This window comes from Paraburkholderia lebeckiae (assembly GCF_014201005.1).
Classification (GTDB): Bacteria; Pseudomonadota; Gammaproteobacteria; order Burkholderiales; family Burkholderiaceae; genus Paraburkholderia; species Paraburkholderia tuberum.
The window spans coordinates 57672-115342 of record NZ_JACHDK010000015.1 but is presented as its reverse complement, the minus strand read 5'-3'; the positions used below and the strand labels follow the sequence as shown (position 1 = coordinate 115342).

Genomic DNA, 57671 nt, shown 5'->3' with positions numbered 1-57671 from the left:
GCAGCTTTTCGCGCACCAGCGCGATCGACTGCGCGGTTGCCGTATTGCACGCGACCACCAGCGCCTTCGCGCCTTGTGCGGCGAGCCATTCGCCGATGGCCAGCGTGCGGTCGGTGATGAAGTCGTCGTCGCGCTCGCCGTAGGGCGCGTACAGCGAATCGGCGACATACAGCAACGCCTCGTCAGGCAGTTGCGCGCGCACCGCGCGCAGCACGGACAGGCCGCCGAGCCCCGAATCGAAAATGCCGATCGGCGCCTGCGACGCGGCGCCAACGGCAACACTGCGGACAGTCGAGGGCGGCGAAGAGGCGGGCATAGGCGAAGAAAACGAGCGTGAAGTGGCGGTCGGCGAAAAGGATGAAACCACGGTGAGGCGCGAACAAGCGCGCAAGTATATCGCCCGTGCGGTACGGTCCGGCGCGAATGCCTGCCGGGCAGGCGTCGTGCCGCTACCGCGCGGGATGCTTCGGCGTGCTTCGATCAGGACTCGACCGAGCCCATCGCGCTTTGCTGGTAGTTCTGGATACCGACCTTGTCGATCAGATCGAGCTGGGTTTCGAGCCAGTCGATGTGCTCTTCGGTGTCGTCGAGAATCTTTGTGAAGATTTCGCGCGAGATGAAATCGCGCACCGATTCGCAGTAGGCAATCGCCTCCTTGCAGGTGCCTTGCGAAATCTGTTCGAGCTTCAGATCGCATTCGAGGATCTCTTTGGTTTCCTCACCGATAAGCAGCTTGTGCAGGTCCTGCAGATTCGGCAGACCGTCGAGCATGAAGATCCGTTCGATCAGCATGTCGGCATGCTTCATTTCGCCGATCGACTCGTCGTACTCGTGCTTGCCGAGCTTGTCGAGGCCCCAGTGGCCGTACATTCGGGCATGCAGGAAGTATTGATTGATCGCGGTCAGTTCGTTCTTCAACTGCGCGTTCAGATACTCGATGACCTTCTTGTCGCCTTGCATGTTATTTCCTTTTTCGGGGACCTTGAATTTCCAACAACAATAAACGTCATGTCCAAAAAAGCCAAGAAATCCGATACAACTTTTGGCGGCGTTGGCGGCCTCGTGCGTACGGCGCCTTGCGCGTGCATGACGCACGGAAAGAAAAAGCCGGGATCGCGGCCCCGGCTTTTCGACTGACCTGAGTAGCGTTAATCGCGACTCATCAAGCCGTGGCGACCGGAATCTTGCCGATCCTGGCTTGCCATTCCTTCGGGCCGGTCTGGTGCACGGAGGTGCCGTTCGAATCGACGGCGACCGTGACCGGCATATCCTGTACGTCGAACTCGTAGATCGCTTCCATGCCGAGGTCTTCGAACGCGAGCACCTTCGCGCTGCGGATCGCCTTCGACACGAGGTACGCCGCACCGCCGACGGCCATCAGATACGCGGCCTTGTGCTTCTTGATCGCCTCGATCGCGACCGGGCCGCGCTCGCCCTTGCCGATCATCGAAATGAGGCCCGTTTGCGCGAGCATCGTCTCGGTGAACTTGTCCATCCGCGTCGCAGTGGTCGGGCCCGCCGGGCCGACCGCTTCGTCGCGCACCGGGTCGACCGGGCCGACGTAGTAGATCACGCGGTTCGTGAAATCGACCGGCAGCTTCTCGCCCTTCGCGAGCATGTCGGCGATGCGCTTGTGCGCGGCGTCGCGGCCCGTCAACATCTTGCCCGACAGCAGCAGCGTCTGGCCCGGCTTCCAGCCCGCCACTTCTTCCGGCGTCAGCGTGTTGAGGTCGACGCGCTTGCTGGTTTCCGTGTTCGGTTCCCAGTGCACCTTCGGCCATGCGTCGAGTGACGGAGCTTCGAGCTTGGCGACGCCCGAACCGTCGAGCGTGAAGTGCGCGTGGCGCGTCGCCGCGCAGTTCGGGATGATCGCGATCGGCTTGGATGCGGCGTGCGTCGGCGCGGCCATGATCTTCACGTCGAGAACAGTGGACAGACCGCCGAGGCCCTGCGCGCCGATACCGAGTGCGTTGACCTTCTCGTGCAGCTCGACGCGCAGTTCTTCGATCCAGTCCTTCGGGCCGCGCGCGATCACGTCCTGAATGTCGATCGGGTCCATCAGCGATTCCTTCGCCATCACCATCGCTTTCTCTGCGGTGCCGCCGATGCCAATGCCGAGCATGCCCGGCGGGCACCAGCCCGCGCCCATCGTCGGCACGGTCTTCAGGATCCAGTCGACGATCGAGTCCGACGGGTTCAGCATCGCGAACTTCGACTTGTTCTCCGAGCCGCCGCCCTTGGCCGCGACCTGCACGTCGACGGTGTTACCCGGCACGATCTCGTAGTGGATCACGGCCGGCGTGTTGTCCTTGGTGTTCTTGCGCGCGCCTTCGGGCGGGCTCACGATCGATGCGCGCAGCACGTTGTCCGGATTCAGATAGCCGCGGCGCACGCCTTCGTTGATCATGTCGGTGACGCTCATCGTGGCGCCGTCCCAACGCACGTCCATACCGACCTTCACGAACACTGTGACGATGCCAGTGTCCTGGCAGATCGGGCGCTTGCCTTCGGCGCACATGCGGCTGTTGGTCAGGATCTGCGCGATCGCGTCCTTCGCTGCGGGGCTCTGTTCGAGCTCGTACGCGCGGCCGAGCGCTTCGATGTAGTCGAGCGGATGGTAGTAGCTGATGTACTGCAGCGAATCAGCGATGCTCTGAATCAGGTCTTCCTGTTTGATGACGGTCATGGCTAGCTCAGTGGGGATTGACGCTTGTTGTCGGATCGCAGCGCGGTGCGGTCAGTCTTGCGCCCTCATGGGAGTGGAAATTCTGGTGCCACCCACGGCGTGCAAGGCCGCGGGCTCGTCGAGATGCTTGGGGTGCGTGTGCGTGGTGAGGCGGTCGACGAACGCCATCACGAGCGCGGAGACGAGGAAAGCGACATGGATGATCACCTGCCACATGATCGTGTGCGTGGTGTTCTGTTCGGGGCTGATGAAGGTCTTCAGCAGATGGATCGACGAGATGCTGATCAGCGCCATCGACAGCTTCACTTTCAGCACGCCGGCGTTCACGTGATCGAGCCATTCCGGTTCGTCCGGATGACCGTCGAGGCCGAGTCGCGATACAAACGTTTCATACCCGCCGATGATCACCATGATCAGCAGGTTCGAGATCATCACCACGTCGATCAGGCCCAGCACGACGAGCATGATGCTGGTTTCGTCGAGCTTCATCGAGTCGGTGACCAGATGCCACACTTCCTTCAGGAATAACACGACGTAGACCGCCTGCGCGACGATCAGCCCGAGGTACAGCGGCACCTGCAGCCAGCGGCTCATGAAAACGAGGTGGGGCAGCGCGCGCATGGGGCGGCGCGGACGGGCGGAGGCGGGTCGCGAAGCGGACATAGGCAACGATCAGATGAAGGGCGGGTGACGGAACACGGGGGCCAGGCGCCGACGGCGGTGCGGGGCGCGGCCACCGAAGGGGCGCGAGACTCGCGTCAGGCGCGCCATTGTACAGCGTCGGTCGAATCTGCTGCTTTGCGGCGGGCAGCGCGCCCGCCACACCAGAATTACGATGCGATCGGCGGCACGCTGCGCGCCTTCAGGCTCGCGAGGCCGATACCGGCGACCACGCAGGCAAGCGCGATGCCGTGCGCAAGCGTGGGCCGCTCTCCGAGGAACACGATGCCGTAGAGTGCCGCGGCGACCGGCAGCACCGCGCTGAACACGCCGGCAAGACTGCCTGGCACGTGACGGATGCCTTTCATCCACAGCCAGAATGAGAAGATGCTGGCCGACAGCCCATACCACAGCACCAGCATCCAGACGCTCGACGGCACCGCGCGATAGTCGAAATGCGCGAGCGCGCCGGCGCCGAGCGGCAGCATCAGCAGCAGGCCGAACAGATGCGTGTACGCGCAGATGTCGATCGGCGCGAGCGTTTGCGTGAGACGACGCGACAGGATGATGTACAGCGATTCGCAGCACACGGCGCCAAGCACCATGAAGTTGCCCGCGAGCGAGCCGGCGCCGGCCGTCGCATTCGCGCCCATTTCGACGTGCGCGACATTGATGACGACGACGCCGACGATCGCCAGCACGATCGACGCAAGCGCGCGGCCATCCGGCCGCTCCTTCAGGATCAGCCACGACAGCAGCGCGACGACCGCCGGAATCGTGCTCGTGATCACGCCCGCCGCGACCGCGCTCGTGCGCGCGACGCCGTTGAGCATCAGCAGGGTGAAGCCGAAGGTGCCGAATAGCGCCTGCAAAAACAGGTTGATCCATTCGTCGCGTTTGACGCGCCGCAGTTTGGTCACACGAAGTAGTGGCCAGAGCACGGCCATCGCGATCACGAAACGCAGCAGCGCGAACAGCGGGACGGGGACGAAGGCGACGATCGATTTACCGATTCCGACATTGCTGCCGACCAGCAGCATCGAGGTAATGAGAAGCAGGGCGTAGCGATTCAAGCTGGAATCCGGACGACTAGTTCAGTTAGCATTGTAAGAGGCCGTGCAAGAGAGCGTAAAGGCGGGCGCCTCTCGTCTGATCAACGCGTAACTGCGTCGATTGGCTGGCGCGATCTAAGGGTTTTCGCTTGCAGATCAACATGATGCGCGTAAGTGGTCGGTAAGTTGCAGCGCTTATGGTTAAGCCTTAACGCGGGATACGATTGAGCAGAGCGCCCGCCTGCAGGGATGTTGCGGTGCCGCACGCACACGCGTCGGACGGCATCGCGGTGGGAGACAGCGCCGCTCGTGGCGGCTCGAACAGGATAATGCCCGCGCCCGACGCGCGCCGGTACAGGTTTTACGTTTCATCTTCACCAAGGGGTTGTCGATGTCTGCGATTGAATCGGTTCTTCAGGAACGCCGCGTTTTTCCGCCCTCCGCTGACACTGCGAAAGGTGCCACGATCTGCGGCATGGACGCGTACCGGGCGCTCGCCGCCGAAGCGGAGCGCGACTACGAAGGCTTCTGGGGGCGTCTCGCGAAGGAGACGCTGAATTGGCACAAGCCGTTTACGAAGGTGCTCGACGAATCGAAGGCGCCGTTCTACACGTGGTTCGAAGACGGCCAGCTGAACGCGTCGTATAACAGCATCGACCGTCACGTGGAGGCCGGCAACGGCGAGCGCGTCGCGATCGTGTTCGAAGCCGACGACGGTACCGTCACCAACGTCACCTATCAGGATCTGCTGCAACGCGTATCGCGCTTCGCGAATGCGCTGAAAAAACGCGGCGTGAAGAAAGGCGACCCGGTCGTCATCTATATGCCGATGTCGATCGAGGGCATCGTCGCGATGCAGGCGTGCGCGCGGATCGGCGCGACTCACTCGGTCGTGTTCGGCGGCTTCTCGTCGAAGTCGCTCAACGAGCGGCTCGTCGACGTCGGCGCGGTCGCGCTGATCACGTCCGACGAACAGATGCGCGGCGGCAAGGCCTTGCCGCTGAAGAACATCGCCGACGAAGCGCTCGCGCTCGGCGGCTGCGAGAAGGTCAGGAGCGTGATCGTGTACCAGCGCACCGGCGGCAAGGTCGCGTGGGACGCAGGGCGCGACCTGTGGATGCACGAACTCACGCAGGGCGAGTCGGACCAGTGCGCGCCCGAATGGGTCGACGCCGAGCATCCGCTCTTCATTCTCTATACGTCGGGCTCGACCGGCAAGCCGAAGGGCGTGCAGCACAGCACCGGCGGCTATCTGCTGTGGGCCGCGCAAACGCTGAAGTGGACCTTCGACTGGCGCCCCTCCGACGTGTTCTGGTGTACCGCCGACATCGGCTGGATCACCGGCCATAGCTACATTACGTACGGGCCGCTCACGCTTGGCGGCACCCAGGTCGTGTTCGAGGGCGTGCCGACCTATCCGGACGCCGGGCGCTTCTGGCAGATGATCGCGAAGCACAGGGTCACGCTGTTCTATACGGCTCCTACTGCGATCCGCTCGCTGATCAAGGCCTCCGAGGCCGACGCTAAAGTGCATCCGAAGAGCTACGACCTGTCGACGTTGCGCATCATCGGCACGGTCGGCGAACCGATCAATCCGGAAGCGTGGGTGTGGTACTACGAGAACGTCGGCGGCGGCCGCTGTCCGATCGTCGATACGTGGTGGCAGACCGAGACCGGAGGCCACATGATCGCGCCGATGCCGGGCGCGACGCCGCTCGTGCCGGGTTCGTGCACGCTGCCGCTGCCGGGCATCATGGCCGCGGTCGTCGACGAAACCGGGCAGGACGTGCCGAACGGGCAGGGCGGCATTCTGGTGATCAAGCGCCCGTGGCCGGCGATGCTGCGCAACGTGTGGGGCGATCCGGGCCGCTACAAGAAGAGCTACTTCCCCGACGAGCTCGGCGGCAAGCTCTACCTCGCCGGCGACGGCGCGGTGCGCGACAAGGAGACCGGCTACTTCACGATCATGGGCCGCATCGACGACGTGCTGAACGTGTCGGGCCATCGTCTCGGCACCATGGAGATCGAGTCGGCACTGGTGGCCAATCCGCTCGTCGCGGAAGCCGCCGTGGTGGGCCGCCCCGATGCGACGACCGGCGAGGCGGTGTGCGCGTTCGTGGTGCTCAAGCGTGCGCGTCCGCAAGGCGAAGAGGCCGTGAAGCTCGCGAACGACCTGCGCAACTGGGTCGGCAAGGAGATCGGCCCGATCGCGAAGCCGAAGGACATCCGCTTCGGCGAGAACCTGCCGAAGACGCGTTCGGGCAAGATCATGCGTCGTCTGTTGCGTTCGCTCGCGAAGGGCGAGGAAATCACCCAGGACGTGTCGACGCTGGAAAACCCGGCGATTCTCGATCAGCTCGGCGAGTCGATTTAAAGCGTTGTAAGCGGGTCTGCGCGGACGGCGGCGGTGGTGTCGATCGACATGCTTGCGGGCACGCCGCGCAAACCCGTTATTCGAGCGGACGGCTTGCATCGCGGCGTTGCGCGGACAATCCCAATTGCCTCGCCGACGCCTTTTTGATACATAGGCGCATGACCGCGCCGCACCTATCCTCCCACGCCACGTTGACCCCCCCGCCCGAACCGCCACCGGTCTCGGCGGCGATGGCGCTCGCGCATCGCAAGTACTGGCGTTTCAACCTCGCGCTGATCGCGGTGCTGATGACGCTTGGCTTCTTCGTCTCCTTCGTCGTGCCATTGCTGGCGCCCGCGCTCGCGCAGGTGCACGTCGGCGGCTTCAGGCTGCCGTTCTACTTTGGCGCACAAGGCGCGATCCTGATCTACCTCGCGTTGATCGTCGTCTATATCGTGCTGATGCAGCGCGCCGATCGTCAGTTGCAGCACGCGTTCGAAGCGGATTCGCAGCGCGATGCGGCAAGTGGTCCCGCCGCGGATTCCACCAGCGGCGCGAACGATGATGTCAAGATCGACACAGACGCGCCGGCCGCGCGCGGGCGCTGAGCCGATGAAGCTCACGCATCGGCTGATCCGCTCGTACGCGCTCTATACGCTCGGCTTTCTGCTGTTCGTCTACGTGATGTGGCGCATCGAGCGCAGCACCGGTCCCGGGGTGTGGCTCGGCTATGTGTTCCTGTTCGTGCCGATCGCGGTGTATGCGGTGATCGGGGTGCTGTCGCGCACGTCCGACCTGGTCGAATACTACGTGGCGGGGCGGCGCGTGCCGTCGGCGTTCAACGGCATGGCGACCGCGGCCGACTGGTTGTCGGCCGCGTCGTTCATCGGTCTGGCCGGCTCGATCTACGCGACCGGCTACGACGGCCTCGCGTACCTGATGGGCTGGACCGGCGGCTATTGCCTCGTCGCGTTCCTGCTCGCGCCGTATGTGCGCAAGCTCGCGCGCTACACGATTCCCGATTTTCTCGGCACGCGCTATTCGAGCAACGCGGTGCGCGGCCTCGCGGCGCTCGCCGCGATCCTGTGCTCGTTCGTTTATCTGGTCGCGCAGATCCAGGGCGTCGGGCTGATCGCGACGCGCTTTATCGGCGTCGATTTCGCGGTCGGCATTTTCTGCGGGCTCGCGGGCATTCTGGTGTGCTCGTTTCTGGGCGGCATGCGTGCCGTTACGTGGACCCAGGTCGCGCAGTACATCATCCTGATCCTCGCGATGCTGATACCGGTATCGATGATCGCGCACAAGGACGGCCTCGGCTGGGTGCCGCAATTCAGCTATGGGCGCCTGATGGAGCGCATGGAAGGGCTCGAGAAACAGGTGCGCGACGCGCCGCTCGAAGAGCGCGTGCGCGACGACTATCGACGCCGCGCCGCGTTGATGCAACTGCGGCTCGATACGCTGCCGCAATCGTTCATCGACGAAAAGCGGCGGCTCACGCAGGAGGTCGGCGATCTGCGCCGCCATAACGGTCCGTTGCGCGAGATCAAGGAGCGCGAGCGCGCGCTCGAACAGTTTCCGCGCGATGCCGCCGCCGCGCAGATCGTCTGGAGTCAGAAGCGCGACGACATGCTGATGCGGGCGAGCGCGCCGGTGCCGATGCAGGAACCGTTTCCTGCTGTCGGTGATGAAGACCGGAGCACGCACGCGCGTAACTTTCTATCGCTGCTGCTGTGTCTGTCGCTTGGCACGGCGAGCTTGCCGCATATCCTGACGCGCTATAACACGACGACTTCGGTGGCGTCGGCGCGCCGCTCGGTCGGCTGGACGCTCTTTTTCGTCGCGTTGTTCTATCTGACCGTGCCGGTGCTGGGGGTGCTGATCAAGTACGAGATCCTGTCGAATCTGGTCGGCCATCATTTCGCCGATCTGCCGCAGTGGCTGATGCAATGGCGCAAGGTCGAACCGAGCCTGATCAGCCTCGCCGATACGAACGGCGACGGTATCGTGCGCTGGAGCGAAATCCAGATGCAGCCCGATATGGTCGTGCTCGCGGCGCCCGAGATCGCGGGGCTGCCGTATGTGATGTCGGGCTTGATCGCGGCGGGGGCGCTCGCGGCGGCGCTATCGACCGCGGATGGTCTGCTGCTGACGATCGCGAACGCGCTATCGCACGACGTGTACTACCACATGATCGATCCGAACGCGTCGAGCCAGCGGCGCGTGACGATCTCGAAGATTCTGCTGCTGGGTGTCGCATTGTTCGCGTCGTACGTGGCGTCGCTGAATACGGGGAATATTCTGTTTCTGGTCGGGGCGGCGTTTTCTCTGGCGGCGTCGAGTCTGTTTCCGGCGCTCGTGCTCGGCGTGTTCTGGAAACGCACGACGCGGCTCGGCGCGGTGGGGGGGATGGTCGCGGGGCTCGTCGTGTGCATCTACTACATCGTGTCGACGTATCCGTTCTTCACGCAGATGACGGGATTCACAGGTGCGCGCTGGTTTGGCATCGAGCCGATCAGTTCGGGCGTGTTCGGCGTGCCGGCGGGTTTTCTCGTGGCGATCGGGGTGAGTTTGATCGATCGAAAGGCGGACGCTTATACGATCGCGCTGGTCGACTATATCCGGCATCCGTAGGCGGTTTGCGCGGGTTTTGGCCAGGGTGTGGCGCAGGGCGCGAAGTTTGCTATAATTCGGCTCCCCGCCGGAGAGATGGATGAGCGGTTTAAGTCGCACGCCTGGAAAGCGTGTATAGGTTAATAGCCTATCCGGGGTTCGAATCCCCGTCTCTCCGCCAGGACATCAATGAATACGGGCCTTTCGGCCCGTTTTTCTTTTCTACCAACACCGCTACCCACACGCGTGCCCGCGGTGCAATTTCCCACCCGCCGGCGGCCATTTCGATGCGTCGTCTACGAACAACACAGGTCGGGTTTTTCCAGGGCTCGGCTCGACAAAGAGACTTACCGGGGAACATATGAAAAGCCCCGCTCGGGGCGGGGCTCATTCAGGCCTATGCCTAAGGCTTTCTGGCAGTTCGATCGGCGTGGCAAGAGAAGAAAATATGTTTGCGAGATCCTGGTAGTCAAGCCTGCCTTCAGCCACGTCAACCATGATCTCTTCGAGCGCCTGAGTACGACGGACTGCGTACCCTTCAATAAGCAAATAGGTTAACGCCGAAACCAGCGCCGTCCTCTTGTTGGCATCCGAAAAAGCGTGTCCGCGCGCGATCGCTTCTGCGTAAAGCCCGGCGATCTCAAAGACATCCTCCAGTCCGCCATAGTGAATGCGGTTCTCAATACGACCAAGGGCACCCTCCAAGGTGCCCCTGTTCGTCGTGCCAACGAGTCCCGGTTCGCGGGAGAGAATAAAGTCGTGCACGATCACGACCATACCCGCATCAAGAATCATCTCTTTGCCAGCGCTTGAATGACAGCATGATGCTGTTCGTACACGCGTTTGGCTGCATTGAGGATCTGCTTACGACCATCCGCGGAGCTTGCATTGACCTTTGTTGTCGGGAGCTGTACGCCTGCCCGGGCCTTGACTTCGACTCCGTGGATGTTCCCGGTCTTTCCTTTCATGACCATAGAATCTCCTTCGGGGTTGGGTTTTAAGGGGCTGTCACATCGTTGTTAATGGCGATTTTACACACAAGTTTAGTTTCCTGAACGGTGCTGTTTACCACATCACCCCTCATCCCCCTCCCGCAACTCCCCCGTATTCCCCCGTTCCGCGCAAGCGCCCGTAACAGGCGGCCGCCCCCGCGTCGCCTCTGACAGCTTCACTCCCTGCTGAATCCCCGCCTTCGCCAGCATATGTGCACTGATCGGCGCGGTGAGAAACAGAAACGCCGGAATCAGCAACTCATGCAGGCTCGCGAAGTTGTTATGCGCGCTGAAATACACCACCGACGCGAGCACGATGCCGCCCACACCGAGCGTGGTCGACTTGGTCGGACCGTGCAACCGCATGAAGAAGTCGGGCAGCCGAGCGAGCCCGACCGCCCCGACCAGCGTGAACAGACTGCCGGCCAGCAGCAGCAAACAAACGATCGCTTCGGCAAAAGTTTCCATCGGCATCCCCCACGCTAGTTGAGTTCGATGATGTCGCCGCGCTGCAGGTACTTGGTGAGCGCGACGGTACCCACGAAACCCATCACGGCAATCAGAAGCGCAACCTCGAAGAGCACCGTCGAGCGCAAGCTGATGCCGTACACGACGATCAACGCGATCGCATTGATGTTGAGCGTGTCGAGCGCGACGATGCGATCGGGCAGCGACGGCCCGCGCACGAGGCGCCACAGCGCGAGCAGGAACGCGATGCCGAGGATCGCGAGCGAGATCGGAATTACGATGGCTAGCATGCGAAGATCTCCATCAAAGGGGCTTCATAACGGGACTTGATGAGCGCGATGAGTGCCGCTTCGTCGCCGAGATCGAGCACGTGCACGGAGAGGCGCGTGCGGTCGTCGCTGAGTTCGGCGCACAGCGTGCCAGGGCTCAGCGAGATCACGCTGATGAGCACCGTGAGCGCGATCTCGTGGGTGCTGTCGAGCGGCACCTCGATGAACGCCGGGCGCATCCGCTGCATCGGGCCGAGCACGAGCAGCGCGACCTCGACGTTGGCCACGATGATGTCGACCAACACATGCCAGGCGAGTTGCACGAGCAGCCACGGTCGGCGGAAGCGCACCGGTCGCAGCCACAAGCCTTTGGCGACGCGAAAAGAGATCACGTAGCCGAGCACGGCGCCGAGCAGCAGATTGCCCGGCGAGACGTCGTTCATCAGCAGCACCCAGCAGACGATCAGCAAGACCGCGAGCCACGGGTGGGGGAAGAGCCTTTTCAACATCGTCAGTTCCCCTGTGCGTCGGCCGTGGTCGCGGCGGCCGCTGGTGGCGAGGAGCGCGCCGCGGGCAGGATCGCGTGCACGTAGGCGGCGCGATCGAATAGCTGTGTCGCCGTATCGGTGAGATAGTGCCGCACCGCGCCCGCGCCAAGCGTGATGGCCACGACACAGCCGAGCAGGACCGCGCAGGCGGCGAGCTTCGCATTACTGCCACGCGGTGCGCGCTCCTCTTTGCCGGCGGCGGCGCGCGCGGCCGGCGCGGCCCACATCAGGCGCGTGCCCGTGCGGCTCAGCGCGACGATCGAGAGCAGGCTCGACAGCAGTACGGCCGGCCACAGCACGACTGCCGCGTCGAGCGGCGTGGCGGTCAGCACCATCGCCTTGCCGAGGAACCCGGACAGCGGCGGCAGGCCCGCGGCGCCCACCGCGGCGATCAGATAGAGCAGCGCGGCGACGTTCGACGGCCACGGTGCATGCGTGCGCGGGACCGCTTCGACCGTAGCTTCGGCTTCGGTACGAGCCGGTTCCCCGACCGGCACGGCGAGCGCGCCGGCCGTCTCGACCTGCAGCGGCTGCACCCGCGCCAGCGTCGCCACCGCTTCGCGGTCCGGGTCGGGCGAGATGGCCGCCGCGGCCGCGTCGTCGAGCGCTTCGAGCGAGCCGGGCTCGATCGAATTGATATCGGCGGAAACGGCGGCATGGGCGGCATGGGCGGCGTGCGGTGTCGGGGCTTGCTCGGGTTCGAGCGTGTCGGCGAGCAGGAACAGCGCGCCTGTGCAGAGCGTCGTGCTGATCAGGTAGTAGAGCAGCGCGCTCCATGCAAGCGGCGTCTGTAGTGCGATCGCCGCGATCAGCAGACCCACCGAAACCAGCACGAGATAGCCCGTCGTGGTCTTGAGACTCGACACCGCCAACGCGCCCAGCGCGCCGAACACGATCGTCGCGATCGCGAGCCACCACGCCCACTGATGCATGAACGCATCGAGCACGCCGCCCGCCGCGCCGAACACGAGCGCGTCGCAGCGCAGCATCGCATAGATGCCGACCTTGGTCATGATCGCGAACAGCGCGGCCACCGGGCCGATGGCGCTGCGGTAGGCCTGCGGCAACCAGAACGACATCGGAAATACGGCGGCCTTGAGGCCGAACACGAGCATCAGCGTCGCGCCCGCGAACTGCGCGAGGGGCAGCGACTCCGGCCCGAGACGCGCCAGACGTTCGCCCATGTCGGCCATGTTGAGCGTGCCCGTGACGCCGTAGAGCACGCCGATCGCGACCAGAAAGAACGACGAACCGACGAGGTTCATCAACAGATAGTGCAAGCCGTTGCGCACCCGTCGCGCGCCGCCACCATGCAGCAGCAGCGCGTACGACGCGATCAGCAGCAGCTCGAAGAACACGAACAGGTTGAAGAGATCGCCCGCGAGGAAGGCGCCGTTCAGGCCCATCAGCTCGAACTGGAACAGCGCACGGAAATAGCGGCCGCGCCTCGCGTCCTCGCTCGAGGTGCCGAGCAGGCAGCAGACCGCCAGCACGGCGGTGAGCACCAGCATCAGCGCGCCGAGCCGGTCGAGTTCCAGCACGATGCCGAACGGCGCGGGCCATGCGCCGAGCGCGTAGCTGGCGATCTCGCCTTGCGCGGCGCGCGCCATCAGCAGGCACGCGACGGGCAGCAGCGCGATGATCGCGAGCGCGTTCAGCGCGCGTTGCAGGCGTTTCGCGCGCAGTGGCAGCGCGACGATGACGCCCGCGGAAAAGAGCGGAATCAGGATCGGGAGCAGGAGAACGTGGTTCATTCGACGGGCGTCTCCTCGCCATTGACGTGATCGTTGCCCGTGATCGAAAACGAGCGCAGCGCGAGCACCACGGTGAAGGCCGTCATTGCGAAGCCGATCACGATGGCCGTCAGCACGAGCGCTTGCGGCACCGGATCGGCGTATTGCGCCCCCGCCGCGATGACCGCTGGCTTGCCGATCGCAAGCCGGCCCATGCCGAGCAGGAACAGGTTGATCGCATACGAGAACAGCGTGATGCCGAGAATCACCGGTAACACGCGTGCGCACAGCAGCAGGTAGATGCCGCACGCGCAAAGCACGCCGATCGCGATGGCAAAGGCAGCTTCCATCAGCTTTTCTCCACGGACTGCATGTCCTTGTCGCGCACGCCGAGGTGCGAGACGATCGTGAGCGTCGTGCCGACCACCGCGCCCGTTACGCCGAGATCGAACAGCATCGCCGTGGACAGTTCGATCTCTCCGATCAGCGGCACGTGCAGGTGCCCGAACGCGCTGGTCAAAAACGGCTGGCCGAACGCGAGACTGCCGAGCCCCGTGGCCGCGGCGATCAGAATGCCGAAGCCCGCGAGCGCGCGGTAGTTGAGGTGGATGCGCGACTCGGTCCACAGCACCCCGCTCGCGACGTACTGCAGCAACAACGCGATCGAGAGGATCAGCGACGCGATGAAGCCGCCGCCGGGCAGGTTGTGGCCGCGCAGGAACACGAACACGGCGACGAGCACGGTGAGCGGCAGCATCAGCCGCGCGAGGATCGCGAGCATCAGCGGATGCGATTGCGACGACCATGGCCGGCCATCCGGCCCCGCATCGGGCGACTTCAGGCGCAGCCCGCGCAGCAGCGCCTTGACGGCGAGCCCCGCGACCACGAGCACGCTGATTTCGACCATCGTATCGAAGCCGCGGAAATCCACGAGGATCACGTTGACGACGTTATGGCCGCCGCTGCCGGGCAGCGCATTGGCGAGGAAGTACGGAGCGATGCCCGGCAGCGGCGCGCTCGTCATGATCCTGTATGACACGGCGCCGAGCAGCGCGCCGCCCGCGAGCGCGAGCACGCCGTTGCGCAGCCGGACGGGGAGCGGCTCGACGGCGCGTTGCAGCGCGGGCAGGAAATAGACGGCCAGCACGAGCAGCAGGATCGTGACCAGTTCGACGGAGATCTGCGTGAGCGCGAGATCGGGCGCGGAGAAGCGCACGAAGGCGAGCGACACGAGCAGGCCGCAGGTGCTCAGCATCACGAGCGCGTAAAGGGTGCGCGCACGCACGAGCACCACGCCGACGGCGAGCAACGCCATCAGCACGAGGCCGCCCAGCGTGAAAGGATCGGGCGGCAGGCGGGTGTGGCTGCCGCTCCAGGTGTCGAGCGCGACGAGCGGCACGCCCGGCACGATCAGCATCGCCGCGATCATCCATGCGAGGTAGGCCGGCAGCGAGCGCGTCTCGAACAAGCGCACGATCACGCCGGCGCTCTGTTCGAGACGCTGCACGAAGCGGTCGAAGATTTCGCTCGCGTTCAACTCGGTGAGCGCCGAGCGACGGTGGCGGAACGCATTGCGGCGCAGGAAAAAGAGCGCCGCGCCCGCCGCGAACGACACCGCGCTCATCACGAGGGGCGTATTGACGCCGTGCCACAGGCTCAGGCTGTAGTCGGGCAGCTTGCCGCCGAGCGTGACCCACGCGGCCGACTCGAGCAGCCTGCCGATGCATTGCTGCGGGAACAGGCCGATCAGCAGGCACAGCGCCACGAGAATCTCGACCGGCAGCCTCATGAAGCGCGGCGCCTCGTGAGGCGGATAGTGCGGCAGATCGCGCGGCGTCTCGCCGTCGAAAAACACGCCCCAGACGAAACGTAGCGAGTACGCCACGGAGAGCGCCGCCGCCACAATCGCGATGACCGGCACGGCAAGGTTCAGCGGCCCGAACATGCTTTGCGCAAGCGTTTCGCCGAAGAACATTTCCTTCGAGAGAAAGCCGTTGAGCAGCGGCACGCCGGCCATCGACAGCGACGCGACGCTCGCGAGCACGGCCGTATGCGGCATGTACCTGCGCAGGCCGCGCAGACGGCCCAGATCGCGCGTGCCGGTTTCGTGATCGACGATGCCCGCCGCCATGAAGAGCGACGCCTTGAACACCGCGTGGTTGACCGTGTGAAAGAGCGCGGCGACAGTCGAGAGCTGCGTGTCGAGGCCGAACAGCAGCACGATCAGGCCGAGATGGCTGATGGTCGAATAGGCGAGCAGGCCCTTCAGATCGCGCTGCAACAACGCCATCCCCGCGCCGCCCACCAGCGTGACGAGCCCGGCCACGGTCGCCGTGTACGCCCATAGGTGGGTACCTTCGAAGACCGGATAGAGACGCGCGAGCAGGAACACGCCGGCCTTCACCATCGTCGCCGAATGCAGATAGGCCGACACGGGTGTGGGCGCCGACATCGCGTGCGGTAGCCAGAAGTGAAAAGGAAACTGCGCCGACTTCGTGAACGCCGCGAACAGCGTGAGCAGCAGAATGGCCGGGTAGACAGGATCGTGCTGCACCTTGTCAAGCTGGGCGAGCACGTCGTTCAGCTCGTAGCTGCCGCAGACGTGGCCGAGCAACAGCACGGCCGCAAGCAGCGCGAGACCGCCCGCGCCGGTGATGGTGAGCGCCATGCGTGCGCCGCGCCTTGCGTCGGGGCGCGATGGCCAGAAGCCGATCAGCAGGAACGAGACGAGGCTCGTCAGTTCCCAGAAGATGACGAGCAGCAGCAGGTTGTTCGACAGCACGATGCCGAGCATCGCGCCCATGAAGAGCAGTAGCAGCAGGTACAGACGCGGCAATGAATCGCTGCCGGCGAGATAGTAGCGTGCGTAGATGAAGACGAGCAGGCCGATCGCGAGTACGAGCAACGCGAACATGAACGAGAGGCCATCGAGGCGCAGCGACAGCGCGAGGCCGATGTCGGGCATCCACTCATGGCGCCATTGCAGCACGTCGTGGTCGCCCATGCCCATGCGCTCGCTCAGCAGCAGCCCGCAGCCGAACAGCGCCGTCGCGAACGCGATCCAGGTGCAGAGCGCGGCGGCGCGCGGCCTCGTGAGCGCGATGAGCGCCGCGGCCATGAACGGAAGTAGGACGAGCCACCCCAGTACCATTCGATGCCCTCCGGTAGTTCGAGTGTTAGACGGTGTGGCTGGCCGGTGGCGAGTGGGCCGGAGTACCGCCAGCCGGGCGGCTGCCCACGGGGCACAATCATAGCCGCAAACAGGCCGGCAGTTCACATCGATACATCAAGCATAAATATACGCACTGCGAAGCGCGCGGCGAGCCCGACTGATGCCCAATCATGCCCATTGATGCGGACGCGCGTTCGATTTAACGCCCGTCGCGTGACATGCGGCGCGCTGATGCACCGTAATCGGCAAACTTGACGATCGATCGAGCCGCCAAATTGAAAGGAACTGAACTGGATCTGTATGCAACCGAAGAGCCAGGCCACAATCTGGCTTTCAATCTTTTCGATGGCACATGGGTGTCCGATGTGCCGGGCTACGGTTTAGATATGGCGCCTCATTTCGACGATGGGCGTCTCCACTGGTTCGAGATCGGCCTCCTTTGTGCATGTCCTCCGGTCTTGCTCTAAACTGGCGCCCGCCCAACCCTCGCCCCGATGCGCCCCGTCACGAGCAACAACCCCGATGCCCCCAGCCTCCATCGATCCCGCCGATTCCCCGCATTTCAGCCTGCCGAAACACCCGCCGTTCCAGCGTTTCTGGTGCACCCGCATCCTGTCGTCGCTGTCGTTCCAGATGCTCGCGGTCGCGATGGGCTGGCATGTCTACGCGCTCACGCATAGCGCGTTCGCACTTGGCCTCGTCGGCCTCGCGCAGTTTCTGCCGATGTTCCTGCTGACGCTCGTCGTCGGCCATGTCGCCGATCGTTACGATCGCCGCCGCATCGCCGCCGTCTGCCAGAGCCTCGAAAGTGTCGCTGCATTGCTGTTCGCGATCGGCACCTTCGGCGGCTGGATCAGCGCGCCGGTCATCTACGTGCTCGCCGCCTGCGTCGGCGCGTCGCGCGCGTTCGAATCGCCGGCCGTGGCGTCGCTGCTGCCGGCCGTGGTGCCGCGCGGCTATCTGCCGAAGGCGACCGCGTGGGCGACGTCCGCCAATCAGACCGCGCAGATCGCCGGGCCCGCGCTCGGTGGTCTGCTGTACGGCATCGGTCCCGGTGCCGCGTATCTCGCGTGCACGCTGACGTTCGCGGCGGCCGCCGCGTCTGTGTGGAGCATTCCGTTGCAGATGAAGCCGGCGAGCCGCGCGCCCGTCACGCTCGAATCGATCTTTTCGGGCATCGCGTTCATTCGTCGCGAGCCGGTGATTCTCGGCGCGCTGTCGCTCGATCTGTTCGCGGTACTGTTCGGCGGCGCGACCGCGTTGCTGCCGATCTTCGCGCGCGACGTGCTGCACGCGGGCCCGCTCGGACTCGGCCTGTTGCGCTCGGGCACGGCGATCGGCGCGCTCGCGGGCACGATCTGGCTCGCGCATTATCCATTGCGCAACCGGCCCGGCGCGGCGATGTTCGGCGGCGTGATCGCGTTCGGCATCGCGACGATCGTGTTCGGGCTGTCGCATCAGTTCCTCGTGTCGTTGTTCGCGCTGATGGTGCTCGGCGCGTCGGACACGATCAGCGTGGTGGTGCGGCTGTCGCTCGTGCAATTGCGCACGCCCGATGAAATGCTCGGCCGCGTCAGCGCGGTCAATTCGTTGTTCATCGGGACGTCGAATCAATTGGGCGAGTTCGAATCGGGCCTGACCGCGGGATGGTGGGGCGCGCAGCCGGCGGTGCTGGTCGGCGGAGCCGCGACGATCGCGATCGCGCTATTGTGGATGCGGTTCTTTCCCGAACTGCGGCACACGCGCACGCTCGAGCGTGAAGAGGCGCTCGCGGCGAGCGCCTGATTGCCAGGGCCTGTGCGCCAATGCACGATCAATGACACGACGAGGAGACGAACCGCATGAGCCAGTCCGAACTGCACCCCGCCGCGCCGGTCGCGGCGACGATCTATCGTGGTGAATCCGTCGAGAACACGCATCTCGCGCACGTCGCGGTCGTCGATGCGGACGGTCGTCTGCTGTATTCGTTCGGCGACGCCGCGCGCATGACGCTCGCGCGTTCCGCGGCGAAGCCGGCCCAGGCGCTCGCGGTGCTCGAAACCGGCGCGCTCGAGCGTTGCGGTTTCGACGAAGCCGATCTCGCGCTGATGTGCGCATCGCACAGCAGCGAGCCGCGTCATATCGAACGCACCCGCGGCATGCTCGCGAAAGCGCAGGCGAGCGAGGCCGATCTGCGTTGCGGCGGCCATCCGCCGTTATCGGATGCGGTGTACGTCGACTGGATCCGGCGCGGCTTTACGCCCACCGGCGTGTGCAGCAACTGTTCGGGCAAGCACGCGGGCATGCTGGCCGGCGCGCGTTCGATCGGCGCGGCGCTCGCCGGCTATGAACTGCCCGGGCATCCGTTGCAGGTGCGTGTGAAGCAGACGGTCGCGAGCGTCTGCGATCTGCCCGACGAGGGCGTGCAATGGGCAATCGACGGCTGCAATCTGCCGACGCCGGCGTTTGCGCTCGACCGGCTCGCACGTCTGTTCGCGAAACTCGCGGCGGCGCAGGATCAACAGGAAACCGAAGCCGCCGCGACGACGCCGCGCGCGGCCGCGCTCGCGCGCATCTATCGCGCGATGACGTCGTACCCGGAACTGGTCGGCGGGGAGGGCCGCTTCTGTACGCTGCTGATGCAGGCTTTCGATGGCGCGCTGGTCGGCAAGGTCGGCGCGGACGGCAGCTATGCGATCGGCGTACGCGCATCGCGGCAGACCGCGCGGCTCGGCGCGAAGGGCGCGCTAGGCATCGCGCTGAAGATCGAGGACGGCAATCCCGGCGTGCTCTACGCGGTCACCGCCGAGTTGCTCGCCGTGCTCGATATCGGTACGCCTGAACAACGCGCGGCGCTCGACGGCTTTCATGCGCCGCAGCGGCTCAACACGATGGGCGTCGAGATCGGCCGGATGGACTTCTCGATCGAGCTTGCCGCGCATCGTTGAGCGCGGCGACCCGATTCACTGCTCGACACCCCAGACCTCAAGCCGCCGTCTTCGCCGGCGCGGCACCCAGCGCACCACGGATCGCGTCGGCGAGCTCGCTCGCCGCGAACTTCGCGACATAGCCGTTGGCGCCCGCGTTCTTCACATGCGCCTCATTGGCCGCGCCCGTCAGCGACGAGTGAATGATCACCGGAATATCGCGCGTGCGTTCATCGGCCTTGATCTGGCGCGTCAGCATGAAGCCGTCCATCTCCGGCATCTCGAGATCGGTTAGTACCAGCGCGATGGTGTCTTTCGCGCGCGCGCCGTTTTTCTGCGCTTCGCGCGCGACCTGCTGCAGCGTCTGCCACGCTTCCTCGCCGGTCTTCGTCATGATGTAGTCAGCGCCGATCGCGGCGAGCGCCTGTTCGATCAGCTTGCGCGCGAAGCCGGAGTCGTCGGCGGCGAGGATCTTCGCGCCGTGGCGGATGCCGAGCGCCTGGCCGACCGAGGCCGGATCGACGCTCGGATGCTGCGACGGGAACACGTCGCGTAACACCTGCTCGACGTCGATCACCTGGGCGAGCCGCGAGTCGCCGGTATTGCCGTCGATGCGCGCGATGCTCGTGACGAGCTTGCCGCCCGCCGAGCCATCGGCCGACAGCACCTGGTTCCATTCGAGTCGCACGATGTCGTCGACTTCCTCGACCGCGAAGGCCTGCGTCGAACGCGCGAATTCGGTGACCAGCAGGATGTTCAGGCCGCGCGTCGGCTCGCAGCCCATCAACCGCGGCAGATCGATCACGGGGATGATCTGCCCGCGAATGTCGACCGCCCCCATCACGTAAGGCGACGATCCGGCGATCGGCGTGACGGTCGGCATCGTCGAGATTTCGCGCACCTTGAACACGTTGATCCCATACAACTCGTGCGCGTCGCTGCCCGGCACGTGGCCGAGGCGGTATAGCAGCAGCTCGAACTTGTTGGAGCTCGTCAGGTTGCTGCGTTCGGTGTGGCGCTCGTGATTGGCACGGTGGTCGTCTGCCATCGGAATCGTTCTCCAGAATTGCTGTGCTGAGCGGTGCTGAGCGGTGCCTGTACCTGGTTATCGGCGCCGATGGCGAAAAATTCAGCACTGCGTGGCAGCGTCGAGCGGCGCGCGCGATTCACACGAATACGGCAAACGTGTGCGCATTCATATGAGGGTTACCTAAGGTTACAGAAGCGACAGCAGCGTTTCACCTGCCCGACGGCGCGGCTTCTAGAATCGGCAGCGATAAAAGCGTGGCGCCGCGCTGGGCTCGCAAGCAGTCCGCAGCGTTTTGCATCGCACGCTTCGTTCGCGGCGCACACGTGTCCGTCGTTTTGCTTTCAGATGCTTTCACCTCAAGGAGAACGTATGATCCGCCTGCCTTCCGTCCCTTCCGTCGCTTTGGCCCGCATCGCCGCCGCGGCCTGCTTCGGTGGTCTTCTGACGGCCACCTCGGTGGCCAGCGCGCAGAGCGCCGCGTCCACCGACACGGGCCGCCTGCATGCCGCCGACCAGACCTTCATCGCGGACGGCACGCAAGCCGTCGCGACGCAGCGCGATGCCGCGCGTATCGCCACCGCGCGTTCGGCCGACCGCGACGTGAAGGCCTTTGCCGAGCGCGTGTCGAGCGACGACGCGAAGATCACCGACGCGTTGCGCGCGGCGAGTCCGCGCGGTGTCGACGTGCCGAAGAACGATCCCGATGCGGCCGTGCTCGCAAGCATCAACCACCTGCGCGGCGCGGACTTCGACAAGGTGTACATCGAGCAGGTCGCGCTCGCGGGTGAACAGAAGGCACTGTCCGCTTTCCAGGCGGAAATCGCCGCGGGCCGCGACGAGCAGTTGAAGGCCGCCGCGAAACAGGCGCTGCCGACGATCCAGCAGCACTATGCGATGGCGCAGGATCTCGCGAAGCGCAAGCATCTGTCCGTGGCCGCGCAATAGGCGGCGTCACGTCGCTACGCGGCAGCGGCGGTACTTGGAATCCGGGCTTTTCGGCGATAATCGTGCGCTTCATCCGACGATTCTTCGCGCCTTCGATTTCAGGTACCGCATGAGCAAGCCAGCCAGTCTGCCGCAACAGTTGGACCATCTGCTTCGACAAGCCGTCGCGCTCCAGCAGAACGGCGCGCTCGTCGAAGCCGAGGAGTTGTATCGCGAGATACTCGAACTGAAGCCGAAGCATGGCGACGCGTTGCGCTGGCTCGGCGAACTCGCGCTGCAAACCGGCCGCTTGCAGGAAGGCATCGATCTGCTGAAGAAGGCGCTCGTGCTCGACGCGAGACAGCCGGCCGTGCATTCGAATCTCGCCTATGCGCTGAACGCGTTGCAGCGCCACGACGAAGCGCTCGCGTGTGCCGAGCGGGCGCTCGCGATGCAGCCGAAATTCGCCGATGCGTTGAACAATCGCGGCAACGCATTGGCGGCGCTGAACCGTCCGCTCGATGCGCTCGCGAGCTACGAACGCGCGCTTTCGCTCGTGCCGGAGTTTGCGCCGGCGTGGAACAATCGCGCCTGCGTGCTGCGCGATCTCGGCCGCTATGCCGATGCGCTCGATAGCTGCGACCAGGCGCTCGCGTTGCAGCCGAACTATCCGGATGCATGGAGCAATCGCGGCAACGTGCTCGGCGATCTGAACCAGCCGCACGAAGCGCAGCGCTGCTACCAACGCGCGCTGGAACTTGCGCCTGCTTTCGTCGATGCATGGAACAACCTCGGTCTCGCGCAGATCGATCTGAATCAGCGCGAACAGGCGTTGTCGAGCTATCAGCGCGCGCTTGCGTTGAATCCGGCGTCGGTCGAAACGCACTGGAACCAGGCGCTGTGCCTGCTGCAAATGGGCCGCTTCGATACCGGCTGGCGCGAATACGAATGGCGTTGGGAGCGCAGCCGCATCAAGGCCGGCAGGCGCGCGTTCGCGCAGCCGCTGTGGCTCGGCGATGTTCCGCTCGACGGCAAAACGATCCTGCTGCATGCGGAGCAGGGCCTGGGCGACACGTTGCAGTTCTGCCGCTATGCGCCGCTCGTTGCGAAGCTCGGCGCGAAGGTCGTGCTCGAAGTGCCGGGCGCGTTGTTGCGATTGCTGTCGACGCTCGACGGTGTCGACCGGTTGATCGAAGCGGGGCAGCCGTTGCCGCCGTTCGATTGTCATTGCCCGCTGCTGAGCTTGCCGCTTGCGTTCGGCACGAACGAAGCGAGCATTCCGGCGGCGACGCCGTATCTTTTTGCGCAGCCGGCGGCCGTCAGCGAATGGCGTGAGCGGATCGAACACGACGGCAACATCAACGCGGATGCCAACGCAATCAGGCCGCTGAAAGTCGGCCTCGTCTGGGCCGGCGAGAACCGCGCGCATATCGCCGAGCTGCGCAAGATCGACGCGCGTCGGTCGCTCACGTGCGAGCAACTCGCGCCGCTCCTCGAGGTGCCGAACGTTCGCTTCTTCAGCGTGCAGAAGGGCGCGGCCGCACCGCAATTAGCCGAAAGCGCCTACGCTGAACGCGTCGCCGATTACACCGGGCTGCTGCACGATTTCGCCGATACCGCCGCGCTCGTCGCCAGTCTCGATCTGGTGATTTCGGTCGACACGTCCACTGCGCATCTGGCCGGCGCGCTCGACAAACCCGTCTGGATTCTGAACCGCTTCGACACCTGCTGGCGCTGGTTGCTCGAACGCAGCGACACGCCGTGGTATCCGTCCGCACGACTGTTCCGTCAACCGGCGCTCGGCGATTGGGGCAGCGTGATCGATGCCGTGCGCGATGCATTGACGGATCTGAGCGCGTCGCCTTCGTGACGCCGTTTGGCGGACACGCGTAGACTGAACCTCCGTTCATCGACGGAAATGCCACGGAGAGTTCTTCAATGGAATACAGACATCTGGGTGCATCGGGTTTCAAAGTGCCGGTGCTGAGTCTCGGCACCGGTACGTTCGGCGGCAAGGGTGAATTTTTCCAGGCGTGGGGCGCGACCGACGTCGCCGAAGCGCGGCGTCTGATCGACATCTGTTTCGACGCGGGCGTCACGTTGTTCGACACCGCCGACATCTATTCGAAGGGCGCGTCCGAGTCGGTGCTCGGCGAGGCGCTGAAGGGCAAGCGCGACAAGGCGATCCTGTCGACCAAGGCGACGTTTCGTTTCGACGACGATCCGAACGGCGTCGGCTCGTCGCGCTTCCATCTGATCCAGGCGGTCGATTCAGCGCTCAAGCGTCTGCAAACCGATTACATCGACCTGTTCCAGCTGCACGGCTTCGACGCGAAAACGCCGATCTCCGAAGTGCTGTCCACGCTCGACGACCTCGTGCGCGCGGGCAAGATCCGCTATATCGGCGTGTCGAATTTCTCCGGCTGGCATCTGATGAAGTCGCTCGATATCGCCGACCGTTACGGCTATCCGCGCTATGTCGCGAATCAGACCTACTACTCGCTGGTCGGGCGCGACTACGAGTGGGAGCTGATGCCGCTCGGCGTCGACCAGGGCGTCGGTGCGGTGGTGTGGAGTCCGCTCGGCTGGGGGCGCTTGACCGGCAAGCTCAAGCGCGGCCAGCCGCTGCCGGAGACGAGCCGTCTGCACAAGACCGCCGACATGGGGCCGCCGGTGCCGGAAGACTATCTGTTCCGCGTGCTCGACGCGCTCGACGAAATTGCCGCCGAAACCGGCAAGACCGTGCCGCAGATCGCGCTGAACTGGCTGCTGCAACGGCCGACCGTCGCGACGCTGCTGATCGGCGCGCGCAACGAGGAGCAACTGCGGCAGAACCTCGGCGCGGTCGGCTGGAATCTGACGCCGGACCAGGTCGCGAAGCTCGATGCGGCCAGCACGGTGCGGCCCGCGTATCCGTACTGGCATCAGGAAGGCTTCGCGGAACGCAATCCAAAGGCGGTTTGAGCGCCGGGTCGACCACGTTCCAGGCGCCGCAGCCGGCGCAATGCGCTGGTCCAGCGCGGCCGCACGCTGGACCAGCGCATCCCATCAGGCCAAACCGCCATTGGCCCGCAATACCTGCCCATTGACCCAACCCGCATCCGGGCCGACCAGAAACGCGACCACGCCCGCCACGTCTTCCGGCTCGCCGAGGCGCTGCAGCGGCGGCATCTTCGCGAACGTCTCGATCTGCTCGTCGGTCTTGCCTTCGAGGAACAGCGCGGTCGCGATCGGTCCCGGCGCGACCGCATTCACTGTGATGTTGCGCCCGCGCAGTTCCTTCGCGAAGACACGCGTGAACGCTTCGACGGCTGCCTTGGTCGCCGTGTAGATGCCATAGCCGGGCAGGTTCAGCGCGAGCACGCTGGTCGAGAAATTGACGATGCGCCCGCCGTCGTTCAGGCGCGCGGCCGCTTCGCGCAGCGTGTTGAAGGTGCCGCGCACGTTGATGTCGAAGATTTGGTCGTAGAGTGCGTCGGGCGTGTCGGCGAGCGGCGTGGGCTTCATCACGCCCGCGTTGTTGACGAGCACATCCACCTTGCCGAGTTCGCGTTCGGTGATCTCGAACATGCGACGCACGTCGTCGGGCTTCGACACGTCGGCTTGCACCGCGACCGCCTTGCCGCCAGCTTCGCGGATCGCGCCGACGAGCGCGTCGGCTTCGCCCGCGCTCGATGCGTAGTTGACGGCGACCGCGTAGCCGTCCTTCGCGAGCCGCTGTGCGATCGCCGTGCCGATGCCGCGCGATGCGCCCGTGACGATGGCGACTTTCGGTTGTGGGTTCGTGCTCATGATTGGTTTCCTCATGGAAGGTGGTGAATCGGTGAGGTGAATCATGAACGCTTTGCGCGCAGGGATAATCCGGTTAGACTCGCCATCATCATTCCATCTGCTTCAATAATCCGTCGTATGGACCGTTTCGAGGAAATGCGCGTATTCGTGCGGATCGCCGAGCGCCAGAGCTTCACGCGCGCCGCCGACGATCTGCAAATTCCGCGCGCGACCGTCACCAACCTGATGAAGCGCCTCGAGCAGCGGCTCGGCGCGCGGTTGCTCGAACGCACGACCCGCACGGTGCGGCTCACGCCCGACGGAGAAGCGCACTACCAGCGCTGCGTGCGCCTGATCGCCGATCTGGAGGAGGCCGAGGGGGCGTTTTCCAATCTCGCGCCGAAGGGGCTGTTGCGCGTGAACGTGCAGGGCACGCTCGCGCGGCACTTCGTGGTGCCGGCGCTGCCCGCGTTTCTCGCGCGCTTTCCCGACATCGAGCTGATGATCGGCGAGGACGACCGGCTCGTCGACCTCGTGCGTGAGGGCGTCGATTGCGTGCTGCGCGCGGGCGTGCCGCAGGATTCGTCGATGGTCGGGCGGCGCGTCGCGCAACTGCAGCAGGTGACGGTCGCGAGTCCCGCGTATCTGGCCGCGTATGGCGAGCCGGCCGATCCTGACGCGCTGTCGACGCATCGCGCGGTCAACTACGTGTCGAGCGCGACCGGCAAGCCGGTGCCGCTCGAATTTCGCGTCGACGGGCGGGATACCGCGCTCGTGCTGCCGTCGGCGGTGTCGGTCAGCGGCGCCGAACTGTACACGGGCGCGGCTCTCGCCGGGCTCGGCATCGTGCAGGTGCCGCGTTACCGCGTGGATGGCGAGCTGGCGGCGGGGCGGCTGCGGGTCATTCTGGCGGACTATCCGCCGCCGCCGATGCCGGTGTCGGTGCTGTATCCGCAGAACCGGCAGTTGTCGTCGCGCGTGCGGGTGTTCGCGCAGTGGCTGCGGGAGATTTTCGCGCCGGTGAACTGAGGGAGCGAAAAACGCAAAGTAATGCTTTTTCGTGGTTAACCACTGGACATGTGCGCCTCGCATAATGTCATTCTCAAGCGCACAGAAAGCCGCCCTGATCGAGGGTGGACGCACAGAACGACCGGGGGATCTGATCATGAATCGTTTTCGTTCGCTAGGTGTGGCGACGGGCGCGGCGCAGTTCGCCAGTGCCGACATCCTCAGCCGGATGAGCACGGTGTCGCGCCTGCCAGGCGCCGCGCGCCCCTTCGATCTGATCTTCGAACCGCGCGCGTGGCAGGGGCCCGCCGCGCCCGCGGCGACGGACCCGCAGTTCAAGATCCACGTGTTCGACACGATGCGCGCGTTCGAAAAACGCGGCGTCGACGCGATCGTGCTGCCATGCTTTCTGAGCCACACCTTCATCGACGAACTCGCGGCCAACGTCACCGTGCCGGTCGCCAACATCATGACCGCGCTGTCCGCGCACGTGCGGCGCACCTATCCGTCGGCGCGCCGAATCGGCGTGCTGACGTCGGCGGCGATTCGCGCGAACGGCCTGTTCGAGCGCTACTTCGAAGCCGGGCAGTTCGACGTGTGCTATCCGCGCAACGACACCGGTTTCGACGGCGTGACGAGCGCCGTCTTTGGTGTCGGGGGCATCCGTGATGGGCGCCTGCACGGGCGGCCCGTCGAGCTGTTGCGCGCGGCGTGCGCGGATCTGGTCGCGCAGGGCGTCGACGTGATCGTGCCGGGGCTCGCGGAGATCGGCCTCGTGCTGCGGGCGCTCGGGCGCATCGAGGTGCCGCTCGTCGATACGAACCAGGTGTATGCGCGCTATGTCGCGGCGGCGCAGTACACGCAGCCGGAGCGGACGTTCCGCCTCGGCGTGGTCGGCGGCATCGGGCCGGCCGCGACCGTCGATTTCATGGCCAAGGTCGTGCGCAACACGCCGGCCGCGCGCGACCAGGACCATATCCGGATCATGGTCGAGCAGAATCCGCAGATCCCCGATCGCACCGCGGCGCTGCTCGAGCGCGGCGACGATCCCACCCTCGCGCTGTACGCGGCCTGCAAGACGCTCGAGGACGGCGGCGCGGATCTGATCGCGATTCCGTGCAATACCGCGCATGCGTTCGTCGAGCGGCTCCAGCCGGCACTGCGCGTGCCGATCGTCAATATGCTGACCTGTACCGCCGATTATCTGCGCGAGACCTTTCCGGGTCTGCGCGAAGTGGGCGTGCTGGCCACCTCGGGCACGCTCGCGAGCCGCGTCTACGAACAGGCGCTCGACGCGCGCGGCCTGGTGCAGATCGCGCCGTCCGCCACTGCGCAAGCGCGTCTGATGAACGCGATCTACGGCCCGCGCGGCGTGAAGGCGGGGCACGCGTCGGGCGAATGCTGCGAGGACCTCGCGGCGGCTGTCGACGATCTGCTCGCGCGGGGCGTGCAGGTCATCGTGCTCGCGTGCACCGAGTTGCCGTTATTGTTGCGTGAGCCGGTGCTCGCGTGTCCGGGCGGGCGGGTGGTGCGGCTCGTCGATCCGACCGAGGTGCTGGCGAGGCGTTGCGTCGCCTATGCGCTCGGCGACGGTGCCGCGCGCGGAACCCCGGCGGGTTGCGCGACACTGGATGCGGCCGGGTGCTCGCGGGTCGAAAGCGCGCTCGGCTAGTCAGGCGGTGTGACCGCGGCGCAGCCGTTTGCGCATCGCCGCCGATCAAGAGGTCAAGGCGCGCCTGCGCCTGTCATGGAAAACTGTATAAACATACAGTATAGTATCCCCCTACAGCCAGGCTTCCGGGCGCTCCTCGCGCCGACCCGGCTGCACCGAACTTGCGCGGTCGCGAGAGCCGGCCGTGAGAAGTGACCCACTCCTTCAGACGGTCGGAAAAATTGTCCTCCAACGACGCAACCCCTGACACCCTCGCTGACACTCCCCAAGGCGGCAACCCGAGCGGCAACAAGATCCAGGGCACGATCCGCATTCGCGGCGCCCGCCAGCACAACCTGAAAAACGTCGACCTCGACGTGCGCACCGGCGAAATGACGGTCGTCACGGGGCCGTCGGGTTCGGGCAAGTCGAGCCTCGTGTTCGACACGCTGTATGCGGAAGGCCAGCGCCGCTACGTCGAAACCTTCAGTGCGTACGCGCGGCAGTTCCTCGACCGGATGGATCGGCCACAGGTCGACCGCGTCGACGGCGTGCCGCCCGCCATCGCGATCGACCAGACCAACCCGGTGCGCAGTTCGCGCTCCACGGTCGGCACGATGACCGAGCTCAACGATCACCTGAAGCTGCTGTACGCGCGCGCGGCCGAGCTGTTCGACCGCCAGAGCGCGTATCTGGTGCGGCACGACACGCCGGAGACGATCTACGCGGAACTGCTCGAGCGCACCGCGCAGGAGGAGTTGCGGCTCGTCGTCACGTTCCCGGTCGAGCTGCCGGAGTCGGCATCCGCGCAGGAGGTCGAGCAGTGGTTGTCGGCGAGCGGCTATACGCGCGTGCAGGCGCAGCGCGAAGTCGATTCGCCGACCGGCAAGCGCAAGTTGCTCGACGTCGTCGCCGACCGCTTCCGGCTGCGCTCGGTGGATAAAGCACGCGCGATCGAGGCGATCGAGGCATCGCTGAAGCGCGGCGGCGGGCGCGTCAATATTTACGTGCTGCCGGCTACCTCGGACGAGCCGCGGGCCGAAGCCGCCGAGCCGCGCATCTGGCGTTTCTCCACCGGCTTGCACAGCCCCGAAAGCGATCTGCGCTATGCCGATCCGCAGCCCGCGCTGTTCTCGTTCAACTCGGCCTATGGCGCTTGTGATGCCTGCCGCGGTTTTGGCCGCGTGATCGGCGTCGACCTCGGTCTCGTGATCCCCGATGCGCGCAAGACGCTGCGCGAAGGTGCGGTCAAGCCGATGCAGACGCCCGCGTGGAAGGAGTGCCAGGACGACCTGATGCGCTACGCGGCGAAAGCCGACATCCGCCGCGACACGCCGTGGGGCGAGCTCAGCGAGCGCGAACGCAACTGGGTCATCAACGGCTCGCCGGACTGGAACGGCAAGTGGCAGACGCATTGGTACGGCGTCAAACGCTTCTTCGACTATCTCGAATCGAAGGCGTACAAGATGCATATCCGCGTGCTGCTGTCGAAATACCGCAGCTACACGCCGTGCGAAACCTGCGGCGGCGCGCGTCTGAAAACCGAATCGCTGCTGTGGCGCCTCGGCAGCAAGGCCAACGCGAACCAGGTGCTCGCGCCCGCGCAGCGCTTCATGCCGCGCGGCGTGAAGTGGTCGCGCGCGCAGCTCGAAGCGTTGCCGGGCCTGACCGTGCACGATCTCATGCTGATGCCGATCGAGCGCATCCGCCGCTTCTTCGACGACATCACGCTGCCGAGCGCGTTGCTCGACGACGCGCTGAAGCTGCTGCTCGCCGAAGTGCGCACGCGCCTCAGGTATCTATGCGACGTCGGTCTCGGCTATCTGACGCTCGACAGGCAAAGCCGCACGCTGTCGGGCGGCGAGGTGCAGCGTATCAACCTGACCACCGCGCTCGGCACGTCGCTGACCAAGACGCTGTTCGTGCTCGACGAGCCGAGCATCGGCCTGCACCCGCGCGACCTGAACCGTATCGTCGAGGCGATGCACCGGCTGCGCGACGCGGGCAATACGCTGGTCGTGGTCGAGCATGATCCGTCGGTGATGCTCGCGGCGGACCGGCTCATCGACATGGGTCCGGGACCGGGCGAGCGCGGCGGCTCGATCATTTTCGACGGCGCGCCCGAGGCGATCCGCTCGACCGGCACGCTGACCGGCGAGTACCTCGGCGGCCGGCGCCATGTCGCGGATGCCGCGCACTGGTCGCGTCGCGCGGTCGACGCGAGCACGCCGCGCATCGTGCTCGAAGGCGCGAGCGAGCACAATCTGCGCGACGTCACGGTCGAAATTCCATTGCAGCGGCTCGTGTGCGTGACCGGCGTGTCGGGTTCCGGCAAATCGACGCTGCTGCAGGACGTGCTGTATCCGGCGATGGCGCGCCACTTCGGGCTCGCCACCGAAGCGCCCGGCGCGTTCAAGGCGCTGAACGGCGCGGACCAGGTCACCGACGTCGTGTTCGTCGACCAGTCGCCGATCGGCAAGACCGCACGCTCGAATCCGGCCAGCTACGTCGGCGCGTTCGACGAAATCCGCAAGCTGTTCGCGAAGGCACCGCTCGCGCAACAGCGCGGCTACGGCCCCGGCATGTTCAGCTTCAATTCGGGCGACGGCCGCTGCCCGACCTGTGGCGGCTCGGGCTTCGAGCACATCGAAATGCAGTTCCTCTCCGACGTGTACCTGCGCTGCCCCGATTGCGACGGGCGTCGTTATCGCGCGGAAATGCTGGAGGTGAAGATCGAGCGCGGCCAGCCGGCGCGCGCGTTGAGCATTGCCGACGTGCTCGAACTGACCGTCAGCGAGGCTGCCGCGTACTTCGCGAAGGACGCCGAAGTACTGCGCGTGCTGCAGCCGATGGTCGACGTCGGGCTCGAATACGTGAAGCTCGGCCAGCCCGTGCCGACGCTGTCGGGCGGCGAGGCGCAGCGGCTCAAGCTCGCGGGCTTTCTCGCGGAATCGGCACAGGCGCGCGGCGCACGCGGCGCGAAGCAGGTGATCGCGAAGCGTCTGTTCATGTTCGACGAACCGACCACGGGTCTGCATTTCGACGACATCGCGAAGCTGATGCAGGCGTTCGGCAAGCTGCTCGCGAGCGGTCATTCGCTGATCGTGATCGAGCACAATCTCGACGTGATCCGCGCGGCCGACTGGATCATCGACCTCGGTCCCGAAGGCGGCGACGGCGGTGGCCGCGTGTTGTGCGCGGGCACGCCGGACGAAGTGAAAGCGTGCGTCGAATCGCATACCGGCGAGGCCTTGCTGCAATACGATCGCGCGATGGACACCGCAGCCGCGGCGGAGCCCCAGGGCATCCCGCTGCAGAAGGCCCTGAGCGCGGCCCGCGCACGTCGCGCGATCGAAGGCGAGGACGTCGTGCGCATCGTCAACGCGCGCGAGCACAACCTGAAGGCGCTCGACGTCGACATTCCGCATGGCAAGTTCAACGTAATCACCGGCGTGTCGGGCTCCGGCAAATCGACGCTCGCGTTCGACATCCTGTTCCACGAAGGTCAGCGGCGCTACCTCGAATCACTGAACGCGTACGCGCGCTCGATCGTGCAGCCGGCCGGCCGGCCCGAAGTCGATGCCGTGTACGGCATTCCGCCGACCGTCGCGATCGAGCAGCGGCTCTCGCGCGGCGGTCGCAAGAGTACCGTCGCGACGACCTCGGAGGTGTGGCACTTCCTGCGTCTGCTGTACGTGAAGCTCGGCTTGCAGCACTGCATCCACGACGGCACGCCGGTCACGTCGCAAAGCGCCGAATCGATCGCGGCGCAGTTGCTGCGCGATCACAAGGGCCAGCACGTCGGCTTCCTCGCGCCGCTCGTCGTGAACCGCAAGGGCGTCTACACCGACCTCGCGAAATGGGCAAAGGCGCGTGGCAATACGCATCTGCGTGTGGACGGCGAGTTCGTGCCGGTCGATCCGTGGCCGAAGCTCGACCGCTTTCGCGAGCACACGATCGAGCTGCCGGTCGCTGACCTCGTCATCTCGGCCGATCACGAAGCGGAGCTGCGCGAAGCGCTCGATCAGACGCTCGACATCGGTAAAGGCATCATGCATCTGCTCGCGCCGCTCGACGGTCTGCACGACGCGCTCAACGGCGGCGAGTCCACCGCGAAGCTCGGCGACGTGAAGGTGCTGTCGACGAAGCGCGCGTGTCCGGTGTGCGGCACGAGCTACCCCGAGCTCGATCCGCGCATGTTCTCGTACAACAGCAAGCATGGCTGGTGCACGAGCTGCGTCGGCACGGGGCTGTCGCTGACGCGCGAGCAGCGGGCCGCGTACGACGACACGGTCGTCGTCGACGACAATCGCGGTCGCGAGCAGAGCCTGCCGTCGGAGGAGCAGGAACCGGAAGGACTCATCGACGAGCCGTGTCCGGATTGCGCGGGCACGCGTCTGAATCCGGTCGCGCGCGCAGTCACGTTCGACTCGCAGGCGATCGTCGATGTCGCGCAATGGACCGTGTCCGACACGCGCGCGTGGATCGATACGCTGCAGATGACGGGCCGCGCCGCCGAAATCGCGCGCGACGTGGTCAGTGAAATCGGCAGCCGGCTGCAGTTCCTCGAAGAAGTCGGGCTCGGCTATCTGAGCCTCGATCGCGCGGCGCCGAGTTTGTCGGGCGGCGAAGCGCAGCGCATCCGGCTCGCCGCGCAGCTCGGCAGCAATCTGCAGGGGGTGTGTTACGTGCTCGACGAGCCGACCATCGGTCTGCATCCGCGCGACAACCAGATTCTGCTGAACGCGCTGCGCAAGCTCGGCGAGAAGGGCAATACGCTCGTCGTCGTCGAGCATGACGAAGACACGATCCGGCGCGCGGATCACATCATCGATATCGGGCCGGGCGCGGGCAAGCGCGGCGGCACGCTGATCGCGCAGGGCAGCGTCGCGGACCTGTCCGCGCAGCCCGATTCGCTGACCGGGCGTTTCCTCGCGCAGCCGATCGTACATCCGCTGCAGCCGCGTCGCGAGGTCGTCGCGCCGGACAAGCGTGCGGCCGCGGTGCCGGACAACTGGCTGACCGTGCATGGCGGCAAGCTGCATAACCTGCGCGACGTGACGGTCGGCATTCCGCTCGCGCGGCTCGTCGCGGTGACGGGCGTCAGCGGCTCCGGCAAATCGACGCTCGCGCGCGACGTGCTGATGACCAATCTGCTCGATGCGGTCGGGCGCTCTGTGTTGTCGTCTCCGGCCACGCGCCGCGCGCGCGCGGCCGCCGAGGAGAAGCCGGCCGCGAACCGGCGTTCGAGCGTGCTCGCGCGCTCGGCGCCGCGCGCGCCGCTGAACGTCACGCACATGTGGCAGGGCTGCGATTCGGTCACCGGCTGGGAGAGCATCGACCGCGTGCTGGAAGTCGATCAGACGCCGATCGGCAAGACGCCGCGTTCGTGTCCCGCCACCTACATCGGCGTGTGGGATGCGATCCGCAAGCTGTTCGCGGGCACGCTGGAGGCGCGCGCGCGCGGCTATACCGCGTCGCGTTTCTCGTTCAACACGGGCGAGGGCCGCTGCCCCGCATGCGAGGGCCAGGGTGTGCGCACGATCGGCATGAGCTTCCTGCCCGACGTGAAGGTGCCGTGCGACGTCTGCCACGGCCAGCGCTTCAATCCGGAGACGCTCGCGGTCACGTGGCGCGGCAAGAACATCGGCGACGTGCTGACCATGGAAATCGACGAAGCGGTCGAGTTCTTCGCGTCGATTACGAACATCGGACATCCGCTGCAACTGATGAAAGACGTAGGGCTCGGCTATCTGACGCTCGGTCAGCCATCGCCGACGCTGTCGGGAGGCGAGGCGCAGCGCATCAAGCTCGTCACCGAGTTGAGCAAGGTGCGCGACGACATCACGCGGCGTGGCCAGAAGCCGCCGCACACGCTGTACGTGCTCGACGAGCCAACGGTCGGCCTGCACATGGCGGACGTCGCGAAGCTGATTCGCGTGCTGCATCGGCTCGTGGATGGCGGGCATAGCGTCGTCGTCATCGAGCACGATCTCGACGTGATCGCCGAGGCGGACTGGATCATCGACCTCGGTCCGGAGGGCGGCGTGGGCGGCGGTACGATCGTTGCGGCAACGGATCCGGATAGCCTGTCGCGCGTGGCCGCGAGTCACACGGGCGCGGCCTTGCGGCCGGTGCTCGCGCGCTCGGCCGCTGCGGCGACGCTGGCCGGCGAAGGGACGAATGGCTGAGGCAAGGTGACGAGCGGTGGCGCGGCCGTTGCGCGCCGCGATTCGGTTCCCCAGCCGACTGTTTGCTCACATTCCCAGGCGCGCGCATCAGGTATGCCGTTGCAACTTCGCAGGTTGCAACGGCCGGTGCCTCGTCGCGTGCTGCACCGCATCAATCATCCGAGATTCGATCAACGCGGCGCGTGCGAGCGTTTAAATCATACGAAAGGGGCCAGCGATGTTTCAAAATAGAAACATTTTTAGAACCGCCGATAAATCAGCATTTGGATATTAATTTGTGGCCCGGAGCGAATGCCACGGAAATGCCTAATGCCGCGGGCAATAAATTTACGCTTTGCGAATAAACTACCGAATTGCCCCGACATAATCGCGCGATAAGCAGTTCACAATTGAAACATTTTTGAACCGCGCAAGAAACGTACTCGGTAACGCGGAATGGCCAGGCTTCGCATTACCGGCAACTTTGTCCGAATGCGCGAGAGTGCCGTCCATCAAGGCTTTGCGGTAAGATCTCCCCCAAGTTCTTCGCGCGGCTTGCATAGTTGTCCGGCCTGCCCCGCGCTCATATCAATCGCTGAATAACCGCTTTTCCTCAGACAGGGGCTGTCGTGATGAAATTCGTTTTTCAAATTTACTATAGCGATCCATTCCGCTAACATCACGCTTAATCCCTTATGCGGCGTTGGTCTGTTTTTCCGCCGTAATAACGCATTTTCTCGTTCCGTCTGATGGCGGGGCAAATCGGGGTCCGCAACGTATGACCGTTTGGGGAAGATCATGCCGCACATGCACCTTGATACAACGAGAATTACGTGGCTACATACGCCCACTTTGAACGTCCGTACTGCAGCGCGGCGAATCGGCATTCTGCTGTTCGATGGCTTCTGGCTGCTCGGCCCCGGCACCGTCGTGGAAATGTTCCAGACCGCCAATGAGTTCGCGGGCACACGAGCGGGCGAAGATCCGCCCTACGAAGTGCAGTTCCTGTCGATGGACGGCGGCAATGTCGCCAGCTCGTCGTCGGCGCGCGTCTGGACTGACCGCATCGACACGCGCTTTGGCGGTGGTTTCGACGTGCTGTTCATCGCTGGCGGCTACGGCGCCCACGTGGCCGCGCGCGACGAACGCCTGCTGAACTGGCTGCGCGCCGTGCAATCGCGCACACGCGCGATCGAAACGATCGGCGAGGGGCGCCTCGTGCTCGAAGCGGCCGGCCCGACCGAGCATGACGGCCTGATGAGCCGCTATCCGGGCGCGAGCGCGAGCGAAGGCGCGTTCAGCGCGGCCAACGACCGTCACGACTGCGCCCGCAGCGCGCTGATGTTCATCAAGCGCGACCTGGGCGCCGAGCTCGCGCGCAGCGTCGCCGATCGCGTGATGCCCGGCATGGCTGCGACGTGGGTACCGCTGCCGGCCGAGGGCGGCACGCTGAGCGTCGCCGAAAAGATTCGCGCAGCCGCGCGCTGGATGGAGGCCAACTGCGACCGTCCGGTCTCGGTCGCCGATGCCGCGCAGGTCGCCGCAATGAGCGAGCGCAATTTCCTGCGCCGTTTCAAGCACGAGATGCAGGTCACGCCGTCGGACTACCTGCTGCAGGTGCGGTTGCGTATCGCGTGCAACTTCCTGACCGAGACCGAATTGCCGGTCGACAAGATCGCGCGTCGCAGCGGCACCGGCAACGGCGATCGTCTCGCGAAAATTTTCCGCAAGCGCATGGCTTTGTCGCCAACCGAGTATCGCGCCCGCAGCCGGGCGGCCAGTGAGGCGTAGCATGTATCTTTAGCATGCGATAGGGCGCCCGCGTTGCGGGCGCGCCTCGTCTGTCGGACGCGGTCGCGAGAGCGGCCGTATGTTCGCTGGCCAGCCTTTTTACGAGCACAGTGGCGATGGGCAACAGGGTCATTGCGACGGCATTGCCGGAGGTGAAACTCATCGAGCCGGAAGTGTTCGTCGACGAGTTCGGCTTCTGCTTCGAAAGTTTCAGTGCGGACGAGTTTTCGGACGACGTCGCGCAAGGTTTCAACTTCGTGCAGGACCGCCATCTGCGCGCCGTGCATGGCGTGCTGCGCGGCTTGCACTACCAGGTGCAGCGTCCCCAGGGGAGGCTGCTGCGCGTCGTGCGCGGCGAGATCTTCGATGTCGCGGTCGACGTGCGCCTGAACTCACCGAACTTCGGCAAATGGAGCGGCGAGCATCTGAGCGAAGCTAACCAGCGGCAGATCTGGGTGCCGCCCGGTTTCGCGCACGGCTTCGTCGTGCTGTCCGATGTCGCCGAATGCATGTGGAAGACCACCGAGTACTGGTTCCCCGAGCTCGAGCGCTGCCTGCTGTGGTCCGATCCCGACATCGGCATCGAGTGGCCGATCGATTTTCAGCCCATCCTCGGCAGCAAGGATGCGGCGGGCCGTCGTCTGTACGAGGCCGAAAACATCTCGTGAACGACGGCTGATCGGCCTGAGTATTTACGACATTTTTGCTCGAGACGCTCACGGGCCAACCCTGCACTTCGGTGCGTGGATCAAACCATCGAGACGACCCGCGAGCGCGTGCTGCGCGGCGATTGCCATGTCGCGGTGTATGAAGGACACATCGTCGGCACGATGACACTCCATGCTTCGGAGGGCGAAGCATCGCGCGAGAAGAAAAGCAGAGTTGAAGAGCCCGATGCTTCTGCAACTATTGCAATATGCTGCGGCAAGTATTGCAACGGCGACAGCAGCCGCGCAAACCTCAACGCGGCACCCACGCAGCGTGGCCGGTTCGCATCGGGCGAGGGTGAATTCACCGAACGCTGTATGCAGCCGTCAGCGTCGGATCACGCCCATCAGCAGGGTGACGAGGAAGATCACCAGGAAGATGAAGAACAACACCTTGGCGATTTCGGTTGCGCCCGCGGCAATGCCTCCAAAGCCGAACACTGCGGCGATGATGGCGATGATGAAGAAAATCACAGCGTATCGAAGCATGGTGCCTCCACCGGTGGATTGTTGAAATGACGTTTGAACGGCGCCCCGTTGCGTACGTCACGCGGCTTCACGGGTGAGATGCCGGCGAGCGGAATTCAGCAATAGATGTGCCATCGCTTGATTGACGCCAACGTTTGCGAAAGGGCTGCCTGGCGGCAAGCGAAATTGCCGTTGAACTCGCGCTAACGTTTGCACCCCTCGTTACTGGGCGCGCAACCATGCCAACCATGGTGCGGACACGTAGAACGCGTTGCGCCTCACCCACCGAACCAGCGATACGCAAGCGGCCCGCACAACACGCCCCACGTCAGCGCACACATCAGCAGCGCAATGGTCACGGCCGCGCTGCCACAGTCTTTCGCACGTTTTGACAATTCATGCCGCTCGAACGAGATCCGGTCGATGGCGGCCTCGATCGCCGAATTCAATAGCTCCACCAGCAGCACGAGCAGCACCGATCCGGTCAGCAGCACGCGCGCGATGGCGTCGACCGGCATCAGGAACGCTGTCGGCACGAGGATAGCCGCGAGCGCGGCTTCCTGACGGAACGCGCTTTCCGCACGCAATGTCGCGACGATGCCGGCGTACGAATGCCGCAGCGCGAACAACCCGCGCAGCGGACCGCTGCGCTTGGCGGGCGGCGCGATGGGTGAATGAGCGGGGGAATCGGCAGGATCGGCCATGTGTCGGGATGACTTCGAGTGCGGCAAATGACTGCGGATCTTACAAGATGTGAACAACGTTGCAAATTGTGATATCGTGGCGCCGCCCAACAGCGGCAGGCACCTGCACCTTCTCGCCTGACCGGCCGGCTTCGAAACATAAACAGAACGCATCATCGGTTAGGGCTGCTGCCGATTGCGCTCAGGTGTTGGCTAAGCCGTCGCTCGTTGCGCTCAAGGTTTCGCCGGATTTTCCGTATACCAGGCATAGCGCGCCGCCGCCTGTCTCGCCTGCTGCGCGCGCCCGCCAGTCCGTTTCCAACTTCGCGCGCTCGCGCGGCAGACCGGATTCGCACCGTAGTCGGCGCACTCGAGCGCGCACGGTCGAGGTCCAACAAGCTGAGCTGTTCATGAAACCAGTTGTGTCGTTTTGCCTTTCGCTGACCGCCGTTGTCGGCGCGTTGTATGCCGTCGGTTCGGGCGCCGCGCCATCGGTGCCTGTCGTCGTCGCGGCGGCGAATGCGCCGAGCGCGCCCACTGTCGCCGGCGCGAGCGCCGTCACCGCCAACGTCAACCCTCACTACCTCGACAACGACGCCAGCGTCCCAACGCCGGCATCCGGCTCCAGCACATCGCGCGTTTCATTCGCGACCCTGGGCGCGTATCAGCCGTTGACGCTGCGCGGCGTCGAAGACGCGCGCACCGTCAATCTCGGCGTGCGACTCGATCGCGTGGTCACGGCCGCGCGCCTGCGCTTGCGCTACACGTATTCGCCGTCGCTGGTATTTGCGATGTCGCATCTGAAGGTGTCGATCAACAACGAAGTGGTCGCGACCGTGCCGTTCGATCGCGAGCACGCCGGCAAGCTCGTCACACAGGACATCGCGCTCGATCCGCGTTTTCTGACCGACTACAACCAGATCGGTCTGCGTCTGATCGCGCATTACACGCTCGAGCATTGCGAAGACCCCGAGAACTCCGCGCTGTGGGCCGACGTGAGTCCGTCGAGCGAATTCATCGTCGATACCGCGCCGATCCGTTTGCCCGACGATCTCGCACTGCTGCCCGCGCCGTTCTTCGATCACCGCGACGCGAGCCGGCTGCGTCTGCCGTTCGTGCTGCCGGCCGGCGCCGACAACGCGACGCTGCGCAGCGCGGGCGTGCTCGCCTCGTGGTTCGGCGCGCAGGCCGATTACCGGCAGGCGCGCTTTCCGGCGCTGTCGACGTTGCCCACCGACTCGCACGCGGTCGTCGTCGCGCGCAGCGAGCAGTTGCCCGCCGGCCTCACGCTGCCGCCGATCAACGGTCCGATGCTGATCGTCGCCGACAATCCCGTCGCGCCGAACCGCAAGCTGCTGATCGTGACCGGCCGCAGCGCCGCCGAAGTCGATCAAGCGAGCACCGCGCTCGTGCTCGGCACGACCGCGCTCGCGGGTCCCGCGGTGCGCATCACGCAGCTCGCCGCCGGCACGCCGCGCAAGCCGTACGACGCGCCGCGCTGGCTGCCGGTCGACCGGCCGGTCGCGTTCAAGGAGCTGGTCGACGATCCGTCGCAACTGCAGGTGCGCGGCAGCTCGCCCGACGCGATCCGCCTCAACCTGCGCGTGCCCGCCGATCTGTACTCGTGGAACGGCGCGGGCGTGCCGCTGAATCTGAAGTACCACTACACGGCGCCGACCGTGCAGAATAATTCGGCGCTCGCGGTGCAGATCAACGAGCAGCTGGTCAAGTCGTACCGGCTCGCGCTCGCGACCGCCGACGACGCGCAGGGCCGCCTGCAACTGCCGGTGCTGTCGAACAACGGCAACCGCTCGACGAGCGCGCTCGACATTCCCGCGTTTCGGATCGGCAGCTCGAACCAGTTGCAGCTGCGCTTCAATCTCGATTCGCAGAAGACCGGGTTATGCCAGGGCGTCGCCACGAATCCGGTGCAGGCCGCGGTCGATCCCGATTCGACGATCGACTTCTCGGACTTCGTCCACTTCGCGCAGATGCCGAACCTCGCGTTCTTCGCGAACAGCGGCTTTCCGTTCACGCGCTACGCGGACCTGTCGCAAACGGCTGTCGTGATTCCCGAGCATCCCGCGCCGCAGGAGCTCGAAAGCCTGCTGACGATGCTCGGCCACATGGGGCAGTGGACCGGCTATCCGGCGCTGCGCGTACAGGTCGCGCGGCCGCGCGAGCTCGCGCAGCTGAGCGGCAAGGATCTGCTCGTGATCGGCGGCGACGGCTCGGCGCCGTGGCTCGCGCGCTGGCCGCATGCGTTGCCGCTGACGATGGGCGCCCAGACCGGCGACACCGATGGCTCGAGCCCGCTCGCGCGCACCTCGTTCGCGGTCGACGAGCAGTGGCGCAGCGGCGCCCGGCGCAGCGGCGCGCATCGGCCGGATGGCGGCGCGCGCATCGAACGCGACGGACCGCTTGCCGCGCTGATGGGCTTCGAATTGCCGGGCAGCCACGGACGCAGCGTCGTCGCGCTGACCGGCACCGATCAACAGCAGCTGTCGCAACTGCTCGACATGCTCGAAAAGCCGGACCGCATCGCGCAATTGCAGGGCGACCTCGCGTTGCTGCGCGATGGCAAGGTGGACAGCATGCGCGTCGGCGACACCTATCTGGTCGGCTACGTGCCCTGGTATGCGCGGTTGTGGAGCAAGGCGATCCAGCATCCGGTGCTGCTCGGCGTGCTCGGTGCGCTCGCCGGCTTGCTGCTCGCGATCGGCGCGTTCACCGCGTTGCAGGAACTGGCCGCGCGGCGCCGGGGAGTCTGATCGATGAGTCAGGCGAAGGGCGGGGTGCTGCGGCGGGCAGCGCGCGGCGGCTTGGGCGTGCGAGTCGATGCCCGTGCCGGGGTGAGCGTTGAAAGTGGCGCGGGCCTGCGCGCGAGGTTCGCGAGCAGCCTCGTGCGAACAGCGGCGAGGATGCCAGCGGCGCTGTCAGCCGCGGTGCTTGCCACGATGCTGACGCTTGCGAGCAGTCACGACGCGTTCGCCACGCAAGCGTTAGAGCCGAGCCGCGCCGACGTCGCCGCTTGCACCGCCGCGCCCTGGCCGGGCTGGCAGCAATTCAAGCGCGATTTCCTTTCCGCCGATGGCCGCGTCATCGACGTCGGTTCCCCCGACGAGCGCACGGTGTCTGAGGGGCAATCGTACGCACTGTTTTTCGCGCTCGTCGCGAACGACCGCGCGGCCTTCGACGCGATCCTGCGCTGGACCGAGCAGCATCTCGCGCAGGGCGACCTGACCGCGCGCCTGCCGGCGTGGCTGTGGGGCCGTTCATCCGACGGCAACTGGGCAGTGCTCGACGCGAGTGCGTCGTCTGATGCCGACCTGTGGATCGCCTATGCGCTGCTCGAAGCGGGCGACGCGTGGCGCGAGCGCAGTTACACGGCGCGCGGCGCGGTGCTCGCCCGGCGCGTGCTCGACGAGGAAACGGCCAACGTGCCGGGGCTCGGCCTGACCTTGCTGCCGGGCCCGGTCGGCTTTCATCCGGACGCGGATGTGTGGCGCGTCAATCCGAGCTACACGCCGCCGCAGGTGCTGCGCGGCCTTGCCACGCGGCTGCCCGGCGATCCGCGCTGGCCGCGTTTGCTCGCGAGCACGAGCCGCATCCTGATCGACACCGCGCCGCATGGCTTCGCGCCGGACTGGGCGTTGTACCGCGCGCGCCGCGGCTTCGCGCCCGACGCGCAGACCGACGCCGAGAGCGCCTACAACGCGATTCGCGTGTACCTGTGGGCCGGCATGCTCGACCAGCGCGATCCGCTCGCGCCGACGCTGCTCGCGCGCTTCGCGCCGTTCGCGAGCTTCATCGCCGCGCACGGCGCGCCGCCCGAGAAAGTCGACGCGACCACTGGCCGTGCCGGCATCAACATGGGCAACGCGGGTTTTTCGGCGGCGGCCGTGCCGTTTCTCGATGCGCGCGGCCAGCGCGCGCTCGCCGATGCGCAGATCGCCCGCGTCGCCGCGCTCGATCGCGAGACGGCCGCCGGCTATTACACGAGCGTGCTGAGCCTGTTCGCGCTCGGCTGGCGCGAAGGCCGCTATCGTTTCGCCGCCGACGGCACCCTCGATCCGCACTGGAGCACGTCGTGCCGCGCCGCGCCGCAGTAATGCGCGCGGCGCGCATTGGCGTGCTCGCGTGCGCGTGGCTCGCGGCGATGACGCGACACGTATACGGCAGTACCAGCGAAGCCGAAGTGATGCGCACGACGGCCGCGCGCACGGCTGCCATAAGAACACTGCCAGCGCCCGCTGCTTTGCCAGCCATAGCGCCGCCATACGACGCCGCCGCGCAACGCCTGCTCGCGACCGCGCGCATGTGGTCGACCAAGCATCGCGACGACCTCGCCTTGCAGGCGATCGACAAGGCGCTGCTCGCCGCGCCCGGCGATCCGGCCTTGCTTGCCGAGCAGGTGCGCATCGAATTGCGTCTCGGCCAAGCGCAGGCCGCGCAGGCGACGCTTGCGCGCTTGCGCGCCAAGGCGCCGGACAGCGCGGCGATCCCGCAGCTCGACGACGAATTCCGCGTCGCCACGAACGGCCGCGAGGAATTCGCGACCGTGCGTCTGCTCGCGCGTAGCGGCCAGTCCGCCGAAGCGGCGCGGCGGTTGCAGCTGCTGTTTGCGCACGGTGCGCCGTCGGGCTCGCTCGGCGCCGAGTACTACCAGATTCTCGCGGGCACGCCCGAGGGCCGCGAGCAGGCGCTCGTCGCGCTGCATCGGCGGATCGCCGCCGATCCGTCCGACGTCGACGCGGCGCTGGTGCTCGCGAATCTGCTGAACACGCGCGGCGACACGCGCGCGGAGGCTAACCGCATCGCCTGGAATCTGGCGACGCGGCCCGACTCCGATCGCACGGCCTCGCTCGACACGTGGCGTCACGTGCTGCAATCGGCGGGTGTGGACCTCGCGTATCTGCCGGCGTTGCGCGCGTATCTGCAACTGGCGCCGGACGACACCGAATTCCGCGAGCGCGTCGCGACGCTCGAAGCGCGCCTCGACGCGCAACGGCAACTCGAACGCAACCCCGACTACATCGCGCAGCAGCGCGGTCTGCAGGCGCTTGCGCGCAACGATCTCGCGGCCGCCGAGCCGCTGCTCGCGCGCGCCGCGAGTGCGCGTCCCGACGATGCCGACGCAGTCGGCGGTCTCGGCATCGCGCGCATGCGGGCCGGGCGGCACGACGAAGCGCGCACGCTGTTTCTGCGCGCGGCCTCGCTCGCGCCCGACAATCGCGCGAAATGGCAGGGTCTCGCGCGCACCGCGCAATTCTGGGGAACGCTCGCGCAAGGCCGCGCGGCCGCCGCGGCAGGCCACCCGCAGGATGCGGAGCGGGCGGCACGCGCGGCGCTCGCGATGGAGCCGGACAACGCGGACGCGAAGCTGATGCTCGCCGACGCGCTGCTCGCCCAGCACGACTGGAGCGCGGCCGAGCCGCTGCTGCGCGAGATGCTGAGCGGGCATGCGGCGAGCGTGGCGGCGCTGCGCAGCACGCAGACGCTTTTCGAAAACACCGGCCGCGCGGCGCAGGTCGAGCCGCTGATCGATGCGTTGCAAAGCCGCTTCACCGCCGCCGACGATCGCCAGAGCCTCGCTCGTCTGCGCGCCGATCTGCTCGCCAGCCAGGCGGACCAGTTGCTCGCCGACGGCGCGCGCGGGCCCGCCGCGCAGCGCTACGAAGCGGCATTGCGCAGCGAGCCCGACGCACCGTGGACGCGTTTCGCGCTCGCGCGTCTGTACCGCGATCTCGGGCTGCCGCAACTCGGCCGCATCGTGATGGACGAGGGTCTCGCGCTCGCGCCATCGGCCGAGATGCGCTATGCGAGCGCGCTTTACCGCAATTCGCTCGATGACCTGAGCGGCGCGCAAGCGGCGCTCGCACTGATCCCGGAGCAAGACCGCACTGATGGTATGAGGGCGCTCGATCGCAATCTGCAAACGCAACGAAGGCTCGCCGACGCGCGCGCCGCATTCGCGCGCGACGATCGCGCAAACGCGGTCCGCCTGCTTGACGAGGCACGCGCTTTGGCCGGCGACGATCCGAATCTGCTCGCGTCGGTCGGCGCGCAGTGGATCGACGCGGGCGATGCCGGGCGCGGCCTCGCGTTGTTGCGCGACTGGATCGACGCGCATCCGCACGAGGCCGACGCGGACGTGCGGCTGCGCTACGGCGATCTGCTCGGCGGCGCGCGACGCGACGCGGAGCTGTCCGCATGGCTTCGGCAGTTGCGTGGCGATCCGCAACTGAAGCTGGACGCCGCGCAACGCGCGCGCCTCGAGGACCAGGCGCTGCGTGCGACGTTGCGGCAAACCGACGAAGCGATCGATCGTGGGGATTACGAAGCGGCCCGGCAGCGACTCGCGGCGGTCAGCCCGGCCGGTCGGCGGGACAAACGCTACGCGCTCGAACTCGCCGATCTGCAGCGCGTGCAGGGCCACTACGCGGCCGCGCGGGCGACGCTGGCGCCACTGCTAGCCGCGCAGCCGAACGATGCGGACGCGCAACTCGCGCTGGCCCGCGTGCTGGAGCAGAGCGGCCAGCGCGGGGCCGCGCTGCGCGTCGTGCATGACGTGCTCGACGGCGCCGCGCCCGATGACGTCGACACGCGGCTCGCGGCCGCGCGCCGGCTCGCCGCGTTGAACGAAGCGCGCGACGCGCAGCGGATCACGGCGGCGTTGCGCGTCGCGTATCCAACGCGGCCGGACGTGACGGTGCAAAGCGGCCGCATCGCCGAAGACCTCGGGCAGTACGAGGATGCCGCTTCGCTCTATCGTTTGTCGCTCGCGCAGGAACGCTCGGCGGGCGTGAGCGCAGGACCCGATGGCACGCCCGCGCGGGCCGCGCTCGACGATCTCGAACAGCGTCGCAATCCCTCGATCGAGACCGGCTGGCTGCCCGCCTATAAGTCCGGCGACGCGGGCATCTCGCAACTGCGCGCGTGGCAGGTGCCGGTGTACGTGCAGATGCCGTATCGCTACGACGGCCACTTCTTCGCGCACCTCGATACCGTGCGTCTCGATGCGGGCACGCTCGACGTCAGCGACGCCAACGCGTCCACACGCGATACCTTCGGCACCTTCGGCGCGGCCGACAAGCTCGGCACCTCGCTCGGCTTGTCGCCACAGCAACTCGCCACGCTGGCCGCGCGCTTGCCGTATCTGCATCAGCCGGCCACCGGCGTCGCGCTCGGCGCGGGCTACACGTCCGATGCGTGGCGCTTCGACGTCGGCACGACGCCGCTCGGTTTCCCCGTGTCTTACCTCGTCGGCGGCGTGCGCTATCGGTTCGACGCGGGACCGGCGAGCTTTTCGCTGAGCGGCTCGCGCCGTCCGGAAACGGGCAGTCAGCTGTCGTATGCAGGCATGCACGATCCGGTGACCGGCGCGGTGTGGGGCGGCGTGCGCCGCGACGGTATCGACCTGCATTCGTCGCTCGATATCGGCGCGGCGAACCTGTTCGCCGATCTCGGCGCGGGCGAACTGAGCGGGCGCAACGTCGCGAGCAATCAGGAATTCACGCTGCGCACCGGCTTCACGATGCCGGTCTATCGGCGCGCGAATGCACTGGTGAGCACCGGCCTCGTCGGCAACGCGTGGCACTACACGAACAACCTGCGCTTCTATTCGTTCGGGCAGGGTGGCTACTACAGTCCGCAGCGCTATCTGTCGCTCGGGGTGCCGCTCGAATGGCTGGGGCGGCGCGGCGCGCTGAAGTGGGATCTGAGCGCGACCGTGGGCGTGTCGAACTCGTACGAGCGGAATTCGCCGTACTACCCGAACGGTCTGCCCGCCGGGCTCGGCGCGGCGCCGGGGCTCGAGAGTCTCGTCAATGCAGGCAGCTCGACACGCGGCGTCGTGTTTTCGTATGGGCTCGCGGGCGTCGTCGAGTATCGCGTCGATCCGCATCTGGTGTTGGGCGGGCAGTTGAGCATCGATCGTTCGCATGACTACGCACCGAGCGCCGCGCTCGTCTATCTGCGCTACACCTTCGATGCGCGCAAGCAGGACAACAGTCTGTCGCCGCAGCCGGTACGGCTTTATTCGAGCTATTGAACGGCGATGCAACGAGACCGGGGACAGCAGACGTGAACACCGATTCGAATCCAACCCAAACTCCCGTGCGCGCTTTTCTGCGACGCTGGCGGCGCATGTTCGGCGGCGATGCGCCGCGTCGCGCACAGCAGATCGGCCGTCTGGCGATCGAGGCATTGCCAGACGAATGGGCCGCGCTCGAAGCGGGCAAGCTGTATGCGATCTACGCGGCGCCGCGCACGCCGGGGGCCGACACGCCGGGCGTCGATACGCCGGGCGTCGATACATTGATCTGGGAAAGCGCTCGCGCCGCGCTCACTCGCGACGTGACGGTCGTGCTCGCGCGTGAGCGCGCGGCCGTTGCCCGGCGTTTGCGGGAGTTGGGTTTTAGCGCCAGCGCACCGGCGGCGGGCTGGCCGCGCAATCTGAACGTGCTCGCGATGCCGCCAGTCGATGACTCGCAAGCGCAGGAGCAGCACGCCGACAGCGCTGCGACGCACGGCAAACTGTTCGGCGGTCTGCGCGCGCTGAAGCGCTTTGGCTTTCGTGCCCGCTCGCTGTATTTCATCGAAGGCGCCGAGCGCTGGTTCAACTGGCACGACGCTGCCGCGCTCGCGCACGCAGCCCGCATGCTCGCGAACTGGTGTGCGGCACGGCGTATCACGCTGGTGCTGCTGCTCGGCATCGATGGAAATGGCGACGACGATTCACTCGACCCGCGCGGCGCCCGGGACGGTGCCGTCGATGCGCTGCACCGCAACGCGTTCCATGCGGCATGCGCGGGCGTCGCACGGATGGAGCGCACGCACGGCGAGCTGCTGTGGCATGCCGACTTCTGGCGCGCGGATCGCACACTGGTGACGGGCGAAGTCCGCTCGCTGCGCTTTACCGATAGCGGTCGCCTCAGCGTCGCGCCCGACACGGCAGCGGACAGCGTCGCGCGCGGCCAACGCCTGCTTGCGCGCGACGAGCAGCGCGTCGTCGTGAGCCGCGCGGTGGTGCGCGGTCAGGAGGCATGGCTGCCGCCGCATTGGGAGGTGTGCGCCGATCAGGCCGCGGTGCTGAGCGCGTGCGCCCATGCGCAGGCCGCGACCGTGGTGCTCGATTACGCGGGCGGCGCGCAACTCGACGCGTTGTGCGCGACGGTTCATGCGCTGCGCCGCCAGGCCGGGCGCGCGCTCAAGATTGTCGTTGTCGAGCGGGGAGAAGTGCTGCGCCATCAATACGAGCTGCTCGTGCTGACGCTCGGCGCGAACCTCGTGCTCGGCCGCGACCTGCCGTTCTCGCGCATGCAGTCGCTGTTGCAGTCGTTGCAGGGGCAACTCCATACGCGTCCGGTCGCCACCGACTATCGCAGTGCCTTGAGCGCCGCGTTGAGCGACGACGTGCGCGGCTATCTGCCGGTCGGCGCGTTCTGCGAGCGCGTGCGCCTCGTGCTCGCACGCAGCGCCGTGCTGCAGTTGCCGCATGTGCTCGTGAAGCTGTCGCTGCTGCCGCAATGCGCGCACGTCGATGCACTGAAGCACTGCGTGCCGCGTCGCGCGGGCGACGTGCTGACCGTCGACGCGTCGCATCTGTATGTGTTCCTGTTCGCCTGCCGGCTCGCCGATGCGGACGCCGCGCTGGCTCGGATCATCGATGTGCCGGTCGAACGGCTCGCCGACACGCTCGTGCATCTGGCGGAGCAGAGCATCGGCGCTGAACTCGACGCGCTGGAAGCGGCCAACCGGCGTAATCGGATCGCCGATTACAGCGATATGTTCGCGGCGTCCATGCGTGATGGCGCGCCTTGGCGCGCACCGCTCGCCGCAGCACCGGACGAAGCCGCGCGCGAAGGGGCGCACGTGGCCGCCGTGCAACTGGCGCGGGTGGAAGAGGTGTTGGTTCATGCGCGCGCCGAGCTCGAAGCCGACGCCGCGGTGGCGGCAAGCGCGGCCGCGCCAACGACTGGACCCGCCTGGCCTATCGAATCAACCGTAGCGAAGCCGCCCGCTGCTGAGCGCCTCCCATCCCATTCCACGCCGCGGCGCGGTCGCGCGGAACCCAGCGCGATGCCGCTGCGCGCGAGGAGCATCGAATGATCGAACTGGTTCTGATCTGCTTCGTGGCCGGCATGCTCGTCGCGCTGCCGGTGTGGGTCGTCTGGCAGCGCGGCGGCGTACGGCGCGGTCTCGCGGCCATGCGCGGCTTCGATCCGCGCGACGCGGTGCCGTGCGGCATCGAGCCGGTCGCGCTGCGCGCGCGTCTGCTGCCCGCGCTCGATACGACGCAAGACGAGGTGGCGCGATGAAAACGATCGCCGTCGTCTCCACCGCGGGCGGCACGGGCCGCACGACGTTGACCGCCGCGCTCGCGGTACTGCTCGCGCGCCGCGGCCGCCAGGTTGTCGCGCTCGACTTCGATCCGCAGAACATGCTCGGCGCGCAGCTCGGCATCGACGGTCTCGCGGCGACCGGTCTGTCGCAGGCACTGCTCGACGCGGATACCGCATGGCATGCCGACACATGGCGCAACGCGGACGGCGTGCTGTTCGTGCCGTACGGCGCGGTGTCCGCCGCGCAAAGCACGCAGTGCGACGCACGCCTCGCCGCCGATCCGCGTTGGCTCGCCGACGCGCTCGCCGAACTCGATCTGCCACGCGATGGCGTCGTGTTGATCGACACCGCGCGCTATCCGTCGCAGCAGGCCGAGCACGCGCTGCGTTGCGCGGACCTCGCGCTGTGCGTGACGCCGCCCGAGCCGGCCGCCTGCGCGACGCTGGTCGCGCGGCTCGCGGCGCTGCGCGATGCGTGCGCGCAGTTGCGGATCATCGTGAACCGGCTCAATCCCGCGCGCGACATGCAGCGCGACGTGCTGGCGATGCTCGGCGCGGCGCTCGGCGACAAGCTGCCGCTCGCGCAGCGCGTGCATTTCGATGGCGCGTTGCCCGAGTCGTTCGCGCGCGGCACGTGGCTGTTCGACGACGCCCCGCATTCACAGGCGTCGCACGATCTGCAGGGGCTCGCGAATTGGCTCGACGCGTGGCTCACTGAAGCCACGGCGCCGCTCGATCGGCGGGGCGGCGCCTCATGAACGCGCGCGAAATGCGGTCGATGCGTAAGCGCGCGCTCGACTGGCTCGCACACGGCCTCGGCCTGCGCGCGACGCGCACGCCGCTCGACTGGTTCGTGCGGCTGTTCTTCCAGCCGGCCGCGCCGGGCAAGCCCGACTACGCGCGCCGCTGGATTCGCGCGGCCGTGCTGCATTTCGCGCTGCAGTGGGGCGTGCTCGAGCCGCATCGGTTGCGCGCATGGCTGTGGCGCGCGTTCGTGCGCGCGCCGCGTCCGTCGTCGAGAAGCGCGGCGGCGACGGTACGGGTGCTAGCCGCGTGGATCGACCGTTGGCTCGTGCCGCTATGGTTGCTCGGGCGGCGCGGGCGCGAGCGCATCGACGCGCTGCTGGCGAGCTTGCCGTGGCAGCGCTGGGGCATGCGGCTCGAAGACGCGACCCAGCGCGTCGGCCACATTCGCTGGCTGCTGCCGCTCATGGTTGCCGCGGGTGCGGGTTTGTGGGCGGTGATCGGCACGGCGCCGCTGCAATCCGATGGTCAGTTCGCGTTCTTCGCGGTACTCGTGATCGTCGCGCTGATCGTGCGACGCTTTCCGGGCCGCATGCCCGTGCTGATCCTGACGACGCTCGCGCTGCTCGCGATGGTGCGCTACGTCTGGTGGCGCGTCACGCAGACGTTGTCGTTCCAGACGCCGGGCGAGGCGATCCTCGGCTATCTGCTGTTCGGCGCCGAAGCGTATACGTGGGTGATTCTGCTGCTCGGTTTCGTGCAGACCGCGTGGCCGCTGAATCGCGCGGTCGCCAGTCTGCCAGCTGATACGTCGAGCTGGCCGAGCGTCGACATCTATATCCCGACTTATAACGAGTCATTGGCCGTCGTGCGCTCGACCGTGTTCGCCGCACAAGGCATCGACTGGCCCGCCGACAAGCTGCGCGTCTATCTGCTCGACGACGGCCGCCGCGAGGAATTCAAAGCGTTCGCGCAGGCGTGCGGGATCGGCTATCTGACGCGCGACGACAACCGTCACGCGAAAGCCGGCAACATCAATAGCGCGCTCGCCAGCACGCAAGGCGAGTATGTCGCGATCTTCGATTGCGATCACGTGCCGACGCGCTCGTTCCTGCAAACGACGATGGGCACGTTCCTGCGCGACGCGCGCTGCGCGATGGTGCAGACGCCGCATCACTTTTTTTCGCCGGACCCGTTCGAGCGCAACCTCGGCACGTTCCGCCGCGTGCCGAACGAGGGCAATCTGTTCTACGGACTCGTGCAGTCGGGCAACGATCTGTGGAACGCGTCGTTCTTCTGCGGCTCGTGCGCGATCCTCAAACGCGCGGCGCTCGAAGAAGTGGGCGGCATCGCGGTGGAGACCGTCACCGAAGACGCGCACACCGCGCTGAAGCTGCACCGGCGCGGCTACACGACCGCCTATCTGCCGACGGTGCAAGCCGCCGGTCTCGCGACCGAAAGCCTCGCGAGCCATATCCGGCAGCGCACGCGCTGGGCGCGCGGCATGACGCAGATTTTCCGCATCGACAATCCGTTCGTCGGCCGCGGGCTGAGCTTTTTTCAGCGGCTCTGCTACGGCAACGCGATGCTGCATTTCTTCTACGGCGTGCCGCGGCTCGTGTTCCTGACGATGCCGATGGCGTACCTGTTCTTCCAGATGTACTTCATCAACGCATCGGCGACGACGATCGCGGGCTTCGTGCTGCCGTACATCGTGCTTGCGAACGTCGCGAACTCGCGGATGCAGGGCAAGTACCGTCACTCGTTCTGGGCCGAAGTCTACGAGTCGGTGCTAGCGTGGTACATCGTGCTGCCGACGACCGTTGCGTTCTTCAGCCCGAGGCACGGCAAGTTCAACGTGACCGACAAGGGCGGGCGCATCGGCGAGGGCTATTTCGACTGGTCGACCTCGAAGCCGTATCTGGTGCTGCTCGCACTGAACACCGGCGCGCTCGCCGCCGGCGTGTACCGGCTCATGTTCGGGCAGGGCGGCGAAACGGCAACGATCCTGATGAACGTGTTCTGGACGCTCTACAACCTCGTGATGCTCGGCGCGGCCGCGAGCGTCGCGCGCGAGGCGAAGCAGGTGCGCGTCACGCATCGGATCGCGATGCGCGCGGCGGCGACGCTGCTGCTCACGGACGGCTCGACGCTCGCCTGCACGACCAGCGACTATTCGACCGGCGGCCTCGGTCTCGACGTCGAGCCGGGTTTGAATCTCGCGCCGGGCGACAGCCTCGGCGTGTGCCTGAGCCGCGGCGATCGCCAGTTCCATTTTCCGGTGTACGTGAGCCGCTGCGTCGGACGGCACCTCGGCGTGCGCTTCGACGGTCTCACGCTCGAACAGGAGCGGCAGCTCGTGCAATGCACGTTCGGCCGCGCCGACGCGTGGCTCGACTGGGATGAGCAAACGATCGAGGACGCGCCGCTGCGCGGTTTGAAGGAAGTGCTCGCGATGGGCGTCGAAGGCTATTCGCGACTGTGGGGCGGGCTCGCGCGTGCCTGCGAGACGCTGCTCGCGCTCGACCGCACCCGCTATTGATGCCGCCTGCGCGCATCGTCTCGTGCGCAGGCCAATGAGAGAACCCGTTCATGACTCTGTGGAACCTGTACTTCATCCTCAAGCTGTATCTATTCGCGGGCGGCCATCTGCAGCCGCTGTGGCTCGCGAATCTCGGCTTCGCGCTCGCGCTCGTCGTGAGCTCGACGCTGCGCCGGCGCGCGCTGCGCATCGTGCGCAATCTGGTCGGCCTCGCGCTCGGCGTGCCGCTGATGTACCACGAAGCGAACGTGCCGCCGTTCTCGCGTCTGACCGAGGAGTTCGGCAATCTGACGACATTCAGCTTCGGCTACTGGCTCGAACTTGCGCAGCGCTTCCTGCCGCCGATGCTGCTGCTCGCCGCGCTGGGCGCGCTCGTCGGCTATCTGATCGTGAATCGCTGGGTGCGCGTCGCGACCTTCGTGCTGATCGCGCTGGTCGCGATTCCGCTGTGGCACGAGGGCGGGGTGGTGCTCGCGCAGCTGCGCGGTGCAGCGGCGAACGCAGCGGCGAATGCCGGCGCGAGTGGCGCGAACAACGCGCTCGCCGCGCAGCCGCTCGACCATAACGCGACGCTTGCCGCGTTCCGCACGAAGGAGTCGCAGCGGCAGGTCAGCTTCGGTCATCTGGCCGCCGATCCGAACGCTCAGTTCGATGTGATCGTGCTGCACATCTGCTCGTTGTCGTGGGACGACCTCGATGTCGCGAAGGCGCGCAATCATCCGCTGCTCTCGCACTTCGACTATCTGTTCACGAACTTCAGCACCGCGGCGAGCTATAGCGGGCCGGCCGCGATTCGTGTGCTGCGCGCGAGCTGCGGCCAGCAGGCGCACGCGGACCTGTACAAGAACGCGCCGCCGCAGTGCTATCTGCTCGCCGATCTCGCGCAGGCCGGCTACACCCCGCAGACGATGCTGAACCACGACGGTCACTTCGACAACTTCCTGGAACTGGTCCACGACAACGCCGGCGCGCCGAACGTACCGCTGATTCCGAACACGAGCGTGCCGGTCGCGATGCATGCGTTCGACGGCTCGCCGATCCGCGACGACTACGAGACGCTCGCGGCCTGGTATGCGCAGCGCGCGAGCATCGCGGGCCCGGTCGCGCTGTACTACAACACGATCAGCCTGCACGACGGCAACCGGTTGCCGAACAGCAGCCTGTCGAGTATCGATTCGTATCCGCTGCGGGTGAACAAGCTGATGAGCGACTTCGACCGCTTCGCCGATCTGATCGCGTCGTCGGGGCGGCGCGCGGTGATCGTGTTCGTGCCCGAGCACGGCGCGGCGCTGCGCGGCGACGCGAACCAGGTCGCGGGCCTGCGCGAGATTCCGACGCCGCGCATCGTGCATGGGCCGGTCGGCGTGCGCATCGTCGGTTTCCAGGGCAGTCATGGGCCAACCACGGTGATCGACAATCCGTCGAGCTTCCTCGCGGTGGCGCAGCTGCTGTCGAACCTCGTGTCGAACAGCCCGTTCAAGGCGGGCGTGAGCTTGTCGCAGTACGCGACGAATCTGCCGCAAACGCAGATGGTCGGCGAAAACGAGGGGACGGTGACGATGAAGACCGCATCCGGCTATGTGGTGAAGACGCCGGACGGCGTGTGGGTGGACGGCAAATGACGAACCCGCCGAACGCCTCGACAAACGCCGCGCGCGGCGGCTGGCCCGTCGACGACATCAGCGGCCTCGCGCTGCGTCTGCCGGAGGTCGAGACGGCGCGCTATTTCGATGCCCAGGCGAAGGAGGCTTACCAGCAGTCGCTGCTGAAGTGGCCGGTGCTCGCGCGGCTGATGAACCTCGTGCCGCGCGACGAAGCCGATGCACCCGCCGCGCGAGGCGAGCCGCAAGAATCGGCGCTGAAATAAGGCTCGCGTCGAACGCTCAACGCAATTGCGTGAACGCGAGCAGCAACACCATGCTGCCGATCGCGCCATCCAGCACGCGCCACGCAGTTGCGCGGCGAAACAGCGGCGCGAGCATGCGAGCGCCATAGCCGAGCGCGACGAACCACACCGCGCTGACCGTCATCGCGCCGAGCGCGAAGGCGACCCGCGCGCCTTCCGGTTCACGCGCGCCGGCCGTGCCGATCAACAGAAACGTGTCCAGATAGACGTGCGGATTGAGCCACGTGAACGCAAGCGTCATCAGGATGATCGGCAGCGCGCGTTGCGCAGGCGGCGCCTGATCGCGGGATGCGCCGGCCGAGCCATCGAGCACCGCGTGTCCGGGCCGCACCGCGCGGCGCAGCGCGCTGATGCCGAACCAGGCGAGATACGCGAGCCCAACATAGAGCATCGCGTGCACGAAGCGCGGGAAACGCTCCATCAGCGCCGCGGCGCCGCCGACACCCGCGCCGATCAGAATGAAATCGGACAACGTACACAACAGCACGATCTTGCCGACCTGCGAGCGCATGATGCCCTGCCGCAGCACGAACGCGTTCTGCGCGCCGATCGTAACGATCAGCGACGCGCACAGCGCCGCGCCATGGGAAAAAGACAACCAGTTCATAAGTGGTCCGGAAAAAGGAAAGCAGCGGGGATAGACGGGAAAATCCAACAGCGCTAGTCTGCGGGTTGGCATCTCATAAGAGAAGCTAATTTACTTAATGCCGATTAAGGAACGCTAATGCTCGACTACGCCTTGCTCGACGCGCTGGCCGCCGTGGTCCGCCACGGCTCGTTCGACCGTGCCGCAAGCGAGCTCAATATCACGCCGTCCGCGGTGTCGCAGCGGGTCAAGCTGCTCGAGGAGCGGGTCGGCAGCGTGCTCGTGAAGCGTGGGCAGCCGTGCGTCGCGACCACCTCGGGCGCGCTGCTATGCCGCCATACCGAACGCGTGCAACTGCTCGAAGCGGAGCTGAAAGGCCGCCTGCCGGCACTGCCCGGCGCGCTCGTCGAGCAGTGGCCGGCACTGCGCGTCGCGGTCAACGACGACAGTGTCGGCACCTGGTTCATCGACGCGGTCGCGCCGTTCTGCGTCGAACGCGAGATGCTGCTCGACCTCGTGATCGACGACCAGGACTACACCGCGCAGCGCATTCGCGACGGCAGCGTGCAGGGCGCGATCACGACGCAGGCCGAACCGGTGCAGGGCTGTCGCTCGACGCGCCTCGGCCGCATGCGATACCTGGCGGTGTGCTCGCCGGCGTTTTTCGCGCGCTATTTCGCCGACGGCGTCACGCGCGACAGCCTGCGGCGCACGCCGTGCGTCGACTTCAATCCAAAGGATCAACTGCAAAAGCGCTTCATGCGGCGCATTACGCGCGCGGAGCTCGATCCGCCGCTGCACTGGATTCCGCACGTCGCCGGTTTTTTGCGCGCGTGCGTGATGAGCCTCGGCTGGGGCATGTGTCCCGAGCGAATGATCGCCGGGCATCTGCAGCGCGGCGAACTGGTCGAGATCGCGCCGGGCAAGCATATCGACGTCGATCTGTACTGGCAGAGCTGGCGTCTGTCGATCGGCTGGCTCGACGATTTCAGCGCGATGCTCAGAAAGCGGGCCGGCGAGTTTCTCGATTGACTACGCGGCGGTGCCGCATGCAGAAATGCGGCTGCTGCGATAGCAACAGCTCGATCGAATGAATCAGGCGGCGCTGTTCCGGGTCCTGCGAGCGCGCGCCTTCGTCGATCGTCTCGCGCAGGCAGTCGAGAAAGCAGGCGGTCGCCCGGCTCGTGGGCGCGCCACGCCGCGACGTGATGCTGATGATGGTTTCGTCCAGCGTTTCACGCAGCGGCAGGGTCCACAGGTTTTCCTTCGCGCGTATCACCTCGACGAGCGGCCACGGAAAGATGCTGACCATATCCGGCATGCCGCGCTTGACGAACAGATTGTTCGACATCGACTCGCGGCTCGCCGGGTCCCAGTTCGTTCGTCTCAATTCGGGCCACAAGCAGCCATTCCACCTGATTACCACACGGACGTTTGAAGGTCTGCTTCACGCTGACTATCGGATCTTGATGACAACCTTACCCTTGGTACGTCCGGTTTCGACGTAAGCCAAAGCCTCCTGGGTCGACTCGAACGGAAAGACCCGATCGATGACGGGTCGTATCGCTCGCGCGTCGATCAGTGCGGCAATCCGGCTGAGCTGTTCTCCGCTGGCCCGCATAAAGAGAAATGTATAGCTGACGTCATGACGTTTCGCGGCCTTCCTGATGCGATAACTCAGAAAGCGCATCACCGTTTTCAGGAACCACGACGCACCGATCTCTTTCGCAAATTCGGCATCAGGCGGACCGGCGATCCCGATGAGCTTGCCGCCGGCCTTGAGCACACGCAGCGACTTCTCGAGCGCATTGCCGCCTTGCGTATCCAGTACCAGGTCGTAGTCCTTCAGGATGGTCGCAAAGTCGTCTTTCCTGTAATCGATGACGATATCCGCACCGAGTTGCTTCACCAGTTCGATATTCCGCGCGCTCGCCGTTGTCGCGACGGTCGCGCCCACATGCTTCGCCAGTTGAATGGCGAAGCTGCCGACACCGCCCGAGCCGGCATGTATCAGCACTTTCTGCCCTTTCTTCAATTGCCCTTTTTCGATCAGCGCCTGCCAGGCGGTCAATCCAACCAGCGGGATTGAAGCCGCTTCCTCCATCGTGAGTGCTGTCGGCTTGAGAGCCACGTCATCTTCTTTGACCGCGATGAATTCCGCGAAGGTGCCGATGCGATCCTTGTGCGGGCGCGCGTAGACCTCGTCGCCGGGCTTGAAGCGCCGCACGCGCGATCCGACGCGCACGACAACCCCTGCCAGATCGTTGCCCAAAATCAGCGGCAAACGATAGGGCAAAATGAGCTTGAACTCTCCGTCTCTGATTTTGGCATCGAGCGGGTTCACGCCCGCGGCGTGGATCTGGATCAATACGTCGTCCTCGCGCGGCTCTGGAACCGGCATATCGCCGGATCGTAAGCCATTCTTGCGTCCATATCGATCGACGACGAATGCTTGCATCATGGTTCCTTGTCAGTTGCTCGTTAAGTCTGGTTGTTTCGCTGGCAATAGCACGGATGCGGAGCCTTTGAACAGGGAGGAGACAGTCACGTCGTCTACGTTGCCAGCCGCAGATCTTTGCGGATACCGGCGTCCACCAGTCCAGCGGGCGCAAATCTGCGCAGCAATCGCAATCGGGCGGCGAGTCCGCCAGCGGTATAGCGGAGTTTCGGACGAGGCGCGATGGCGGCCTGCAGTACGGTTTCGGCCACGACCTCGGGACCGTCGGCGCCCTCGACCACTTCCTTCACTCGCTTGTCCACGGCCGAGCGCACCTCGCGGTATTCGTCGAGAGGGGCGTCGGGCGCGATGAAGTTCGCGTCGAAAGGCGTCTTGATGTAGGCAGGTTCAATGACCGATACGCGGATGCCCAGCGTACGCAACTCATGGTCGAGCGACTCCGAATAACCTTCCACCGCGTGCTTGGTGGCGGAATACAGCGCCATATAGGGCATTGGCAGAAAACCGAGCACGGAACCGATGTTGACGATGCGGCCGCTGCGTTGTCGCCGCATATGAGGCACGACAGCACGCGTCATGCGGATGATCCCGAAGAAGTTCGTATCGAAGATCGTGCGTGCCTGGTCGATCGAACTCTCTTCCGCGGCGGCAGGGGCGACGCCGAAACCGGCGTTGTTCACCAGCAGGTCGATGCGGCCCTGCAGGCGCAGCACTTCGCTGACGGCGGCTGCAACGGATGCATCGCTGGTCACATCGAGCGGCAGCATGTCGAACGACTGTTGGCCGGCTCGTTGGCCGCGCCGACTGGTGCCGTAGACCGTGTATCCGGCCTTCGCAAGCCGCTTTGCGGTGGCTTCGCCGATTCCTGACGAGGCGCCCGTCACGAGCGCTATTTTGGTTTGCATGATGTTCTTCCCAAGATGTCTTTGCGTGGTTGGTCGAGCATTCGTTTCACTAAAATATGATGACGGTCATATTTGCGGTCCAACGAAAACCGGCACAGGGCCGGCGTATTTACGCTTCAGTCGGTGCGAGTTTTTTCAATGCCGCTTCAAGGAAACTCTCCGATAGTTTGGGGTCGTCGACGGCACGCGCCATCACCATCGTGCCAACCATTGTGGCGACCATCAAAAGCGCCTGTTCGTGCGCGCCTGGCTGACCCCAATCGGGCAACTGGCGCGCAACGACATCGATCATCTCCTTGATGCGGCGGGTGGCCGCGCGCCGTACGGCCGGCGCCTGACGCGGCATCTCCGAGCCGAGGGCAGAAATCGGGCAACCCGTCTCGATGCTCTCGCAATGCTCCTTCGACAGATAGGCGCGCATCATCGCCGGCAACGCCTGTTCCGGCGGCACGGACGCGGCGATACGCTCCGACAGCGCCACGGATTCAGCTCCGGCGCGGTCAGCGGCTTCGGCAAGCAGCACCTCGCGCGA

General features: G+C 66.0%; 45 protein-coding genes and 1 tRNA gene (2 of these 46 cut by a window edge). 24 read left to right on the top strand and 22 right to left on the bottom strand.

Going from position 1 to position 57671, the window contains the following annotated elements; translation table 11 throughout:
• The 5 genes from murI to HDG39_RS24830 all read right to left on the bottom strand — a co-directional run.
• Positions 1 to 316 carry the beginning of a glutamate racemase gene (gene murI / locus HDG39_RS24850; protein ID WP_184009432.1) on the bottom strand. It extends 572 nt beyond the left edge of the window, so the window shows 316 of its 888 coding nt (coding positions 1–316); its start codon is at positions 314 to 316; its stop codon lies off the left edge, out of view.
• 164 nt (positions 317 to 480) lie between these two features.
• Positions 481 to 960: a bacterioferritin gene (gene bfr / locus HDG39_RS24845; protein ID WP_018418627.1), complete on the bottom strand. Its 480-nt coding sequence runs from the start codon at positions 958 to 960 to the stop codon at positions 481 to 483.
• A 202-nt stretch (positions 961 to 1162) separates the two neighbouring features.
• Positions 1163 to 2686, bottom strand: coding sequence for a fumarate hydratase (locus HDG39_RS24840; RefSeq protein ID WP_184009430.1), 1524 nt, complete (start codon positions 2684 to 2686; stop codon positions 1163 to 1165).
• Between the two features lie 51 nt (positions 2687 to 2737).
• A complete protein-coding gene (locus HDG39_RS24835; RefSeq protein WP_221305853.1) occupies positions 2738 to 3307 on the bottom strand; it encodes a TIGR00645 family protein in 570 nt (189 codons plus the stop codon).
• Between the two features lie 209 nt (positions 3308 to 3516).
• Positions 3517 to 4419, bottom strand: coding sequence for a DMT family transporter (locus HDG39_RS24830; RefSeq protein ID WP_184009426.1), 903 nt, complete (start codon positions 4417 to 4419; stop codon positions 3517 to 3519).
• Positions 4420 to 4789: 370 nt separating this feature from the next.
• Here HDG39_RS24830 and acs point away from each other — a divergent pair, with 370 nt between their 5' ends.
• From acs to HDG39_RS24810, 4 genes are all read left to right on the top strand, one after another.
• Positions 4790 to 6772, top strand: a complete 1983-nt coding sequence (gene acs / locus HDG39_RS24825) for an acetate--CoA ligase (protein ID WP_184009425.1) — start codon at positions 4790 to 4792, stop codon at positions 6770 to 6772.
• A gap of 158 nt (positions 6773 to 6930) precedes the next feature.
• Complete coding sequence (locus HDG39_RS24820) at positions 6931 to 7359, top strand: DUF4212 domain-containing protein (protein WP_184009423.1); 429 nt, start codon at positions 6931 to 6933, stop codon at positions 7357 to 7359.
• Between the two features lie 4 nt (positions 7360 to 7363).
• Positions 7364 to 9382: a sodium:solute symporter family protein gene (locus HDG39_RS24815; RefSeq protein ID WP_184009421.1), complete on the top strand. Its 2019-nt coding sequence runs from the start codon at positions 7364 to 7366 to the stop codon at positions 9380 to 9382.
• A gap of 69 nt (positions 9383 to 9451) precedes the next feature.
• Positions 9452 to 9542 (top strand) — tRNA-Ser (locus tag HDG39_RS24810).
• Positions 9543 to 9748: 206 nt separating this feature from the next.
• Here HDG39_RS24810 and HDG39_RS24805 read toward each other — a convergent pair.
• The 8 genes from HDG39_RS24805 to HDG39_RS24770 form a co-directional block, all read right to left on the bottom strand.
• Positions 9749 to 10156 (bottom strand): type II toxin-antitoxin system death-on-curing family toxin, encoded by a 408-nt coding sequence (locus tag HDG39_RS24805; protein ID WP_221305852.1) that lies wholly within the window; start codon positions 10154 to 10156, stop codon positions 9749 to 9751.
• The gene (locus tag HDG39_RS24800) at positions 10153 to 10329 is read right to left on the bottom strand and encodes a hypothetical protein (RefSeq protein WP_167368631.1); all 177 of its coding nucleotides are present in this window, start codon (positions 10327 to 10329) and stop codon (positions 10153 to 10155) included. Before HDG39_RS24800 ends, HDG39_RS24805 begins: the two co-directional genes overlap by 4 nt.
• Positions 10330 to 10434: 105 nt before the next feature.
• Positions 10435 to 10827: a Na+/H+ antiporter subunit G gene (locus tag HDG39_RS24795; RefSeq protein WP_184009419.1), complete on the bottom strand. Its 393-nt coding sequence runs from the start codon at positions 10825 to 10827 to the stop codon at positions 10435 to 10437.
• An 8-nt stretch (positions 10828 to 10835) separates the two neighbouring features.
• Positions 10836 to 11111: a K+/H+ antiporter subunit F gene (locus HDG39_RS24790; protein WP_018418609.1), complete on the bottom strand. Its 276-nt coding sequence runs from the start codon at positions 11109 to 11111 to the stop codon at positions 10836 to 10838.
• Positions 11105 to 11599: a Na+/H+ antiporter subunit E gene (locus tag HDG39_RS24785; protein ID WP_184009417.1), complete on the bottom strand. Its 495-nt coding sequence runs from the start codon at positions 11597 to 11599 to the stop codon at positions 11105 to 11107. Before HDG39_RS24785 ends, HDG39_RS24790 begins: the two co-directional genes overlap by 7 nt.
• Before the next feature lie 2 nt (positions 11600 to 11601).
• Positions 11602 to 13392, bottom strand: a complete 1791-nt coding sequence (locus HDG39_RS24780; protein WP_184009415.1) for a monovalent cation/H+ antiporter subunit D — start codon at positions 13390 to 13392, stop codon at positions 11602 to 11604.
• A complete protein-coding gene (locus HDG39_RS24775; protein WP_184009413.1) occupies positions 13389 to 13721 on the bottom strand; it encodes a Na+/H+ antiporter subunit C in 333 nt (110 codons plus the stop codon). The genes HDG39_RS24780 and HDG39_RS24775 overlap by 4 nt, the downstream gene beginning before the upstream one ends.
• Entirely contained in the window at positions 13721 to 16522 is a 2802-nt protein-coding gene (locus HDG39_RS24770) for a monovalent cation/H+ antiporter subunit A (RefSeq protein ID WP_184009411.1), read from the bottom strand. The genes HDG39_RS24775 and HDG39_RS24770 overlap by 1 nt, the downstream gene beginning before the upstream one ends.
• A 543-nt stretch (positions 16523 to 17065) precedes the next feature.
• On the opposite strand from HDG39_RS24770, the gene HDG39_RS24765 reads away from it, so the two are divergent.
• Both HDG39_RS24765 and HDG39_RS24760 read left to right on the top strand, forming a co-directional pair.
• Positions 17066 to 18328, top strand: a complete 1263-nt coding sequence (locus HDG39_RS24765; RefSeq protein WP_184009409.1) for an MFS transporter — start codon at positions 17066 to 17068, stop codon at positions 18326 to 18328.
• Positions 18329 to 18384: 56 nt separating this feature from the next.
• Positions 18385 to 19470 (top strand): asparaginase, encoded by a 1086-nt coding sequence (locus HDG39_RS24760; protein WP_184009407.1) that lies wholly within the window; start codon positions 18385 to 18387, stop codon positions 19468 to 19470.
• A gap of 37 nt (positions 19471 to 19507) precedes the next feature.
• Here HDG39_RS24760 and HDG39_RS24755 read toward each other — a convergent pair whose 3' ends face one another.
• Entirely contained in the window at positions 19508 to 20497 is a 990-nt protein-coding gene (locus HDG39_RS24755; RefSeq protein WP_184009405.1) for a chemotaxis protein, read from the bottom strand.
• A gap of 351 nt (positions 20498 to 20848) precedes the next feature.
• On the opposite strand from HDG39_RS24755, the gene HDG39_RS24750 reads away from it, so the two are divergent.
• The 3 genes from HDG39_RS24750 (at position 20849) to HDG39_RS24740 (ending at position 24367) form a co-directional block, all read left to right on the top strand.
• Entirely contained in the window at positions 20849 to 21424 is a 576-nt protein-coding gene (locus HDG39_RS24750) for a DUF4142 domain-containing protein (protein ID WP_184009403.1), read from the top strand.
• A gap of 109 nt (positions 21425 to 21533) precedes the next feature.
• Positions 21534 to 23273 carry a tetratricopeptide repeat protein gene (locus tag HDG39_RS24745; RefSeq protein ID WP_184009401.1) on the top strand — a complete coding sequence of 580 codons (1740 nt, stop codon included), beginning with the start codon at positions 21534 to 21536 and terminating at the stop codon, positions 23271 to 23273.
• Between the two features lie 68 nt (positions 23274 to 23341).
• Positions 23342 to 24367: an aldo/keto reductase gene (locus tag HDG39_RS24740; protein ID WP_184009398.1), complete on the top strand. Its 1026-nt coding sequence runs from the start codon at positions 23342 to 23344 to the stop codon at positions 24365 to 24367.
• Between the two features lie 84 nt (positions 24368 to 24451).
• Here HDG39_RS24740 and HDG39_RS24735 read toward each other — a convergent pair whose 3' ends face one another.
• On the bottom strand, positions 24452 to 25195 hold the full coding sequence (locus HDG39_RS24735; protein WP_184009397.1) for an SDR family oxidoreductase: 744 nt from the start codon (positions 25193 to 25195) through the stop codon (positions 24452 to 24454).
• Between the two features lie 117 nt (positions 25196 to 25312).
• Between HDG39_RS24735 and HDG39_RS24730 the strand changes: the two genes are divergently transcribed.
• The 5 genes from HDG39_RS24730 (at position 25313) to rfbC (ending at position 36462) form a co-directional block, all read left to right on the top strand.
• Entirely contained in the window at positions 25313 to 26203 is an 891-nt protein-coding gene (locus HDG39_RS24730) for a LysR family transcriptional regulator (RefSeq protein WP_184009396.1), read from the top strand.
• A 136-nt stretch (positions 26204 to 26339) separates the two neighbouring features.
• The gene (gene cuyB / locus HDG39_RS24725) at positions 26340 to 27854 is read left to right on the top strand and encodes a cysteate racemase (RefSeq protein ID WP_184009395.1); all 1515 of its coding nucleotides are present in this window, start codon (positions 26340 to 26342) and stop codon (positions 27852 to 27854) included.
• Between the two features lie 221 nt (positions 27855 to 28075).
• Entirely contained in the window at positions 28076 to 34024 is a 5949-nt protein-coding gene (gene uvrA, locus HDG39_RS24720; RefSeq protein ID WP_184009393.1) for an excinuclease ABC subunit UvrA, read from the top strand.
• Positions 34025 to 34801: 777 nt separating this feature from the next.
• A complete protein-coding gene (locus HDG39_RS24715) occupies positions 34802 to 35794 on the top strand; it encodes a GlxA family transcriptional regulator (RefSeq protein WP_184009391.1) in 993 nt (330 codons plus the stop codon).
• Positions 35795 to 35910: 116 nt separating this feature from the next.
• Positions 35911 to 36462, top strand: coding sequence for a dTDP-4-dehydrorhamnose 3,5-epimerase (gene rfbC, locus HDG39_RS24710; RefSeq protein ID WP_184009390.1), 552 nt, complete (start codon positions 35911 to 35913; stop codon positions 36460 to 36462).
• A 366-nt stretch (positions 36463 to 36828) separates the two neighbouring features.
• Here rfbC and HDG39_RS24705 read toward each other — a convergent pair whose 3' ends face one another.
• Positions 36829 to 36990, bottom strand: coding sequence for a DUF1328 domain-containing protein (locus tag HDG39_RS24705; protein WP_013089029.1), 162 nt, complete (start codon positions 36988 to 36990; stop codon positions 36829 to 36831).
• 257 nt (positions 36991 to 37247) lie between these two features.
• A complete protein-coding gene (locus HDG39_RS24700) occupies positions 37248 to 37673 on the bottom strand; it encodes a diacylglycerol kinase (RefSeq protein ID WP_260328242.1) in 426 nt (141 codons plus the stop codon).
• 389 nt (positions 37674 to 38062) lie between these two features.
• Between HDG39_RS24700 and bcsB the strand changes: the two genes are divergently transcribed.
• Genes bcsB through HDG39_RS24655 form a run of 9 tightly spaced genes read left to right on the top strand, consistent with a single transcriptional unit; the run spans position 38063 to position 53151 of the window.
• Positions 38063 to 40423, top strand: coding sequence for a cellulose biosynthesis cyclic di-GMP-binding regulatory protein BcsB (gene bcsB, locus HDG39_RS24695; protein WP_184009388.1), 2361 nt, complete (start codon positions 38063 to 38065; stop codon positions 40421 to 40423).
• 3 nt (positions 40424 to 40426) lie between these two features.
• Positions 40427 to 41764, top strand: coding sequence for a cellulose synthase complex periplasmic endoglucanase BcsZ (gene bcsZ / locus HDG39_RS24690; protein ID WP_184009386.1), 1338 nt, complete (start codon positions 40427 to 40429; stop codon positions 41762 to 41764).
• Positions 41743 to 45705, top strand: coding sequence for a cellulose synthase subunit BcsC-related outer membrane protein (locus HDG39_RS24685; RefSeq protein WP_184009384.1), 3963 nt, complete (start codon positions 41743 to 41745; stop codon positions 45703 to 45705). Before bcsZ ends, HDG39_RS24685 begins: the two co-directional genes overlap by 22 nt.
• Before the next feature lie 32 nt (positions 45706 to 45737).
• On the top strand, positions 45738 to 47765 hold the full coding sequence (gene bcsE, locus HDG39_RS24680) for a cellulose biosynthesis protein BcsE (RefSeq protein ID WP_409259205.1): 2028 nt from the start codon (positions 45738 to 45740) through the stop codon (positions 47763 to 47765).
• Positions 47762 to 47974, top strand: a complete 213-nt coding sequence (locus HDG39_RS24675) for a hypothetical protein (protein WP_184009382.1) — start codon at positions 47762 to 47764, stop codon at positions 47972 to 47974. Before bcsE ends, HDG39_RS24675 begins: the two co-directional genes overlap by 4 nt.
• A complete protein-coding gene (gene bcsQ, locus HDG39_RS24670; protein ID WP_184009380.1) occupies positions 47971 to 48756 on the top strand; it encodes a cellulose biosynthesis protein BcsQ in 786 nt (261 codons plus the stop codon). The genes HDG39_RS24675 and bcsQ overlap by 4 nt, the downstream gene beginning before the upstream one ends.
• Positions 48753 to 51284, top strand: coding sequence for a UDP-forming cellulose synthase catalytic subunit (gene bcsA, locus HDG39_RS24665; RefSeq protein ID WP_184009378.1), 2532 nt, complete (start codon positions 48753 to 48755; stop codon positions 51282 to 51284). Before bcsQ ends, bcsA begins: the two co-directional genes overlap by 4 nt.
• Before the next feature lie 50 nt (positions 51285 to 51334).
• Positions 51335 to 52906: a cellulose biosynthesis protein BcsG gene (bcsG, locus tag HDG39_RS24660; RefSeq protein WP_184009376.1), complete on the top strand. Its 1572-nt coding sequence runs from the start codon at positions 51335 to 51337 to the stop codon at positions 52904 to 52906.
• Positions 52903 to 53151: a hypothetical protein gene (locus HDG39_RS24655; protein ID WP_184009374.1), complete on the top strand. Its 249-nt coding sequence runs from the start codon at positions 52903 to 52905 to the stop codon at positions 53149 to 53151. The genes bcsG and HDG39_RS24655 overlap by 4 nt, the downstream gene beginning before the upstream one ends.
• A 16-nt stretch (positions 53152 to 53167) precedes the next feature.
• Here HDG39_RS24655 and HDG39_RS24650 read toward each other — a convergent pair whose 3' ends face one another.
• Entirely contained in the window at positions 53168 to 53797 is a 630-nt protein-coding gene (locus HDG39_RS24650) for a LysE/ArgO family amino acid transporter (RefSeq protein ID WP_184009372.1), read from the bottom strand.
• Between the two features lie 117 nt (positions 53798 to 53914).
• On the opposite strand from HDG39_RS24650, the gene HDG39_RS24645 reads away from it, so the two are divergent.
• Entirely contained in the window at positions 53915 to 54808 is an 894-nt protein-coding gene (locus HDG39_RS24645; RefSeq protein ID WP_184009370.1) for a LysR family transcriptional regulator ArgP, read from the top strand.
• Here the strand turns inward: HDG39_RS24645 and HDG39_RS24640 are convergent.
• The 4 genes from HDG39_RS24640 to HDG39_RS24625 all read right to left on the bottom strand — a co-directional run.
• A complete protein-coding gene (locus HDG39_RS24640; protein ID WP_260328240.1) occupies positions 54777 to 55166 on the bottom strand; it encodes a hypothetical protein in 390 nt (129 codons plus the stop codon). The two genes, HDG39_RS24645 and HDG39_RS24640, sit on opposite strands and share 32 nt — an antisense overlap.
• Positions 55167 to 55232: 66 nt before the next feature.
• A complete protein-coding gene (locus tag HDG39_RS24635) occupies positions 55233 to 56234 on the bottom strand; it encodes an NADP-dependent oxidoreductase (protein WP_184009368.1) in 1002 nt (333 codons plus the stop codon).
• 95 nt (positions 56235 to 56329) lie between these two features.
• Positions 56330 to 57139, bottom strand: coding sequence for an oxidoreductase (locus tag HDG39_RS24630; protein ID WP_184009366.1), 810 nt, complete (start codon positions 57137 to 57139; stop codon positions 56330 to 56332).
• 109 nt (positions 57140 to 57248) lie between these two features.
• Positions 57249 to 57671: the 3' portion of a TetR/AcrR family transcriptional regulator gene (locus HDG39_RS24625; RefSeq protein ID WP_184009364.1), read on the bottom strand. 186 nt of this gene lie beyond the right edge of the window; only the last 423 of its 609 coding nucleotides appear in the window; its start codon lies off the right edge, out of view — the gene reads right to left on this strand; it ends in the stop codon at positions 57249 to 57251.

Excerpts from the sequence above, each read along its gene's own strand:
- HDG39_RS24675 (WP_184009382.1), top strand. The coding sequence starts at position 47,762 with ATGATCGAACTGGTTCTGATCTGCTTCGTGGCCGGCATGCTCGTCGCG.
- HDG39_RS24735 (WP_184009397.1), bottom strand. The coding sequence starts at position 25,195 with ATGAGCACGAACCCACAACCGAAAGTCGCCATCGTCACGGGCGCATCG.
- HDG39_RS24795 (WP_184009419.1), bottom strand. The coding sequence starts at position 10,827 with ATGCCGATGGAAACTTTTGCCGAAGCGATCGTTTGTTTGCTGCTGCTG.
- HDG39_RS24790 (WP_018418609.1), bottom strand. The coding sequence starts at position 11,111 with ATGCTAGCCATCGTAATTCCGATCTCGCTCGCGATCCTCGGCATCGCG.
- bcsQ (WP_184009380.1), top strand. The coding sequence starts at position 47,971 with ATGAAAACGATCGCCGTCGTCTCCACCGCGGGCGGCACGGGCCGCACG.
- HDG39_RS24815 (WP_184009421.1), top strand. The coding sequence starts at position 7,364 with ATGAAGCTCACGCATCGGCTGATCCGCTCGTACGCGCTCTATACGCTC.
- HDG39_RS24655 (WP_184009374.1), top strand. The coding sequence starts at position 52,903 with ATGACGAACCCGCCGAACGCCTCGACAAACGCCGCGCGCGGCGGCTGG.
- HDG39_RS24755 (WP_184009405.1), bottom strand. The coding sequence starts at position 20,497 with ATGGCAGACGACCACCGTGCCAATCACGAGCGCCACACCGAACGCAGC.
- bcsG (WP_184009376.1), top strand. The coding sequence starts at position 51,335 with ATGACTCTGTGGAACCTGTACTTCATCCTCAAGCTGTATCTATTCGCG.
- rfbC (WP_184009390.1), top strand. The coding sequence starts at position 35,911 with ATGGGCAACAGGGTCATTGCGACGGCATTGCCGGAGGTGAAACTCATC.
- HDG39_RS24765 (WP_184009409.1), top strand. The coding sequence starts at position 17,066 with ATGCCCCCAGCCTCCATCGATCCCGCCGATTCCCCGCATTTCAGCCTG.
- bcsZ (WP_184009386.1), top strand. The coding sequence starts at position 40,427 with ATGAGTCAGGCGAAGGGCGGGGTGCTGCGGCGGGCAGCGCGCGGCGGC.
- HDG39_RS24785 (WP_184009417.1), bottom strand. The coding sequence starts at position 11,599 with ATGTTGAAAAGGCTCTTCCCCCACCCGTGGCTCGCGGTCTTGCTGATC.
- HDG39_RS24740 (WP_184009398.1), top strand. The coding sequence starts at position 23,342 with ATGGAATACAGACATCTGGGTGCATCGGGTTTCAAAGTGCCGGTGCTG.
- HDG39_RS24635 (WP_184009368.1), bottom strand. The coding sequence starts at position 56,234 with ATGCAAGCATTCGTCGTCGATCGATATGGACGCAAGAATGGCTTACGA.
- HDG39_RS24800 (WP_167368631.1), bottom strand. The coding sequence starts at position 10,329 with ATGAAAGGAAAGACCGGGAACATCCACGGAGTCGAAGTCAAGGCCCGG.
- HDG39_RS24805 (WP_221305852.1), bottom strand. The coding sequence starts at position 10,156 with ATGATTCTTGATGCGGGTATGGTCGTGATCGTGCACGACTTTATTCTC.
- HDG39_RS24840 (WP_184009430.1), bottom strand. The coding sequence starts at position 2,686 with ATGACCGTCATCAAACAGGAAGACCTGATTCAGAGCATCGCTGATTCG.
- HDG39_RS24645 (WP_184009370.1), top strand. The coding sequence starts at position 53,915 with ATGCTCGACTACGCCTTGCTCGACGCGCTGGCCGCCGTGGTCCGCCAC.
- HDG39_RS24780 (WP_184009415.1), bottom strand. The coding sequence starts at position 13,392 with ATGAACCACGTTCTCCTGCTCCCGATCCTGATTCCGCTCTTTTCCGCG.
- acs (WP_184009425.1), top strand. The coding sequence starts at position 4,790 with ATGTCTGCGATTGAATCGGTTCTTCAGGAACGCCGCGTTTTTCCGCCC.
- bcsB (WP_184009388.1), top strand. The coding sequence starts at position 38,063 with ATGAAACCAGTTGTGTCGTTTTGCCTTTCGCTGACCGCCGTTGTCGGC.
- HDG39_RS24775 (WP_184009413.1), bottom strand. The coding sequence starts at position 13,721 with ATGGAAGCTGCCTTTGCCATCGCGATCGGCGTGCTTTGCGCGTGCGGC.
- bcsA (WP_184009378.1), top strand. The coding sequence starts at position 48,753 with ATGAACGCGCGCGAAATGCGGTCGATGCGTAAGCGCGCGCTCGACTGG.
- HDG39_RS24630 (WP_184009366.1), bottom strand. The coding sequence starts at position 57,139 with ATGCAAACCAAAATAGCGCTCGTGACGGGCGCCTCGTCAGGAATCGGC.
- HDG39_RS24715 (WP_184009391.1), top strand. The coding sequence starts at position 34,802 with ATGCCGCACATGCACCTTGATACAACGAGAATTACGTGGCTACATACG.
- HDG39_RS24700 (WP_260328242.1), bottom strand. The coding sequence starts at position 37,673 with ATGGCCGATCCTGCCGATTCCCCCGCTCATTCACCCATCGCGCCGCCC.
- HDG39_RS24745 (WP_184009401.1), top strand. The coding sequence starts at position 21,534 with ATGAGCAAGCCAGCCAGTCTGCCGCAACAGTTGGACCATCTGCTTCGA.
- HDG39_RS24650 (WP_184009372.1), bottom strand. The coding sequence starts at position 53,797 with ATGAACTGGTTGTCTTTTTCCCATGGCGCGGCGCTGTGCGCGTCGCTG.
- HDG39_RS24760 (WP_184009407.1), top strand. The coding sequence starts at position 18,385 with ATGAGCCAGTCCGAACTGCACCCCGCCGCGCCGGTCGCGGCGACGATC.
- HDG39_RS24770 (WP_184009411.1), bottom strand. The coding sequence starts at position 16,522 with ATGGTACTGGGGTGGCTCGTCCTACTTCCGTTCATGGCCGCGGCGCTC.
- HDG39_RS24730 (WP_184009396.1), top strand. The coding sequence starts at position 25,313 with ATGGACCGTTTCGAGGAAATGCGCGTATTCGTGCGGATCGCCGAGCGC.
- HDG39_RS24835 (WP_221305853.1), bottom strand. The coding sequence starts at position 3,307 with ATGCGCGCGCTGCCCCACCTCGTTTTCATGAGCCGCTGGCTGCAGGTG.
- bfr (WP_018418627.1), bottom strand. The coding sequence starts at position 960 with ATGCAAGGCGACAAGAAGGTCATCGAGTATCTGAACGCGCAGTTGAAG.
- HDG39_RS24750 (WP_184009403.1), top strand. The coding sequence starts at position 20,849 with ATGATCCGCCTGCCTTCCGTCCCTTCCGTCGCTTTGGCCCGCATCGCC.
- HDG39_RS24820 (WP_184009423.1), top strand. The coding sequence starts at position 6,931 with ATGACCGCGCCGCACCTATCCTCCCACGCCACGTTGACCCCCCCGCCC.
- HDG39_RS24705 (WP_013089029.1), bottom strand. The coding sequence starts at position 36,990 with ATGCTTCGATACGCTGTGATTTTCTTCATCATCGCCATCATCGCCGCA.
- cuyB (WP_184009395.1), top strand. The coding sequence starts at position 26,340 with ATGAATCGTTTTCGTTCGCTAGGTGTGGCGACGGGCGCGGCGCAGTTC.